General features: G+C 66.3%; 54 protein-coding genes (2 of these 54 cut by a window edge). 23 read left to right on the forward strand and 31 right to left on the reverse strand.

What is annotated here, in order from left to right:
• The 8 genes from LZC94_26790 to LZC94_26825 all read left to right on the forward strand — a co-directional run.
• On the forward strand, nt 1-186 hold the 3' portion of the coding sequence (locus LZC94_26790) for an HAD family hydrolase (protein ID WXB11460.1). 489 nt of this gene lie to the left of the window's left edge; 186 of the gene's 675 nt are visible here — the last part of the coding sequence; its start codon lies off the left edge, out of view; it ends in the stop codon at nt 184-186.
• A complete protein-coding gene (locus LZC94_26795) occupies nt 183-1,271 on the forward strand; it encodes a class II aldolase/adducin family protein (protein ID WXB11461.1) in 1,089 nt (362 codons plus the stop codon). Before LZC94_26790 ends, LZC94_26795 begins: the two co-directional genes overlap by 4 nt.
• Nucleotides 1,265-2,857 carry an NTP transferase domain-containing protein gene (locus LZC94_26800; GenBank protein ID WXB11462.1) on the forward strand — a complete coding sequence of 531 codons (1,593 nt, stop codon included), beginning with the start codon at nt 1,265-1,267 and terminating at the stop codon, nt 2,855-2,857. Before LZC94_26795 ends, LZC94_26800 begins: the two co-directional genes overlap by 7 nt.
• A gap of 10 nt (nt 2,858-2,867) precedes the next feature.
• A complete protein-coding gene (locus tag LZC94_26805) occupies nt 2,868-3,299 on the forward strand; it encodes a GtrA family protein (GenBank protein ID WXB11463.1) in 432 nt (143 codons plus the stop codon).
• Nucleotides 3,296-4,030, forward strand: coding sequence for a glycosyltransferase family 2 protein (locus LZC94_26810; protein ID WXB11464.1), 735 nt, complete (start codon nt 3,296-3,298; stop codon nt 4,028-4,030). Before LZC94_26805 ends, LZC94_26810 begins: the two co-directional genes overlap by 4 nt.
• On the forward strand, nt 4,027-5,514 hold the full coding sequence (locus LZC94_26815; GenBank protein ID WXB11465.1) for a glycosyltransferase family 39 protein: 1,488 nt from the start codon (nt 4,027-4,029) through the stop codon (nt 5,512-5,514). Before LZC94_26810 ends, LZC94_26815 begins: the two co-directional genes overlap by 4 nt.
• The gene (locus LZC94_26820) at nt 5,511-6,854 is read left to right on the forward strand and encodes a hypothetical protein (protein ID WXB11466.1); all 1,344 of its coding nucleotides are present in this window, start codon (nt 5,511-5,513) and stop codon (nt 6,852-6,854) included. The genes LZC94_26815 and LZC94_26820 overlap by 4 nt, the downstream gene beginning before the upstream one ends.
• A gap of 224 nt (nt 6,855-7,078) precedes the next feature.
• Nucleotides 7,079-8,380 carry a serpin family protein gene (locus tag LZC94_26825; GenBank protein WXB11467.1) on the forward strand — a complete coding sequence of 434 codons (1,302 nt, stop codon included), beginning with the start codon at nt 7,079-7,081 and terminating at the stop codon, nt 8,378-8,380.
• 81 nt (nt 8,381-8,461) lie between these two features.
• On the opposite strand, the gene LZC94_26830 is transcribed toward LZC94_26825, so the two are convergent.
• From LZC94_26830 to LZC94_26845, 4 genes are all read right to left on the reverse strand, one after another.
• Nucleotides 8,462-9,814 (reverse strand): hypothetical protein, encoded by a 1,353-nt coding sequence (locus tag LZC94_26830; GenBank protein WXB11468.1) that lies wholly within the window; start codon nt 9,812-9,814, stop codon nt 8,462-8,464.
• Nucleotides 9,811-10,605 (reverse strand): TonB C-terminal domain-containing protein, encoded by a 795-nt coding sequence (locus LZC94_26835; GenBank protein ID WXB11469.1) that lies wholly within the window; start codon nt 10,603-10,605, stop codon nt 9,811-9,813. The genes LZC94_26830 and LZC94_26835 overlap by 4 nt, the downstream gene beginning before the upstream one ends.
• Before the next feature lie 76 nt (nt 10,606-10,681).
• Entirely contained in the window at nt 10,682-11,116 is a 435-nt protein-coding gene (locus LZC94_26840) for an ExbD/TolR family protein (protein WXB11470.1), read from the reverse strand.
• Between the two features lie 6 nt (nt 11,117-11,122).
• Entirely contained in the window at nt 11,123-11,893 is a 771-nt protein-coding gene (locus LZC94_26845) for a MotA/TolQ/ExbB proton channel family protein (protein ID WXB11471.1), read from the reverse strand.
• Between the two features lie 243 nt (nt 11,894-12,136).
• Between LZC94_26845 and LZC94_26850 the strand changes: the two genes are divergently transcribed.
• The 6 genes from LZC94_26850 to murI all read left to right on the forward strand — a co-directional run bounded on the left by LZC94_26850 (nt 12,137) and on the right by murI (nt 17,406).
• Entirely contained in the window at nt 12,137-13,153 is a 1,017-nt protein-coding gene (locus LZC94_26850; GenBank protein ID WXB11472.1) for a hypothetical protein, read from the forward strand.
• Nucleotides 13,154-13,255: 102 nt separating this feature from the next.
• A complete protein-coding gene (locus tag LZC94_26855) occupies nt 13,256-13,822 on the forward strand; it encodes a sigma-70 family RNA polymerase sigma factor (protein WXB11473.1) in 567 nt (188 codons plus the stop codon).
• Nucleotides 13,819-14,601, forward strand: a complete 783-nt coding sequence (locus LZC94_26860; protein WXB11474.1) for a cysteine hydrolase — start codon at nt 13,819-13,821, stop codon at nt 14,599-14,601. The genes LZC94_26855 and LZC94_26860 overlap by 4 nt, the downstream gene beginning before the upstream one ends.
• Nucleotides 14,602-14,765: 164 nt before the next feature.
• Nucleotides 14,766-15,602, forward strand: coding sequence for a rhomboid family intramembrane serine protease (locus tag LZC94_26865; GenBank protein ID WXB11475.1), 837 nt, complete (start codon nt 14,766-14,768; stop codon nt 15,600-15,602).
• A gap of 77 nt (nt 15,603-15,679) precedes the next feature.
• On the forward strand, nt 15,680-16,585 hold the full coding sequence (locus LZC94_26870) for an aspartate carbamoyltransferase catalytic subunit (protein ID WXB11476.1): 906 nt from the start codon (nt 15,680-15,682) through the stop codon (nt 16,583-16,585).
• The gene (gene murI, locus LZC94_26875; protein WXB11477.1) at nt 16,582-17,406 is read left to right on the forward strand and encodes a glutamate racemase; all 825 of its coding nucleotides are present in this window, start codon (nt 16,582-16,584) and stop codon (nt 17,404-17,406) included. Before LZC94_26870 ends, murI begins: the two co-directional genes overlap by 4 nt.
• 27 nt (nt 17,407-17,433) lie before the next feature.
• Here the strand turns inward: murI and LZC94_26880 are convergent, their stop codons facing one another.
• The 6 genes from LZC94_26880 to purD all read right to left on the reverse strand — a co-directional run bounded on the left by LZC94_26880 (nt 17,434) and on the right by purD (nt 25,006).
• Entirely contained in the window at nt 17,434-17,946 is a 513-nt protein-coding gene (locus tag LZC94_26880; protein WXB11478.1) for a hypothetical protein, read from the reverse strand.
• A gap of 62 nt (nt 17,947-18,008) precedes the next feature.
• Nucleotides 18,009-19,310, reverse strand: a complete 1,302-nt coding sequence (locus LZC94_26885; GenBank protein WXB11479.1) for a homoserine dehydrogenase — start codon at nt 19,308-19,310, stop codon at nt 18,009-18,011.
• 85 nt (nt 19,311-19,395) lie between these two features.
• Nucleotides 19,396-19,623: a hypothetical protein gene (locus LZC94_26890; protein WXB11480.1), complete on the reverse strand. Its 228-nt coding sequence runs from the start codon at nt 19,621-19,623 to the stop codon at nt 19,396-19,398.
• Between the two features lie 130 nt (nt 19,624-19,753).
• Nucleotides 19,754-22,177 carry an endopeptidase La gene (lon, locus tag LZC94_26895; GenBank protein WXB11481.1) on the reverse strand — a complete coding sequence of 808 codons (2,424 nt, stop codon included), beginning with the start codon at nt 22,175-22,177 and terminating at the stop codon, nt 19,754-19,756.
• A gap of 149 nt (nt 22,178-22,326) precedes the next feature.
• The gene (locus LZC94_26900) at nt 22,327-23,658 is read right to left on the reverse strand and encodes a DUF1015 domain-containing protein (protein WXB11482.1); all 1,332 of its coding nucleotides are present in this window, start codon (nt 23,656-23,658) and stop codon (nt 22,327-22,329) included.
• Nucleotides 23,659-23,722: 64 nt separating this feature from the next.
• Entirely contained in the window at nt 23,723-25,006 is a 1,284-nt protein-coding gene (purD, locus tag LZC94_26905; protein WXB11483.1) for a phosphoribosylamine--glycine ligase, read from the reverse strand.
• 153 nt (nt 25,007-25,159) lie between these two features.
• Between purD and LZC94_26910 the strand changes: the two genes are divergently transcribed.
• From LZC94_26910 to LZC94_26920, 3 genes are all read left to right on the forward strand, one after another.
• Complete coding sequence (locus tag LZC94_26910; protein WXB11484.1) at nt 25,160-25,912, forward strand: hypothetical protein; 753 nt, start codon at nt 25,160-25,162, stop codon at nt 25,910-25,912.
• 185 nt (nt 25,913-26,097) lie between these two features.
• A complete protein-coding gene (locus tag LZC94_26915) occupies nt 26,098-27,690 on the forward strand; it encodes a serine/threonine protein kinase (protein WXB11485.1) in 1,593 nt (530 codons plus the stop codon).
• 468 nt (nt 27,691-28,158) lie between these two features.
• Nucleotides 28,159-29,175 (forward strand): triacylglycerol lipase, encoded by a 1,017-nt coding sequence (locus tag LZC94_26920; protein WXB11486.1) that lies wholly within the window; start codon nt 28,159-28,161, stop codon nt 29,173-29,175.
• A gap of 4 nt (nt 29,176-29,179) precedes the next feature.
• Here LZC94_26920 and LZC94_26925 read toward each other — a convergent pair whose 3' ends face one another.
• The gene (locus LZC94_26925; GenBank protein WXB11487.1) at nt 29,180-29,566 is read right to left on the reverse strand and encodes a type II toxin-antitoxin system VapC family toxin; all 387 of its coding nucleotides are present in this window, start codon (nt 29,564-29,566) and stop codon (nt 29,180-29,182) included.
• A complete protein-coding gene (locus tag LZC94_26930; protein WXB11488.1) occupies nt 29,563-29,844 on the reverse strand; it encodes a type II toxin-antitoxin system prevent-host-death family antitoxin in 282 nt (93 codons plus the stop codon). Before LZC94_26930 ends, LZC94_26925 begins: the two co-directional genes overlap by 4 nt.
• 169 nt (nt 29,845-30,013) lie before the next feature.
• Between LZC94_26930 and LZC94_26935 the strand changes: the two genes are divergently transcribed.
• Nucleotides 30,014-31,894, forward strand: a complete 1,881-nt coding sequence (locus tag LZC94_26935) for a nucleotide-binding protein (protein WXB11489.1) — start codon at nt 30,014-30,016, stop codon at nt 31,892-31,894.
• 18 nt (nt 31,895-31,912) lie between these two features.
• Here the strand turns inward: LZC94_26935 and LZC94_26940 are convergent, their stop codons facing one another.
• From LZC94_26940 to LZC94_27025, 18 genes are all read right to left on the reverse strand, one after another.
• Complete coding sequence (locus tag LZC94_26940) at nt 31,913-32,749, reverse strand: BtpA/SgcQ family protein (GenBank protein WXB11490.1); 837 nt, start codon at nt 32,747-32,749, stop codon at nt 31,913-31,915.
• On the reverse strand, nt 32,746-33,909 hold the full coding sequence (gene gspN / locus LZC94_26945) for a type II secretion system protein GspN (GenBank protein ID WXB11491.1): 1,164 nt from the start codon (nt 33,907-33,909) through the stop codon (nt 32,746-32,748). The genes LZC94_26940 and gspN overlap by 4 nt, the downstream gene beginning before the upstream one ends.
• Nucleotides 33,906-34,499 (reverse strand): type II secretion system protein GspM, encoded by a 594-nt coding sequence (gspM, locus tag LZC94_26950; protein WXB11492.1) that lies wholly within the window; start codon nt 34,497-34,499, stop codon nt 33,906-33,908. The genes gspN and gspM overlap by 4 nt, the downstream gene beginning before the upstream one ends.
• Nucleotides 34,499-36,268, reverse strand: coding sequence for a pilus assembly protein PilM (pilM, locus tag LZC94_26955; protein ID WXB11493.1), 1,770 nt, complete (start codon nt 36,266-36,268; stop codon nt 34,499-34,501). The genes gspM and pilM overlap by 1 nt, the downstream gene beginning before the upstream one ends.
• A 56-nt stretch (nt 36,269-36,324) precedes the next feature.
• The gene (locus tag LZC94_26960; protein ID WXB11494.1) at nt 36,325-37,695 is read right to left on the reverse strand and encodes a type II secretion system protein GspK; all 1,371 of its coding nucleotides are present in this window, start codon (nt 37,693-37,695) and stop codon (nt 36,325-36,327) included.
• Nucleotides 37,696-37,739: 44 nt separating this feature from the next.
• Nucleotides 37,740-38,435 carry a prepilin-type N-terminal cleavage/methylation domain-containing protein gene (locus LZC94_26965; protein ID WXB11495.1) on the reverse strand — a complete coding sequence of 232 codons (696 nt, stop codon included), beginning with the start codon at nt 38,433-38,435 and terminating at the stop codon, nt 37,740-37,742.
• Nucleotides 38,432-39,175 carry a hypothetical protein gene (locus tag LZC94_26970; protein WXB20253.1) on the reverse strand — a complete coding sequence of 248 codons (744 nt, stop codon included), beginning with the start codon at nt 39,173-39,175 and terminating at the stop codon, nt 38,432-38,434. Before LZC94_26970 ends, LZC94_26965 begins: the two co-directional genes overlap by 4 nt.
• Nucleotides 39,176-39,306: 131 nt before the next feature.
• Nucleotides 39,307-40,077 (reverse strand): prepilin-type N-terminal cleavage/methylation domain-containing protein, encoded by a 771-nt coding sequence (locus LZC94_26975; GenBank protein WXB11496.1) that lies wholly within the window; start codon nt 40,075-40,077, stop codon nt 39,307-39,309.
• A gap of 6 nt (nt 40,078-40,083) precedes the next feature.
• Entirely contained in the window at nt 40,084-40,443 is a 360-nt protein-coding gene (locus LZC94_26980; GenBank protein ID WXB11497.1) for a type II secretion system GspH family protein, read from the reverse strand.
• A 186-nt stretch (nt 40,444-40,629) separates the two neighbouring features.
• On the reverse strand, nt 40,630-41,049 hold the full coding sequence (locus tag LZC94_26985) for a type II secretion system protein GspG (protein ID WXB11498.1): 420 nt from the start codon (nt 41,047-41,049) through the stop codon (nt 40,630-40,632).
• Nucleotides 41,050-41,069: 20 nt separating this feature from the next.
• Nucleotides 41,070-42,506, reverse strand: a complete 1,437-nt coding sequence (locus LZC94_26990) for a type II secretion system F family protein (protein ID WXB11499.1) — start codon at nt 42,504-42,506, stop codon at nt 41,070-41,072.
• Nucleotides 42,506-44,344 (reverse strand): type II secretion system ATPase GspE, encoded by a 1,839-nt coding sequence (gspE, locus tag LZC94_26995; protein ID WXB11500.1) that lies wholly within the window; start codon nt 44,342-44,344, stop codon nt 42,506-42,508. The genes LZC94_26990 and gspE overlap by 1 nt, the downstream gene beginning before the upstream one ends.
• Nucleotides 44,344-46,932 (reverse strand): type II secretion system secretin GspD, encoded by a 2,589-nt coding sequence (gene gspD / locus LZC94_27000; protein ID WXB11501.1) that lies wholly within the window; start codon nt 46,930-46,932, stop codon nt 44,344-44,346. The genes gspE and gspD overlap by 1 nt, the downstream gene beginning before the upstream one ends.
• A 16-nt stretch (nt 46,933-46,948) precedes the next feature.
• Nucleotides 46,949-47,212, reverse strand: coding sequence for a hypothetical protein (locus tag LZC94_27005; protein WXB11502.1), 264 nt, complete (start codon nt 47,210-47,212; stop codon nt 46,949-46,951).
• Nucleotides 47,213-47,285: 73 nt separating this feature from the next.
• A complete protein-coding gene (locus LZC94_27010) occupies nt 47,286-48,254 on the reverse strand; it encodes a general secretion pathway protein GspC (protein WXB11503.1) in 969 nt (322 codons plus the stop codon).
• 322 nt (nt 48,255-48,576) lie between these two features.
• The gene (locus tag LZC94_27015) at nt 48,577-50,013 is read right to left on the reverse strand and encodes a sigma-54 dependent transcriptional regulator (protein WXB11504.1); all 1,437 of its coding nucleotides are present in this window, start codon (nt 50,011-50,013) and stop codon (nt 48,577-48,579) included.
• Between the two features lie 153 nt (nt 50,014-50,166).
• Nucleotides 50,167-50,727, reverse strand: coding sequence for an isochorismatase family protein (locus LZC94_27020; protein WXB11505.1), 561 nt, complete (start codon nt 50,725-50,727; stop codon nt 50,167-50,169).
• Between the two features lie 8 nt (nt 50,728-50,735).
• On the reverse strand, nt 50,736-51,182 hold the full coding sequence (locus LZC94_27025; GenBank protein ID WXB11506.1) for a hypothetical protein: 447 nt from the start codon (nt 51,180-51,182) through the stop codon (nt 50,736-50,738).
• An 88-nt stretch (nt 51,183-51,270) separates the two neighbouring features.
• Between LZC94_27025 and LZC94_27030 the strand changes: the two genes are divergently transcribed.
• The 3 genes from LZC94_27030 to bioA all read left to right on the forward strand — a co-directional run bounded on the left by LZC94_27030 (nt 51,271) and on the right by bioA (nt 55,302).
• Nucleotides 51,271-52,275, forward strand: coding sequence for a hypothetical protein (locus tag LZC94_27030; protein WXB11507.1), 1,005 nt, complete (start codon nt 51,271-51,273; stop codon nt 52,273-52,275).
• A gap of 201 nt (nt 52,276-52,476) precedes the next feature.
• Nucleotides 52,477-53,937: an ATP-binding protein gene (locus tag LZC94_27035; protein WXB11508.1), complete on the forward strand. Its 1,461-nt coding sequence runs from the start codon at nt 52,477-52,479 to the stop codon at nt 53,935-53,937.
• A 48-nt stretch (nt 53,938-53,985) separates the two neighbouring features.
• Nucleotides 53,986-55,302, forward strand: coding sequence for an adenosylmethionine--8-amino-7-oxononanoate transaminase (gene bioA / locus LZC94_27040; GenBank protein ID WXB11509.1), 1,317 nt, complete (start codon nt 53,986-53,988; stop codon nt 55,300-55,302).
• Nucleotides 55,303-55,324: 22 nt separating this feature from the next.
• Here the strand turns inward: bioA and LZC94_27045 are convergent, their stop codons facing one another.
• Nucleotides 55,325-55,687: a cupredoxin domain-containing protein gene (locus LZC94_27045; protein WXB11510.1), complete on the reverse strand. Its 363-nt coding sequence runs from the start codon at nt 55,685-55,687 to the stop codon at nt 55,325-55,327.
• Nucleotides 55,688-55,782: 95 nt separating this feature from the next.
• On the opposite strand from LZC94_27045, the gene LZC94_27050 reads away from it, so the two are divergent.
• Both LZC94_27050 and LZC94_27055 read left to right on the forward strand, forming a co-directional pair.
• Nucleotides 55,783-56,460 carry a dienelactone hydrolase family protein gene (locus LZC94_27050; protein WXB11511.1) on the forward strand — a complete coding sequence of 226 codons (678 nt, stop codon included), beginning with the start codon at nt 55,783-55,785 and terminating at the stop codon, nt 56,458-56,460.
• A gap of 500 nt (nt 56,461-56,960) precedes the next feature.
• On the forward strand, nt 56,961-57,671 hold the beginning of the coding sequence (locus tag LZC94_27055; GenBank protein ID WXB11512.1) for an MATE family efflux transporter. The gene runs 780 nt beyond the window's last position; 711 of the gene's 1,491 nt are visible here — the first part of the coding sequence; its start codon is at nt 56,961-56,963; its stop codon lies beyond the right edge, outside the window.

Below are 57,671 nucleotides of genomic sequence, written 5' to 3' on the forward strand. Positions count from 1 at the left end.
GAGCTGGCGATCCAGCGCCTGGGCGTGCCCAAGGAAGCCTGCGTGGTCGTGGGCGACAGCGTTCATCGCGACGGCGAAGGGGCGCGCGCGATGGGGCTCCCCTACCTGCGCGCCCAGTCCAGCGAGAGCCCAGGAGAAGGAATGTCCCTCGAAGACATCGCACGCGCATTGCAGGTCGTTCCATGAGCGCCATGAGCGAGCGCGGAGACGAACGAAACGGCCACACGGCCGCCGAGGCGCAGAACGAGCTCGCCCTCATGGGCCGCGCGCTCGGCGGATTGCGCTGGGTGCAGGGCCCTGGCGGCAATGTCTCGGTCAAGGTGGACAATGGCGAGCTTTGGGTCAAAGCCAGCGGGAAACGGCTCGGCGAGGTGGCGCACGAGGGTGGGCATGCGCGGGTCCCGCTGGACATCGCCACGCGCGCGCTCGACGGCGATGCCGAAGCCGATCGCGATCTGTTCGGGCGCACGCCGCGGCCCTCGCTGGAGACGTACTTCCACGCGCTCGGCGGCCGTGTGGTCGCGCACACCCACGCGCTCGGCGTGCTCCTCTATGCGTGCTCGACGTCCCCCTACGAGCGCGTGCTGGGGCAAGGCTCGGGCATCGCCTTGCCGGCGGAGCTGTCCTCGCGCGTGTTCAGCATTCCGTACGTCCGCCCGGGGCGCGGCATCGCGCTCGCCATGCGGGACGTCCTCGGTTCTGCACGGGGCGAGGCGCTCATCGTCCTGCGGTCCCACGGCGTCGTCGCCATGGCCGAGACGGCGGCGCGCGCCATCGCGCTGACGGAGATGCTGGACGAGGCGGTGCGCCATCGGTTCGGTTCCCTCCCCGACATCGATGCGCTCGCGCCACGCTACGCGGATTCGCCCGTCGCCACCGTCGAGGGCGGCGTCTTTCGAAGGCTCCCGCCCCGGGTCGCACGCGAAGCATCGCCGCCACGCTACCTTTTTCCCGATGCGCCGGTGTGCGCCAGCCTGGTGCAGGTCGGCGCGCTCACGGACCTCCCGGCTGTTTCTGCGCTCGCCGCGCGCGCGCTCGCCGAGTGGAAGCGCGCGTGCATCCTGGTGGACGCCGAGGGGCGGCGGGCCGCGGTCGCGCGCAGCGCCGCGCAGCTCGAGCACACGTGCGAGGTCGTGGCCGGACACGATTGGCTGGAGGACGCGCTCCGGGCGCACGGGGTGGCGCAGTATCTGGACGATGACGAGCCAGCGGGGATCCTCAGCCTGCCCGCGGAGCAATATCGGATTCGACTCGGGGAGAAGACATGCTGATTTTCATTCCGATGGCAGGCACGGGCGATCGCTACATCCGTGCAGGATACAAGCAACCCAAGCCGCTCATCCCCGTCGATGGCGCGCCCATGATCGAGCGCGTGCTGGATGCCTTTCCGAAGGAGATGCGCTTTCTCTTCGGGGTCAATCGCACCCACGCCGAGACGACGGATCTGGTGCCCACCTTGCGCCGTCTTCGGCCCGACGCGCGCATCGTCGTCATGGAGCCGCACAAAGACGGGCCGGTGCAGAGCGTGCTGTCGTGCGCGGCCGAGCTCCCGGACGATGAAGACGTTTGCCTCAATTATTGCGACTTCGGGGTGACCTGGAGCTTCGAGGACTTCGCCGCGTGGCTCGATCGCGGCCAGTGGGATGGCGCGATGACGGCCTACAAAGGCTTCCATCCGCATTCGCTCGGCCCGACCCTCTATGCATACATGCGGAGCGAGGGCGATCGCGTCACCGAGATCCGCGAAAAGCACCACTTCACGTCGAACAAGTTCGAAGAGTACGCATCGAGCGGCCTTTACTGGTTCCGCCGCGGTCGCGATCTCAAGCGCCTGGCGCAGGAGCTCGTCGCGCGGGGCGAGCGGGTGAACGGCGAATTTTACGTGAGCATGCTCATGCAGCTGCTCCTGGAACAAAAGTCCAAGGTCGGCGTCTACGAGCTCGAGCGCTTCTTTCAGTGGGGCACCCCGGAGGATCTGCGCGACTACGAGTCGTGGGGGATGGCCATGCGCAAGCTCGATGCGTTCGCGCAGGCGGCGGCCGATGCGGGCTCGGACAGCGCGCACGTCATCCCCATGGCCGGCCGCGGCCAGAGGTTCGTCGATCGAGGCTACGCCGATCCGAAGCCGCTCATCGATGTCGCGGGGCGGCCCATGATTCACCAGGCGATGGCCTGTCTCCCCGCCCCCGTTTCACGCGTGCTGGTGGCGCAGCAAGAGCACGCGCGGGACGCCCGCTTCCAGAAGACGGTCGCCACCTCCGAGCGCGGAGCCAAGGCGCCCATCCCCACGCGCGTGATCGAGTTGGACCGCATCACCGAGGGGCAAGCGTGCACGGCGCAGATCGGGGTCGAAGCCGGCGTATCGCTCGATGCGCCCGTGCTGTTTGCACCTTGCGACACCGGTTACGTCTACGATCTCGATCGATGGCTGGCGCTCGAGCGGCAGCCCGACTGCGATGTCATGCTCTTTACGGCCCGCGGCCACCTCCCGGCCATCTGGCGGCCTCACATGTATGGATGGCTGCAGGTGGAGGATGGCATCGTCCGCAAGGTGGCGGTGAAGAAGGCGGTGGAGGGGGTCCCCATCGCCGACCAAGAGGTCATCACCGGCACCTTCTGGTTCAAGAGCGCGCGCATCTTTCTGCGCGAGACGGCCGAGCTCATCGCGGCCAATGACCGGGTCAACAACGAGTTCTACATCGATACCATCGTGCGCCGCATGGTCGAACGCGGCGATCGCGTACGCGCCTTCACGGTCGACAAATACATCCCGTGGGGTACACCGGAGGAGCTCGAGACATTCGACTATTGGAACGCCGTTCACCGCAACGGGCGGCCGCTCGGAACGAGCGCGTAACGTGACCTCGATGTCCCCCGCTGGACCGTCCGACAAACTGCGCTCTCAAGCGGGCGAGCTGGCTCGCTTCGTCGTCGTGGGCGGGAGCGCGGTGTCCGTCGATTTTCTCGTGTACTTCGCCATGGTCCACTTCGTACCGTTGGTGCCGGTCGGCATCTCCAAGGCGACCAGCTTCATCGCCGGCGCGTGCCTGGCATTCGTGCTCAACCGAGGATTCGTCTTTCGCGCGGGGGAGCGCAAGGCGCGCGAGCAGCTCCTGCCCTTCGCGCTTTTGTACCTGGTCTCGCTCGGGCTCAACAATCTGGTCAACACGCTCCTTCTCGGGTACGGAGCGGTGAAGCTGGTGGCATGGTTTTTCGCCACGGGGACCTCCACCGTGTCCAACTTTTTGGGTATGAAGTTCATCGTTTTTCGTCGAAAAGCCGGAGCCTCGTCGACATGAGTGTCAGTCAATCGATCATCGTTCCCTGCTACAACGAGGGGGCCAACATCCCCAACTTGATCGGTCGCTTCGAAGCGCTCGCCAACGGGGGCCCCGTCGACTGGGAGCTCATCCTGGTCAACAACGGCAGCGTGGACGATAGCGCCGCCATCTTCGAGCGCGAGCTGGCAAAACCGGGCCGCTCGTTCGCGCGCGTGGTGACGGTGCCGAGCCCCAATGTCGGCTATGGCCATGGCATCACCACCGGGCTGCGCGCGGCGCGCGGCGAATACCTCGGCTGGACGCACGCCGACGGGCAGACCCCGCCGAGCGACGTGCTCCGCGCCTTCGAGCTCCTGCGGTCATCGGCCGATCCAAAGCGCACCTTCGTCAAAGGGCGCCGGCGCAACCGGCCGGTGAAGGACGCGCTCTTCACCCTCGGCATGCAGGCCACGGCGGGGGCCATCCTCGGCCTGAACTTGGACGACATCAACGGCCAACCCAAGGCCTTTCATCGGACCTTGCTCGAGCTGGCCTCGTCGCCGCCGGTCGATCTCTCGCTCGACCTCTACTTCTTCTGGGTCGCGAAGAAGAACGGCTTCGAGCTCCGCACGTTCGACGTTCACTTCGGCGACCGCGAGCACGGCGAGTCCAAGTGGGCCTTCAACTGGCGGTCCAAGGCCCGCAACATCGCACGCAGCGTCAAGTTCATGTCGGCATTGCGCTCCGGCACCGACTACCCGCGCGCATGAACCAGCGGAGGCTCGATCGCGCGAAGGACGCGTGGCGAAGATCGCGGTTCTTCATCCTCCTGTGGGCGACGTACGCGTATTTTTATCAAGGCTCCGATCCCAACCAGCTCACCCGGATCTTTCTGACGCAGAGCCTCGTGGAGGATCGCGCGGTCAACATCGACCGGTACCACGGCTTTACGATCGACAAGGCCGAGCTGGGCGGGACGTTCTTTTGCGACAAGGCGCCGGGGCTCTCCTTCCTCGCGACCCCTCTGTTCGCGCTCCAGAATTACGCGGATCGGATCTTCGGATTTTCGTCCGATGATCTTGCGATCAAGCGGGCGCGATTGCACCTGCTGGTGATTTTCCTGTGCGGCCTGTCGGGCCTTTTGGCGAGTTGGTCGCTGGCGCGGGCGCTGCGCACGTTCGGCGCGACCGCCCGGCAAGAGTCGCTGCTGGTCGTCGGTTACGCCCTCGGAACCCTGGCGTTCCCGTTCTCGACGGCCCTCTTCGCGCACCAGATGGTCGCGGCATTTCTCATCACCACCTTCGTCATGATCCGAGCCCTCGCGACCGGCGGCGAGCCCGACCCGAAACGGCTCGCCCCCATCGGCTTTTTATGGGGACTGACGATCATCTCCGAATATCCGAGCGCGCTGCTGGTGGCGGTGCTGGGGCTGTACCTCCTGTCGTTCTACGGGGGCTGGCGCGCCCAAGCCCGTGTGGTGCTCTATGTCGGCCTGGGCGCGCTGGCGCCTTTGGTGGTGCACGCCGTGTACGTCAAGGCGGCGTTTGGGAGCCCATTCGCGCTCCCCTACAAGCACGTGTTCGAACCGATCTTTCGATCGCACCACGAAGAGGGGCTGGTCGGCGTCAATCCGCCCACTCCGGCCGGCATCTTCGGCGTGCTCGCCAGCCGCTACCGCGGGCTCTTCTTTTTGTGCCCCTTCCTCATTCTGTCCCTCTTCGGAATGGCGCGCTGGGTCCGCGAAGAAAAGGAGCGGCGCGAGCAGATCCTCGTTCTGGGCCTGCTCGCCGTCTATTTCGTCTTCGGTACTTCGTATTACGCCTGGGACGGCGGAGGGAGCACGGGGCCCCGCCACATCGTCCCCATTCTGCCATTCCTCGTCATCGGCATCCTGCCGTTTCTTCGAGCTGGCGCTCGCTGGCGCTGGAATCTCTGCACGGCCCTCGTGGCCGTGAGCATCGGCCTGATGTTCGTCAGCACCGCGGTTCTCCTGCATATGCCCGAGGGCGAAGTGATCCTTTCGAACCCCATCTACGACGTCATTTTTCCTTCCTTTTTTCGTGGTGATCTCGGCCTCAACGTTCAAGACGTCCGCGAGCTCGGCTTTCGCGCCGACGCGAGCTACACGCTCGGCATGCTCTTCGGCTTGAAGCCCGTGACGTCGCTGCTCGTCGTTCCGGCCATGTGGTTGCTCGTGTATGCGAGCTCGATCGTGGAGCGCGTGCGCAGCGCGGGAGGCGCATCGGCTCGATGACCCGCTGGCTCTCACGTATCCTGTTTTTCTTCGGCCTCTTCATCGCCGCGTATGTCCTTTATGCGCACGTCTCCTCGTGGCGGATGGCGGTCCGAGCCCCCTCCGATTGGTCGACCCATCTCCAAACGGCGAGCATCGAGAAAGACGGCTTCACCGTCGATCGCCATGGGCTCGACGGCGCGATGGCCGACGAGGTCTTCGTGGTGAGCGGCAAGACCACGAGCAAGGGCATGTTCCGTCTCCATCGGCCAGCCAAACGGTTCGATGGCGGCATGATGTCGGCGCGCTTTCGCGTCGGCGAGCTCGCCGAGTACGACGTCCTGGTGGGCTTTCAGCTCGCAGGGGATCCGCAGCGCCGCGTGGCGCTTACGTTCTCGAACGACACGAAGAAGCCGCGACTGCGCCTGCTCGGCGCCGCTTCGCCCATCGGCCCGCTGCCCGCGAGCGACGGCGTTTTGGACGATCTCGAGTCCCTGAGCCAGGTGACCGAGGCGCTTCACCCCAACGAGTGGCACGAGCTCGCGATACGCTTCGATGCCCCGAATCAGCAGTTCGAATTTTTCGTCGATATGGTGCCGGTCGCGGCGCGGCGATTGGGGTGGATGGCCGGGGTCGACGTGGAACCGTTCGTCGGGGTCGAGGAGCGCACCCCCGGCTCCGATCCGCACGTGGGGTTCGACGTCGTCTCGTTCGTCACCGGACCGAGTGGCCCGCCCTTTCGGGGCACCCGATTCATCGACGAATTTCCGGGTAGCTTGCCCGATCCCCTTCGCTGGCAAACGACGGTCGTGAACGATTGGCGGATGAAGGGCGGCATCGTGCGCGAGAGCACGGGCAATGGGTTGCACCTGGAGGGCGGCGCCGCCGGTGTGACCGCGGTGGGAATCGAGACCCCCGTCAAGCTATGCCGCTATCCGACGGAGCTGGATCCCGTCCACATCGAGACCCGGTGGGACATTCGCAAGCTGCGATACGCGATGATCTACGTATCCATCTCCAACTCGACCGACTCGCGCGTGCTCGAAGCCGCGGTGCGCGGGCTCGATGAGGGCCAGCCTCGCCAATGGCTGTTCACGGGTCAAAGCGGCAGCTCGATCGAGCCGGGTCGCACCGAAGGTCCCGCGGTCGTTGCCGAAGGAAACGAGCTCGCGTTCGAAATGAGCTACGATCCATGGCTTCGCCGCGCCACCATTCGCTCGGGCGGAAATGTCGTGCACCAGAAACGCTACGATCTCAGCCGAAAGGAACACGTCCAGATCTGCGTCGGGGCGCATGTCTCGGCGGGCGGCGAATTCGACGCGACGCTCAAGCGCATCAATGTGCGCTTCGCGCCATACTGAGGCGTCCCTCAGGCGGCATCACGTCTGCACCGCATGGGCGCACCATGAAAGCGCCGTCGAACGTCGTGTGCCATTCGTTGTGCCACCCAGGGAGCGGGGCGCCATACCGCCGCACGTCCGTACCGCGCTCGAACGGCTCATTTTAGCGGCTCACGGTCAGCGGCCCACCCCTTGCGAACGTTGCGAGAAGAAGCATTTCCCACCAATCCCTTGGAGGACGACCTATGCGCTTTCTTGGTTCGCTCGCTCTTCTCCCATTGCTCATTCTCGCGCCCATCGGCTGCGGTAGCAGCGACAAAACGGAATCAGACCCCTCACTCATCAAATCGGAGCTCCCACGGGAGGTGTCGCCGGCTGCATCGCCCACCGACGTCAAGGAGCTGGCAGCGTCGAATGCGAACTTTGCATTCGACTTTTATCACGCGAGCGTCACGAAGGGCGGGAAGGAGAACGTCTTCTTCTCCCCCCATAGCCTCTCCACCGCCCTCGCCATGACATACGCCGGTGCCAACGGAACGACGGCCCAGGAGATGGCGCACGCGCTGCGGTTCACGGCATCGAGCGAACGATTGCACCCTGCATTCAATGCGCTGGATCTGGCGCTCGCCAACCGTGGTCAGGGCCAAAGGGGAGCGGACGGGCAGCCCTTCCGCCTGCGCGTGGTCAATTCGCTCTGGGGCCATCAGAACACCACGTTTCTGAGCCCCTTCCTCGATACGTTGGCCGTCAACTACGGCGCTGGGATGCGCGTCGTCGATTTCGTGGGCGCGACCGAGCCCGCCCGAGTCGCCATCAACCGATGGACCGAGCGCCAGACCGAAGGGCGCATCAAGGATCTCATCCAGCCCGGGGCCCTCCCCCTCGATACGCGCCTGGTGTTGGTGAACGCCATCTACTTCAACGCCGAATGGCGCTCTCCGTTCAGCAAGCAGAGCACCGCGAGCCAGCCGTTCACCCTCGGTGATGGCACGTCGACGAACGCGGACCTCATGCATCGCACCACGAGCTTCCCCTACGCGGAAGGCGACGGCTACCAAGCCGTGGAGCTGCCCTACGCCGGGAACGAAACCTCGATGGTCGTGGTGCTCCCGAAGGAGGGTACGTGGGCCACCTTCGAATCGTCGCTGAACGGCGATCTGTACCAGAAGATCACCTCGGGCCTCACCGTGCAGGCGGTGAACCTGGCGCTGCCGAAATTCCGCATCGAAGGAGCCTCCGTCAGCGTCAAAGCCCCCCTCCGCGCGCTCGGAATGTCTGCCGCATTCACGAGGGCAGCCGATTTCTCGGGCATCGTCTCGCCGAAAGAGGACCAGCTCTACATCAGCGACGTGGTCCACAAGGCCTTCGTCAATGTCGACGAAAAGGGGACGGAGGCCGCCGCCGCGACGGGCGTCATCATGGAGTCCGTCTCGGCGCCGCAGAACCCCAAGGTCTTCACGGCGAACCGGCCCTTCTTCTTCTTCATCCGCGACATCCCCACCGGCGCGCTGCTCTTCGTGGGCAGGGTGACCGATCCGAAAAATTGAGCAGCACGCCGCGCCCACTCCGGGCTTCGTAGCGCAACGATCCAGCCGGTGACCGCCTCGACGGCGGTCACGTCGGCTTCGTCAGTTACCTTCCCACCGCAAGCTCTCGCCGCTGGCCGTCGAGATCCGCTGCTGATTCATCCCCTGCGGATTGCTCAAATAGATCCCGCCACCGCCGCGTGTGGAGAAGAACGCCACCTGGCGCCCGTCGGGCGAACAGGCCGGATACGTATTCGACCCTTGATCCTGCGTCAGCCGCTTCATGCTCCCGGGGCTCCCGCTCGGATCGACGCTGAAAATGTCCCACGTGGCGCCGTCGCGACCCATGAACAGGATCCGCACGCCCTCCGGATCGTTGCACCAAACGGGCGCCATGTTGTAGGTGCCGCGCCAGCTCACCCGCTTGCCGTCCACGTAAATCTGCGGGTTGCCGCCTTGGTTCGACACGTACGCGAGCTGCCCGCCCGGTCCGATCGCCGGGTGCGTATTGAGCCCGCCCTGGGTCGACTTCGAGAGCCCGCTGCCGTCTGGCCCGCCCGTGAAAATGTCGCTCTGGCCGTTTTGCGAAACCACCAGCGCCATCTTTCCGCCGCCGAAGCCGACACCGAAAATCAGCCCCGGGTTCTTCACCACCGGTGAGCTGCTGCCGACCTTGAAGAGCTGGTACGTGCCATCCGGCATGCCCGCCGAATAGTAAACGCCACCCGGTCCGACCGCGGGCGCGAGCGCCACGTTCGATACGGTCGAGAGCCGCGACAATCCTGCGCCGTCGCTGTCGATCGTAAAGATGCCTTTTTGCCCGCGGCCGGTCGTCGCGCTGAAGACCATCCGCGTCCCGAAGCTGCCGGCGGTGCCGGTGAACCACTTCACGACCTCGTTGCAGAACTGATGCACGGCGCCGCGGACGCCGGTGGGCGGTACGTCGTAGTCCTTCTTCAACACGGCCTCCGTGCCGCGTGACACCACGAAGAGACGGAGCTCGAGGTGCACGTTGCTGCCGCGCATGGAGCTCAGGCCCTTGACCACGCCCTCGGCGCCGATGTTGCGCCAGCTGGCGGGCTCAATGCCCGTGCCCTCGGCGCTGAGGTTGGCCGTAAAGCTCTTCGGGTCCAGCACTTGGAAAATGCTGGAGAGGGTGAAATCACGGCTCGCGACCTCGACGACGGTGTTCGAGGTGTCCCGCTCACCCACCAGCGGCGCCACGGCGAGCTTGAACAAGGTGCGGTTGCCGCCGCTGACGGTGATGGTCTTCACTTCGCCGCCCGTGGGCTGCGACACACTGGGGAGCGAGCTCGAAGCGCCCGCGGGCGGTGGGGTTTGCGCCTGCGCAGGGATGGCGCCGAAGACGCCGAAGGCCAGGGTCGTTGCAGTCACGGCCAGCGCGGACAGGTGGATCTTTTTGGTCGTAAGGTTCGCAAAGAGAAGCTGATTCATCGGCATCGGGAAGCATCTCCGTTGGAAGACCCCGCGAGCTGAAGATTGAGCGCGCGGCCGCGGTACAACTCCGCAACCTCGGGGGGGGGTTCGGGCAAAGGAGTCCTGTCGTCGATCAGCTTTTGGAGCATCGAACGTGCCGAGTCGTCAAACAAATCATTTCCACTCGCCCTCACGGGTTGGCTTCGCATGTGCCAAATCGCCATCCGGCGGTCGATGCTGATGTTGTAGGTGACGCAAAGTTTGTTCGCCTCGCCCTGGGAAATAACGGACGGAATCGCCCAGCGCTCGTGGAGGAAGCTTGCCAGCAGGACGGCGTACATGTCACCTGCGTGGACTTTTGCAGGATCGGTCTCCTGCCCCTCCTTCACGCCCTGCGCGTGCCCCTCCTCCGGACGCTCTTTGCCCGCGTCCTCCGCAAAAGGATCCGTCTTCTTCACCAGGCGCGTGATGTCCGACTCCTGCGCCAGGGGCGGAGGCGGGCCCGCATCGGGTAGATCTTTCTTCTTCTCCTCGCGCGAGGCCACGATTTCTTGCTTCGGCGCCGTGCGCGCCTTGGGCACGATGCGATCGGGGAGCTTGGTCGGGTCCATCGGCTTGCCGAGCTTCAGCAGGCTCGCCGCGATCACCGGTCGCTCGACCAGCGGCTTTTCTTCCTCGCCCATCGAGGGGTACATCGCCTTCAGGATGAGCGCCGCGATGGGAAGCGCGTGCAGCGCGATGGCCAGCGCAATGCCGAGCGCCACCTCGTCCGATTCATACGCTGTTCTCCAAGCAAGACGCGATGCCATCCCTTACCCACATTACTCACAATGCGAAGTGGCCACCGGCGCGAAGAATGTTTCGCGCTACGGACCTTTCGCTCGGTTACTTAACCTCTAGCGGATCGGTGATCATTCCGAGCTTCTCCACGCCCGCCGTGCGCGCGGCCGCCATCACACGCAGGACGGCTCCGTATTTCACGCTTTCGTCCGCTTGTATGTAGGCCTCCTTTTCCTCCTTCAGACGTGGGTTGTTGCTCAAACGTTCTTCGACCGCGCCCGTGATTTCGTCTTTTCCGAGGTAGACGTGCTCGTCGGCGGTCACGATGATGAGGAGCTTCGTGTCATCGGCTTGCATGGGGGCGCTCTTGGCCTTGGGGAGATTGACCTCGACCCCGGTCGTCAAGAGCGGCGCCGTCACCATGAAGATGACCAAGAGCACCAGCATGACGTCGATCAACGGCGTGACGTTGATCTCGTTCATCCCTCCGAGGCGGCGGCTGCGTCCGGACGCGCCGCCCGCCGTGGCTCCCATCGCCATGGCGGACTAAATGCCTCCGAGCTTGGCGCGCGCTGCGACGTCGGCCGCAAAGCCCTCCAAGCTGTCGGCAAGCTCCTGCACGCGGCGCGCGAAGTAGTTGTACGCCATGACGCTGGGGATGGCCGCCACCAGGCCGATGGCCGTCGCGATCAAGGCCTCGGCGATCTTGGGCGCGACCACCGGGAGGTTCGCGTTCTGTTGGTTTCCGATGCTGAGAAACGCGTCCATGATGCCGTACACGGTGCCGAATAGGCCGATGAACGGCGCGGTGGATCCGATGGTGCCGAGGAGCGTCATCCACGACTCGAGGTGCGTGACCTCGCGGGCGGCGGCGCGGCGGGTGGCGGTCTCCACGTGCGTGCCCTCGGCTTCGCCCAGGCGCTGGCGCTGGCCCCCGGTCATGCGCATCATTTCGTCGTAGCCGGTGGCGAAGATGCGCGCGAAGGGCGAGCCGCGGAAGGCCGAGAGGCCGTGCGCCATCGAATCGAAATTGGTGGCCGCGTCGAAGGTCTTCAAGAACCGATGCGACTCGGCCCGGGCGCGGCGCAGGTGGAGGAACTTGGCGCCGATGACCACCCAGCAGCAAAGCGAGAAGACGACCAACACGACGAGGACCGCTTTGACCGGAATCGACGCGTGCAGGACCAGTTGCACCGGATCGAGCTTGGACGCCACCTCCGCCGCTTTGCCTCCGCCGCCCCCACCTGGAGCAGCCGCGGGTTGCAGTGAAGCAGCGAGGACGTGGGCCGCTTGGAGGGAGCCGGTCACCGATTGCATTGTTTTTCTCCGAGCCTCATGGCCGCCACCATGCCCCGCCCCTTCCGTAGATGTCAAAGGATTGGACGCTTTGCACTTGACCCCGCCGTGTTGGAAACGCCGCGCGGACCACGCTGCGCACCTTTGGCGCAGGACCGCGGGAGCTAAACGGCCGAGCCGGCAAGTTCAATCCCTGGGCGGCAAATTCAGTCCTTTTGTTGCTTGTAGGATAGCAGCGGACGTTGATGTGGTAAGAGCTGGCCCGTGCGGCTGCGCTCTTTCCATTTCTTTCTTCTCGCCATCTCCACCACGGCCCTCTTGGCGCTGGCGGTCGCCTGCAGCACCACCTCGGGTGGCTACCTTTATTACCCGACCCGCGGCATCCAGGTTCGCGCCGATAGCATCACGCAAGGCAAAGGCTGCGGAACGGCCCCGACGCAGGTGTACAAGTACGTCGCCGTCGTGAGCGACGCCGATGGCATGGTGCGCGCGGCCTCCCTCAACGACTGCTTCGCCGACGCCGTCTTCCAGCAGCTCGCGCCCTCGGCGGACGGTGGTTTCTACAACTTTTATGTCGACGTCTACGCCTTCAACGCCGCCGATTATGCCAAGCCGCAGCGCGCCTTGGCCGATGGCGGCGCGGGCGGAACGGTGGCCGATGTCGTCGCCGAAATTGCCACGGGCGATGGGGCCGCGGACCATCGGGGCGACCGGCACTGGGCCGGCCGGACCCTCAAGCTCACGTGGGAGACCGACTGCGCCGCAGTGCAGGAAGCGGGCGTCGAGGTCATCGCCGTCTGCAAGCCGCTGGTGAACGCGGGCTCCAACGCCACCATTCAGCTCCCGACCGCCGCGTTCCCCGGGACGGAGGGCGGCTTTTCGTGCGATTCGGATACGAAGAAAAAAGGCGCCTTCACCCTCGTTCGCGCGTCGCTCCGCGGGCTCAAACCGCCGCCGCCCTCGGGGGACGGTGGGACCGAAGACGCGGGCAATACGGACGCGGGTGACGCATCCGCCGATGCGGGCGATGCCGGCGCCGACGCGGGGAACACGCCCGACGCATCGCCGCCGCCGGTCCTCGGGGCCTTCGAGGGCACCTGCCCGAAGCCCATCGTGATGGATCGCGTGCCGGCGCCGGCCGATCACGTGCTGGACGTGGAGCTTCTGCAACGACCCGAGGACGGGGGCCCCCCGATGTCGAAGGGGCGCGCTGTCTGCCGCGCGAGCACGAAGCTCTACGAGTCGGTCACCGCGCAATGCGAGCCGGCCCCGACCCCCTAGGGGTGTCGAGCGACAGAGCCAACGGCGGGGACCGCATGGTATAGAAATGGGGTGGAGCCGGCGGACAACAACGAGTCAATCGACGTTGCACTCATCGCTCGCGTGGCCCAGGGGGACGTCGAGGCGCTCGCCTCCCTCTACGACCGGCACGCCGACGCGTTGATGGCCATCACCTTCCGCATCCTTCGCGATCGCGCGGAGGCCGAGGACATCGTCCACGATGCCTTCATGGGCCTGTGCGATCAGGCGTCCCGCTACGATGTGCGGCGGGGGCGGCTGCGCACATGGCTGGTGACCATCACGCGCAACCTGGCCATCGATCGCCTGCGAAAACAGAATCGCTTGAAACGGGTGCGCGAGATCGTGCGCGAGGAGGCGCAGCAGCTGGCGGCCGGCGGCGGGGGGAGCAGCCCGTTCGAGTCGTTGGAGTCGCCCAAGTTCCGAGAGGCCTTCCTGGCGCTGCCCGAGGAGCAGCGGCTCACATTGGAGGCGGCCTTCTTCGAGGGTCTCACCTACAGCGAGATCGCAACTGTGCATGGCGTGCCCCTCGGGACCGTCAAATCACGGGCGGCGCGCGCGCTCGCCACCTTGAGGGAGGCGCTGACGTCTTCATGGGTCCAAAACGAGCCCTCGAACGTAGTAGGCAATGAGTCCCGAGGTGCATCGTGAATGACCGGTATGCCCGCCTGCTTCAACTCGTCCTCGCGGGACGTCCCGAAGCGCTCACGGCTGCGTTCTTGGGAACGCTCCCGGAAGAGGAGGCCCGCGCCTACCTCGAGGTGGAGCAAACGCTCGCGTCATTTGCCCAAACCGCGGCTCCGGTGGCGCCCTCGGCCCCGCTTCGCGAGCGCGTCTTGTCGAGCTTTCGCGCCCGGCTGGCGCGGCCCCCCAAGTCCGCCTTTCTGGTGCTCGATATGATCGTCGATCACCTGGCCGAGGGGAGCGTGCTGGAGGTGCCGCGCGCCCGGGAGATCGTCCCCGCCCTGGCGCAAAAGCTCGCAGAGTGCCGAAAACAAGGCGTTCCCGTGGTGTACATCGTCGACGAGCACGATCCGGACGACCCGGATCTCGCCCTCTGGGGGGTCCATGCGATCGCTGGAACGGGGGGCAACGACATCTGGCCCGAGGTCGCACCCGAGCCCGGCGATCGCATCGTGAAGAAGCACACCTACAGCGCGTTCACCGGGTCCACCTTGCAGTCGGTCCTCGACGAGCTTCGCTGCGACACGCTCATTTTGGGCGGCTGCCTGACCGAGGTCGGCATCAAAGCCACCGCCACCGAGGCGCTCCAACGCGGCTATGCGGTCGACGTCCCCCGCGCGACCCAAGCCGGAATCAGCGCGCCGACCGAGCACCTGACTTTGGGCCTACTTCAGGTCATGCCGCCGTACGGCGCCGCCCGCAAAGAGCTGCTCGCCCGCCTCACCGCGCCCGCGTCGACCGCATGAGCGTCCTCGCCGGATGCGAGGAGGTCGGAAAACGAGGAAAGCCACGGAAAGCCCGCGGCCACGGCACGAACCACGTGAGCTCGCACGTGGCAAGGTGCTACGATTTTGCGTCCGCATTCATGCTGGCTTTGCGATCGCCGACGGCGACATTAGAGTGAAGATCAATGGACGAGAGGGTTACCTTGGCACTACCTCGCCCGGGACCGGGCTTGAAGGCCTTGCTCCTGGTGGTCGGAGCCCTCGGCATCCTCGAGGCCATTGCCTACAGCTATATCCCGGGCGGACGGAGCTTCTTCCTCGCCCTGGCGTGCTCCACCGATGACGTTCTGAACGGGCAAATCTGGCGGCCGTTCACCGCGGGCCTTTTGACCCGACCGGACGCGTTGGGGCATCTGCTGTTCACATTGGTGATGCTGTATTTCCTCTCGCCCGATCTCGAGCGGCGCTGGGGAACGTGGCGATTCTTGCGCTTCGTCGGCGCGGCCATGGTGTTTGGCTTCGTGCTGTCGATGGGCATCGACGCGGCCATTCCCGGCGGCACGCGCGCGCTGCACCCGCCCATCATGTATGGCGCGGGGGCGGCCATCGCGGCCATCGCCATCGCGTGGTCCAAGCTGAACGCGCAGGCGCAGGTCCGGCTGTTCTTTTTCATCCCGGTGAGCGGAAAGCAGTTCTTCTGGGTCACCATCGGGTTCTGTTTGCTCGGGATCGTCTATCCGGACGGCGTGCCCGAGGGGATGCTCTCGCCCTTTGGCGGTGTGCTCGTCGGTATTTTGCTGGGTGGAACGCCGTCGCTGCTCCGGCAAGCGTACCTGCGCATCAAGCTCGGGCTGCTGCGCCGGCGGGTGGGAGCGCCGGCCATCCCGTTGAGCCCGCCGTCGACCAAAGGGAAGAGCAACCCACCGCGCCGCGGCGCCCCATTGCTGCGCGTCGTTCAAGGCGGGGCCGATGACGAGCTGCGAAAACGGCGGCCGCCGAAGGACAAACGCTACCTTAACTGACGCGGCAACCAACGCGACGGATCGCGCGGCGAATTCGCGCGGCGCGGCGCGCTAGGCCGTGGTACAAGCCCGCGTCGATGCGGCATCTGCTCGGAATCGACGGGCTCTCGGAGCAAGACATCACTTCGCTCCTGGACGAGGCAGAACGGTACTTCGGCCCCCACGATCCGATCGCCACGCGGAACGTGCTGCGCGGAAAGACGGTGCTCAACGTCTTCTTCGAGTCCTCGACGCGCACGCGCACGTCGTTCGAGCTCGCGGGCAAACGGCTGGGCGCCGATGTCATCAACATCGCGGCCTCGTCCTCCAGCGTCACCAAGGGCGAGACGCTCCTCGACACGGTGAAGAACGTGGAGGCCATGCAGAGCGACGCCATCGTGCTGCGCCATTCGGCCTCCGGCGCGCCGCACTTCATCGCGCGCCATACGGGCGCGAGCATCGTCAACGCGGGCGATGGCTCGCACGAGCACCCCACCCAGGCGCTCCTCGATGCGTTCACCATTCGCAAGCGGCTCGGGAAGCTCGCTGGGCTCACCGTCGTTGTCTGTGGTGACATCTTGCACTCCCGCGTCGCCCGCTCCAACGCGCTCTTGCTCGGCACCTTCGGCACCGAAGTGCGCCTCTGCGGCCCGCGCACCATGATGCCGCGCGAGCCCAACGTGCTCGGCCCCACCGTGCGCGTGTTCGATCGCTTCGACGACGCCATCGAGGGCGCCGACGTGGTGATGATGCTGCGCATCCAGAACGAGCGCCTGGGCGGCACCATGATGTCCACCACCCGCGAATACTCGCGCACCTTTGGCTTGAACCCGCGCCGCCTCCGCCTGGCCAAGCCGGGCGCCCTGGTGATGCACCCGGGGCCCATCAACCGCGGGGTGGAGCTCGACAACGCGGTCGCCGACGGCACGCAAAGCGTCATCCTCGACCAAGTCGAGGCCGGCGTGGCGGTGCGCTGCGCCGTCCTCGCCCGGGTTCTATCGTGACCAAAGACGCCGAGGCCCCGCTGGGCGTGTTCGACTCCGGCCTCGGCGGGCTCACGGTGGTGCGCGCGCTCCGGCAGGTGCTGCCGAACGAAGACATCGTCTACTTGGGCGACAGCGCGCGCGTCCCCTACGGAACCAAGGGCGCGGACACGGTCATCAAGTACGCGGCCTCGTGCGCGCGGCACCTCCTGGGCCAGCGGGTGAAGGCCATCGTCATCGCGTGCAACACGGTGAGCGCGGTGGCCATCGAGTCGATGCGCATCGATTTGGATCTGCCAGTGCTGGGGGTGATCGAGCCGGGCGCGCGCGCGGCGGTGGGCGCGAGCAAAACGGGCCGCATCGGGGTGCTGGCCACGCCGGGCACCATCTTCTCGCAAGCGTACACGCGCGCGGTGACCACGCTCTCCACCCGCACCGAGGTGTTCGGCCAGGCCGCGCCGCTGCTGGTGCCCCTGGCCGAGGAGGGCTGGACCGATGGCGACGTGCCGCGCCTTGCTGCGCGCCGCTACCTCGAGCCGCTGGCGCGCGCGGGGGTCGACGTGATCGTGCTCGGGTGCACGCACTATCCGCTCTTCTTTTCGGTCATCGAGGAAGAAGCGAAGAAGATGATGGGCGATCACGTTCGCATCGTGGACAGCGCGAGCACCGTGGCCGCCGAGACGCGCGACTATTTCCAGACGCGCGATCTCCTCGCCGCCCCGCGCCCGCGCGCCGGGAAAATCCGACTCTTCGTCACCGACGTTCCCCGCTCCTTCAGCGATATGGCGCGTCGCTTCTTGGGCGACGAAGACGTGCCCGAGGCGGAACAAGTCGATTTGTAGGCGTGGTCGCCTGCGTGACGCGCCGGGCTACGGCACGTCGGCCGCAGGCGAAGGTTCCGTGAGGGCGCCGTCCGGGGAGCTCGTGCTCGCAACCCCGACGGCCGCGGCGACGGCGGCGCCAAGACATTGCCGCACGATGTCGGCTTGCAGGCTGCTGAAGAACACGCCCAACCACTCGCCACCTTCCTTGCGCCACTCGGGGGCGAGCTGCGCGACCAGAATGAGCGCAATGGCGATGTGGATGCGCGCGGACACGCGGGAGATATCGATCAAGGTGACCCCCCGCTCGAGCAAGCTGGGAAAAAGCGTCTCGAGCCAGAAGACGCGCGTTTGGGTGGTCTGGCCGTCGAGGGCATCCTCCATGGCGCGCAGCAGGCCTTGCGTTCCCTGCGATCCCGAAGCGACATCACGCACCACGCGCGCAAGACGGCTCTTGGCGAGGATCTCCACGACCTCGCCCATGATGCGATCGCGCTCGCTGCTCAAAGCCGCACGAAGGTGGGCCTCGACTCCTTCGGTTCCCGACCCCGGCGTCCCCATAAACTCAAGGGTAGTCGCTCGATTTGCAAAAATCCATTTTCACGCATTTGACTTTGATGTCTTTATGCGATCGGCGCCACGCGAAGCAGGCGGGTCGGCTTGGCAACATCGTCACCATCCGCGATGGACGTGAGCGCGCGGCGCAGATCACCCTCTCGGGCGATGTGGGTCATCATCACCACTTGTACGGGCTCCCCGCGCGAGTCGCCGCCGCCGCGCTGCACCATCTCCAGGATGGACACGTTCTCTTCCGCAAGCGCGCCCGCGATGTTCGCGAGCACGCCGGGGCGGTCGAACACCTGAAAGCGCAGGTAGTACGCGCACTGGGCATCGTCGATGGGCGCCAGGCGGGTGTCCTCGAATCGAACGCTGCGGGTCATCAAGCCCGCGGCCCCATTGAGCCGCGCGCCCGCCACGTCGACCACATCGGCCACGACGCTCACGGCGGTGGGCAGATCCCCTGCCCCGCGCCCGGAGAGCAAGCACGGTCCGAGCGCGCGGCCCTCGAGCAAGATGGCGTTGAGCACACCGCCGACATTGGCCAAGGTGGCCTGCTGCGGGAGCAGCGCCGGGTGCACGCGAAGCTCCACATGGCCGTCGTGCTTCTGGCCGATGGCCAGGTGCTTCACCGTGTACCCGAAGCGCGCCGCGAACTCGTGATCGATGGGCTCCACGTCGCGGATGCCCTCGGTGTACACCGCGTCGTGCGGGACGCGCGCGCCGAAGGCCAGCATGGCGAGCACCACCAGCTTGTGCGCGGCGTCTCCGCCGTCGACATCGAGCGCGGGATCGGCCTCGGCGTAGCCTTTGGCTTGGGCTTCGGCGAGCGCGGCCTCGAAGGAGAGCCCGTCCTGGCGCATGCGCGTGAGGATGTAGTTCGACGTGCCGTTGACGATGCCGCAAAGCCGGGTGACATGGTCGCTGGTGAGCGCCTCGCGCAAGGTGCGGATCACGGGGATGCCGCCGCCGACGGACGCCTCGAACGCGAGGTCGACGCCAGCTCGCACCGCGCGCTCCACCAGCTCCGGGCCGTGGAGGGCGAGCAGCATCTTGTTCGCGGTCACCACGCTGCGGCGCGCATCGATGGCGCGCTCCACATAGCCGCGCGCGGGCTCGACGCCGCCGAGCACCTCGATCACCACGTCGATGCTGGGATCGTCGAGCACGGCCGATGGATCGGTCGTCAGCTTGTCGCGCGACAGCTCCGGCACGCGCTCCTTGCTCGGATCGCGGACCAGCACGCGCGCAATCTCCAGCGGTGCCCCCACCCTCGACGCAAGATTCGCTGCGTTTTCGCGAATCAAGCGCACAACCCCTCCGCCCACGGTCCCACAACCGAGAAGCCCGAGCCGCACCGTTTTCATGCCCCTAGTTCACCCGACGCAACGCGAAAAGAAAAGGGGTTCACGTCACCTTCACCCGACAGGCTAACCCCTCGATTGCAGGCGCTTACCCCGCGCGGGCGCGAAGACGCTCGATCGCCTCATCGGCCGGAATCGGTTGCACGGCGCCTTGCCGAACCTGCTCGAGACGACGTGTGACCGTCTCGGTATACTCCGCAGATCCAAGGTCCATGGCCCCGGGCTGCACGGGCGCGATCGCGAGGAGCTCTGCGGCCAGCTCGAGCCGATCGGTCTCAGAGAGCGCGAGAGCTTCTTCGCGGGTGCGGTACTTCATTGGATGAAACAAAAAAAATTACGCTTGCACCTCGCGAGCGGCAAATACTTTCGAAACTAAAAACCGAAGCCCAACCTTTCGGCCGAGCTTCGGTTCTGGGTTCTCGTGATGCAGGTGCGGACGCGAAACGTCAGTTCGCCGTGGGCGCAGCGGTCTCTTTCTTTTCGTCTGCGTTCTTCGCCACGATCTTCTCCTCGAGGGCGGCGTCGAGGACTTCTTCCATCTTCTTCACGAAGACGAACTCCAGCGAGTCTTTGACCTCCGCCGGCACCTCGTCGAGGTCGGCCTTGTTTCGCTCGGGGACGATGACGCGCTTGATGCCTGCGCGGTGCGCCGCGAGCACCTTCTCCTTCAAGCCGCCGATGGGCAGGACGCGCCCGCGGAGCGTGATCTCGCCCGTCATGGCCACGTCGTGCCGGACGCGGACCCCGGTGAGCATCGAGACGAGCGCCGTGAACATGGTCACGCCTGCGCTCGGGCCATCCTTGGGCATGGCGCCCGCGGGGATGTGAATGTGGATGTCGCTCTTCTCGAGGAAGTCCTTGCTGATGCCGAACCGCTCCGAGTTCGAACGCACGTAGCTGAGCGCCGCTTGCGCGCTCTCCTTCATGACGTCGCCCAGCTGACCGGTGAGCTGCAGCTTGGCGGAGCCGAACATGCGCGTCGCCTCGATGAAGAGGATCTCGCCGCCCACGCTCGTCCATGCGAGGCCCGTGGCCACGCCGGCTTCCTCGGTCCGCTCGGCCACCTCGCTGGTGTAGCGCTGCGGGCCCAAGAACTCGCGCAGATCGTCCTCCGTCTCGATCTTGCGCGGGGTGTTGTCACCCTCGGCGATCTTGACGGCGACGCCGCGGATGACGCTCGCGATCTGCCGCTCGAGCGTACGCACGCCGGCTTCACGCGTGTAGTTGTCGATGATGATCTCGACCGCCGGATCCGTAATTTCGAGCTGCTGCGGCGTGATGCCGTGCTCCTCGATCTGCTTCGGGATCAAGTGCTGCCGCGCGATGGCCAGCTTCTCGCGCCGCGTGTAGCCGGGGATCTCCAGGATCTCCATGCGGTCGCGGAGCGGCGCCGGGATGGGGTCCGCGATGTTCGCGGTGGCTACGAACATGACGTTCGACAGATCGTACGGGATCTCCAGGTAGTGATCGGCGAACGTGTTGTTCTGCTCCGGATCGAGCACCTCGAGCAGCGCCGCCGCGGGATCGCCGCGGAAGTCGTGACCGATCTTGTCCACCTCGTCCATCATGAAGATGGGGTTGATGGTGCCCGCCTTCTTCATGCCCTGGATGATCTGCCCGGGCAGCGCGCCCACGTACGTGCGGCGGTGTCCGCGGATGGCCGCTTCGTCGTGCACGCCACCCAGCGAGATGCGGTGGAACTTGCGGCCGAGCGAGCGCGCGATGCTGCGACCCAGCGAGGTTTTTCCGACGCCGGGCGGGCCGATCAAGCAAAGGATCGGTCCCTTCTTGTCCTTCTTCAGCTTGCGGACCGCCAAGTACTCCAGGATGCGCTTCTTGACCTTCTCCAGGCCGTAGTGGTCCTCGTCGAGCACCTTGCGCACCGCGCCGATGTCCATGTTGTCGGGCGTCTGCACGTGCCATGGCAAGTCGAGGATCCAGTCGAGGTAGGTGCGCACGACGGTGTACTCCGCCGAGCCGACCTGCATGTTGCGAAGGCGCTTGATCTGCTTCTTCGCCACCTGCTCCGCCTCGCTCGGCAGGTTCGCCTTGGCGATGCGGTCCTCCAGGCCATCGAGATCGCCCTGATCGCCGTCGTCCTCGCCCAGCTCCTCTTTGATGGCTTTGAGCTGCTGACGCAGCACGTACTCGCGCTGGTTCTTCCCCATCTCCTCTTTGATCTGGGAGTTGATGCGCTCGCGCATCTTGAGGATCTCGAGCTGGCGCGTCAAAAGGCGGAGCACCTTGCGAATGCGCTCTTTGACGTCGACCGTCTCCAAGAGCTGCGCCTTCTCCTCGACCGGCGCGTCGAGGTTGGCGGCCACCAAGTCGGCCAAAGCGCCGGGGGCCTGGATGGAGTCGATGAGCGAACCGGCCTCGCGCGGCAGCTCGGGCATGAGCTGGATGACCTGCTTGGCGATGTCGCGCAGGCTCATCGAGAGGGCCTCGGCCTCGTCATCGTCCAAGCCCGTTTCATCCAAGCGGCGGACCTTGGCCTTGAGATAGGGCGAGCTCTGCGCCACATCCTCGAGCCGGATGCGGGAAAGTCCCTGCAAAATCAGCGAATAGTTCCCCGAGCTGTGCTTCAGCGCCTTCAGCACGCGGGCCGCGCATCCGACCGTATGCAGGTCGTCCTGCCCCGGATCGTCGGTGGACGGATCGCGCTGGGCGAAGATGGCGATGACGGGGCTCGGCAGGTTGTCCACGTCTTCGACGAGCGCCACCGATTTCTCGCGCCCTACGTCGAATGGGGCCACCGCACCCGGAAAAAGAACGGCATTCCGAATGGGGAGGACCGGGAGCACGTCACCAAACTGGACCACGTCCTCATCCTGCGGGGCACGCGGCGGGGGAGCTTTCTTTTCAGTCATGTCGACCTCTCGCGGTGGTGCTCATTTTCATTCTTGTCAAAGGTAACATCCGATTCGTTTGTACGAGGGACTCTGCAAACGGGGTTCCAACATTTGCGAAGCTAAACACGGCATCCGCTTCGCGCTACTTCGCGTTCGGCGTTGCGCCGCTACGCCTCGCGAATCGAGTGAACCGTGCGGTCTGGCTCCAACGTGTGAATCGCGAGCCCCGTGAAGACTTTCGGGTAAAAGAAGGTCGATTTCTGCGGCATCACCTCGCCGGCTTCGGCCACGCGACGGACGGCCTCGACCGGGGTCGCGTTCATGAGGAAGAGCGCCTGCCCTTTGCCACCGCGCAACTCGGCGAGCGCCGCCGAAGCGTCTTGGGGGTAGTAAAGATTCGTTTTGGCGGCTTGCGCCTCGCGGGTGATGCCGAGCACGTGCTCCAAGATTCCCATATGGAGGAGCGCCACATCTGTGCGCCGCAATACCTCGGGCAGCTTTCCCAATGTCGGATGATTGGCAAGGTCGGCATCGGCGCGCAGCGACAAGATGGCGGCGTCGCCGGCAGCGGAGGCGACCGCGACGGATGGCGTGCGCTGCCCCGCTTCCGCGAGGCGCGCGGTGATGACGCGGGCTTCGGTTCCGGATGGCAACGGGGCTACGTCGAAGGTGGTCCCCGCGTTCCGGAGGAGCGCCGAAAAATCGAACGATGTCAGCGAATGAACGTGCCGGTGCGTGGGGAAGACCACCAGGTTCGGATCGTCGCCGTTGGCGAGGAAGACCATGAACCATCCGTTTTCGCTCGCGCCGGAGGCGCCCGACTCTTGGGCGTAGCGCAGGGCCGTCTCGTAGCGGTGATGCCCATCCGCAATGAGCAAGGTCGATTGCGCGATCTTGCGCACGATGGTGAAAAGCGCCTCGCGATCCTCGACCTTGGTGAGCGCGTGCTCCACCCCGTCGGGCGTGTCGAAACGAAAGAGCTCCTTGCCGCCCGTGAGCGGCCCGTCCAGCTCACCGCGCGGATCGCGGTACAGCATGAAGCCGGGGCTCAAGTTGGTCCGGGTGGCGCGAAAGAGCTTGAGTCGATCTTCCTTCGGGCCGCTCAAGGTGCGCTCGTGAGGGAGCACGATGCGTTCGGAGAACGGCACCAGCTTCACCAGGCCCAAAAAGCCGCGGCGGTGCTGTTTCTTGTCCGACCCCGGGGCGACGAAGGTCTGGTCGTAACGGTAGAAGCCGGGGACCTCGTCGCGCACGAGCACCTTGTCCTCGCGCCAGCGGCGCAGGAGCGCGGCAGCATGGTCGTATTTCTCCTCCCCGTCGGTCCCGCCGGGGCCCTTCGGAAGAATGAGGTTCACGACGTTGTGCGGATCGCGGCGCGCGAGGACCTCGCGCTGCTCGGGACTGATCACGTCATAGGGCGGAGCCACGACCCCGGCGATGCCCGACGCAAGACGCGATGGGTCATAGCGCAGCGGTGTGAGGGGAGCGATATCGGCCATAATTTGGCTCTAACACAATGCCGCTCCGTGCGCGTCCCCTCTTCTTTGTACCCGTACGCGGGGATCAGTTCCCCTTCGTGAGCGCGAGACGTCCGATGTCGCGCCTGTGGTGCTCGCCCGGCCAGTGGATCGCGTCGACGCGCGCGTAGGCCAGGGCGGCCGCTTCCTGGAGGGAGGCGGCGCGGGCAACCACGTTGAGCACCCGGCCGCCCGATGTCACCACGGTGCCGTCGTCGCGGCGGGACGTTCCGGCGTGGAGCACATGGACCTGGTCGTTTCCGGGATCGTCGAGGCCTTGGATCGGATCGCCTGTCCGAACGGAGGCCGGGTAGCCTTCGGCCGCCATCACCACGGAGAGCGCGGCGCCGTCGGTCGATGCCTGCATGGAGGGCGGGAGCTCTCCACGGGCGGCGCCGGCCAAAAGGTCGTACCATCCGCCCCCTTCGATCCGGGACAGCGCCATCAACACGCTGGTCTCGGGATCCCCGAAGCGCACGTTGAACTCGAGCACGCGCGGCACGCCGGCCTCGATCATGAGCCCCACGAAGAGCACGCCACGAAACGGGGTCCCCTCGCTCTTCATGCCCGCGAGGGTCGGTTCGACCACGGTGCGCATGACCACGTCGTGGACCTCCGGTGTGACGATGGGCGCGGGCGCGTAGGCTCCCATGCCACCCGTGTTCGGGCCTTGATCGAGGTCGCGCACGCGCTTGTGATCCTGCGCGGCCGGGAGCGCAATCCCGCGCTCGCCGTCGCAAAGGACGTGGAAGCTCGCCTCCTCCCCGGCCAGGAGCTCCTCGATGATCACGGTGCTCCCGGCGTCGCCGAAGATGCGGTCGCGCATCATTTGCCGGACGGCGAGGAGCGCTTGCTCGGTGGAGGTCGCGACGACGACACCCTTGCCGGCCGCCAGGCCATCGGTCTTGACGACCAGGGGTCGGGCGGCGGCGCGCACATAGGCCTCTGCGGCGGCGACATCGTCGAAGACGGCAAAGTCGGCGGTGGGGATGCCATGGCGCTTCAAGAAGCGCTTCATGAAGGCCTTCGAGCCCTCCAACTGCGCCGCGGCCTTCGAGGGCCCAAAGGCGAGGATCCCTTTGGCGGAGAGCGCGTCCACCAAGCCGAGGGTCAGCGGAAGCTCGGGCCCCACGACCACCAGCGACACCTTTTCGCGCTCCGCGAGCGCGACGATGCCGGCGAGATCGTCGATCGGCACGTTGGCATTTCGGAACGACAGCGCCGTCCCCGCGTTGCCGGGGGCACAAACCACGTCACACTGCTTCGCGAGAACGCGAGCCAGTGCGTGCTCACGCGCACCGGACCCAACGACTAAAACACGGGTTTCCATAGCGCCGCGCAGGGTACAGGAAAGTTGCACCCGGTGGGCGCGCATCGCGCACCCGCCGGCGGGTGCCGCGCGCGCGGGCGCAGGCGACAGGTTGCCTACTCTTTTTGCCTCCTGGGTTGCCGGACGAGCCATGCTCGTCGTATTCTCGACTCCGTGGCAGCCGAGGTTCGCCAGCCGGTCGCCATCCGCGTCACGCGTCCATACTCCGACGAGGACGAGTTCCTCGAGCACGAGATCGACACGTTGACCCGGACGAGCGTCACACTGATTGGAGCGCAATCGCGCCCGCAAGGGGTGATTCTGCGCTTCGAGGTCATGCTCGCCAGCGGAATGCCGCTGATGCGCGGCGAGGGGCGGGTCATCGCCTTCAAGCCGAACGCGCTCGATCACCTGCCGGGCCTGACCCTTCGCTTCACCCGCCTCGACAAGAAGACGAAGGCGCTGGTCGACCGCGCCGCCTTGATCCGCGAAGAACGTGCGCGGGCGGCCCTCGATGCGTCGATGACGGAGAGCGTGCTTCCACCTCCGCCCGCAGCCGACCCGACCCCGGTGCCGCCGGCACCAACGCTGCTGACGCAAACGGGGCCTCTGCCGCCCGCGGCGCTGCAGGCCGAAGATGCCTCCGAGGTGGATGATTCCGGGCAAAACGGGCATGTACACACGGTGGAGATCGCCGTGGCGCCGCCGCCCCCTGCCCCGCCTTTGCGGATGGAGTCCGAGCGTCCCGCGTCCGAGCGTCCCGCGCCGGTGGCTCCTGCTCCGGCACCTTCGAGTCCGAGCGTGGCGGCCGGGGGTGGGCGCGATCGCGATTCGCTGCTTTTGCGTCTGCGTGAGCGGGCGCGCCGGCTGGCACCCGAGACCGTGGCGGCGATTCTGCAAGATTCGCCTACATCCACCCCGGAGTGAGGCGTCTCCGCCGTTGCGCCTCCAATTTGCGGTCTTCCCTTCGGGAAGTGGACCGCGCAAAGCTTGCCGGTTCGGGGCTTTCACGCGATACGTAAGGAGTGAGCCCGAGCGGGGAGCGTGCACACCTCGAGCCCGGCTATCGTCTGGATCGCTACGAGCTTCTGTGCCCCATTGCTCGCGGGGGGATGGCATCAGTCTGGCTCGCGCGCCTTCATGGCAAGCACGGCTTCGAGAAGCTGGTCGCCGTCAAGACGATCCTGCCGCAGTACGCGAGCGATGCGCGCTTTCAGCAGATGTTCCTCGACGAGGCCCGCATCGCGGCCGGCATCGAGCACGCCAACGTCGCGCAGATCCTCGATCTGGGCGAGCAGGGCGAGGTGTTCTACCTGGTGATGGAGTGGGTGGACGGCGACTCCGTGTCGAAGCTTCACCGCGCCGTGCGCAAGCGGCAGGCGACGATGCCGATGGGCGTGGTGCTGCGCATCATGGCCGACACCTGCGCGGGTTTGCACGCAGCCCACGAGATGCGCGATCCCTCGGGCACGAGCCTTGGCGTGGTGCACCGCGATGTCTCCCCGCAGAACATTTTGGTGAGCGTCAACGGCGCGGCCAAGCTGATCGACTTTGGCATCGCCAAGGCGCGCGATCGCCTCTCGGGTGATACGACCGCCGGGCTCCTCAAGGGAAAAATCCAGTACATGGCGCCGGAGCAGGCGATCGGCAAAACGGTCGACCGGCGGGCCGACGTGTGGGCCATCGGCGCGGTCATGTACTACATGCTCACGGGCGCACCGCCGTACGACGGCGCCAACCAGCTCGCGACGTTGCACATGCTGACCAGCGGCGATCCTCCACCGCCGCTCCCCTCGACCTACCCGCCGGAGCTCGACGCCTTGTGCCAGCGCGCGCTGGCGTTCGAGCCCGACGATCGCATTGGCTCGGCGGCCGAGCTGCACCGGGCGCTGGAGCGGCTCATGATCGCGATGGGGTGCCATACGACCTCGAGCGACGTCGCCACCTTCGTGCACGAGCACCTCGGCGAGCGCACCGAGGCGCGGCGCAAAGCCGTCGAGCACGCGCTGCGGGCGAGCACCGAGCGCCGGCGCGCGGCGAGCGCGGGGCTCACCGCGGAAAATCCGGCACCGCCCGACGTACATCTTCGGGAGACGCGGCCTTTGCGGGCCATCGATCGGCGCTCCTTTACACCGACGGACGCCGATGCGCCCCGCGCGCCCGATGCGTGGGTGGTGCCGCCTGCACCGAGCTTGCCGAGCTTACCGTCGGCGCGCGCGGCGACGGGCGGCGAAGACGATGCGCCCGTGTCGCTGATCACGGCGGGCACGCTGGGCTCGGCGGTGATTGGGTTCCCCAATGCCGCGGGGCCATCGTCGGGTGCGCCGAGCTTTCACGAGGTGAGCTTGCGTGCGCGGCATTTCGTTGCGGCGGCCATCGGCGTTTTGGGTGCGGTGGTGTTCGTGGTGGTGTTTGCGCTGGCTTCGTTCCTTCTTCGTCAGCGCGAGCCGGGGCGGCGTGCGGTGCTTGCGGCGCCGCCGGGTGTGCCGGTCGCTCCGGAAGTGCGGGACGCGCAGGGCGCGCGTGACGCGCATGACGCGCAGCAGGCGCACGAAACGCAGGAATCGCCTTCGCTTGCGGTTGCCCCGCTGCGGGGCGCCGAGCTTCCGGATGCCTCCGAGGAGAACAAGGGCGGGGCCACGGCGACGCGCACCAAAGCGCCGAAGGCGTCGAGCTCCGCGGCGAAACGCGATTACGGCTTTTAGCGGCGGGCGTGCAGCGCGGATTGCCATGGGCGGGGCGCGCGGGAGAGTCAACCGCCAGGGCGCGAGGGGTGCGAGGGGTGCGAGGGGCGCGAGGGGCGCGAGGGGATTTGGCTTCGTGTTCCCGAGGGGGGTCGCGCCCGTCGAGGTTATGCCGCGCGTGCGCAAGGGGCTGACGCGATACGTTATTAAGCAACACTGTGTTGCCTAACGCAAACGAGAGCGACCTTGCTGTCCCGATTGACGCAATGCAATGAGCCAATATCCCATCCCATTGGAAATGGGACATTCTCCAATCGACTCGAATCCTTGCGCCCACCACCAACCGTAGTTGTATCTCCCACAAATCGTCGAGGCTGGGTGGCGCGGCGCATTGATTCTGAATGAGTGCGCATTCAGTATCGGTGCGCTGCAGCGCGCCGATCTACGCGGTGCGCATGTCCACCGCACTCTTTCGGGAGGTGAGCCGATATGTCCGTTACCCTACTGCGCTCGTGCGCCCGTGCGCTCTCGGTCCTCGGTTTGACGACGCTGCTCGCCTGTAGTGCCGGCGACGCGCAAGCTTTCGGCGATTCGACGGAAGAAGCATTATCCGGTGCGAACAGTCATTATCCCATTGTCTTGGTGCACGGGATGGGCGGGTTCGATCGGCTCAAGAACCTGCCGCTCGACATCGTTTACTTCAATGGCGTGAAAGAGGATTTGGCCAAGCGCGGCGAGACGCAGGTCTTCACCACCATCGCGCCGCCCTACGACACGAGCGAGGTGCGCGCCCGCTATGTCGCCGATCAAATCGACAAGATCCTGGCGAAGACGGGGGCCAAGAAGGTCAACATCATCGGCCACAGCCAGGGCGGGCTGGACGCGCGTGTTCTCGCGAGCCCCAATGGCCTCGGCTACGGCGACCGCATCGCCTCGATCACCACCGTCGCCACCCCGCACCGCGGGAGCAAAGTGGCGGACCTGGTGCTCGGCCTCACCGACGCGGTCCCCGACGACGTGCTCGACGCGGTCACGGGCGCGGTGCTCAAGCTCCTGCAAATCTCGGTCTACGAGCTGAAAACCGATCCGCACATCCGGGCGCAGATCACCGAGCTCAGTGAGAAGTACATGACCACCGTCTTCAACCCGAAATACAAAGACGATCCGCGCGTCCGCTATTCGAGCTACGGCGGCCGCACCAACCTGCAAGTGGGCTTGTCGGCCTGCTCCGGCTCCACCTACCCCAACGACGTCTTCCGCGTCGACGCCGTCCCCATCTTGCTATGGCCCACCACCGTGTACCTACAAGGATTCACGGTCAAGGCCAACGACGGCCTGGTCACCGTCGACAGCTCCAAGTGGGGCGAGTTCCTCCAATGCGTCCCGGCCGATCACCTCCGCGAAGTCGGCCAGTTCCTCGCCAACGGCCCGGACAACCTCTCCAAATTCGATCACCTCGACTTCTTCCGCACCATCGTCTCCCGCCTGCGCGAATCGGGCTATTGAGCGCCTACCAAACCGTCCTCGCACCCAGCGCCGCGATCTGCCGATCGTAGGTCACGATCGGCAGATCTTCGACGATCGACTGCGCAGCCAACATCCGGTCGAATGGATCGCGATGCGGATGCGGCAATGTCGCGCTCAGGCGCGCGTGCCGGTGGGCAATCGTCAGCTCGAAGGCCCCGAGGCGAACGAGATGCCCGTCGAAACCGTTCATCAAGGACTCGGCGCCTCGAAGCTTTCCTCGGTGGAATTTGATGAACAACTCCCAGACGGACGCGCTGCTCACGTAGAGCTCCGTCTCCGGATCTTCGACGACGGCGCGGGCCTTGCGCGACAAAAGATTGGGCGCCGTCAGCGACCAAACGAGAGCATGCGAATCCAGGAGCACCTTCATCGAGGCCGCCGTTTTTTTCCTGAAGCCTTCGGAACGAGCGACCCCTCTTCCCAGTCGAGGAGCTCGTCCTCCGCGAGTGGCTCGAACACCTCCGGCGCCACGGTGGCCTGGACGAACCCCAGGGGGCGTTTGGAAGCTCGCTCCAAAGGCACGAGCTTGGCGTAGGGCTTTCCGGCCTTTGCGATGATGATCTCCGCACCCGCGTGCGCAATCTCGAGCAGCTTGGAGAAGTGCGTCTTTGCCTCGTGAACGTTGACGCTCTTCTTGTTCGCCTTCACCACACTTAGTCTAGCCCATCGGACTAAGTCAGCCCACTCCGCGCAGTTTCACTCGAAACCAGACACGATGTGCCTCAAACAGCATTCGGCAGGCCGTCCGCTTCGCGACGATTCACGCGGACGGACGCTTCGCAACGGACGCGCGTTCCCCTATTCTATCTAGGAGCCCGTGAGTACCGAGCGACGGATGTGGACCAACGTCACCGCGGCGATGGCACGCCAAGACAATTGCGTGAGCGCCATCTCGCGCATCACGAGCCTGAGCGATGCGGCGGTTCGGCGGCGTTTGGAAGAGGCCCATGGCAAGACCCTCGTTCGAAATGTGTTCGAGGACCGTTGGCGGTCCGACAACGACGACACGGCCACCCTCGGGGAGATGACGGCGGCCATGGCGCGCGCCGACGATCCCGTGAGCGCGCTCGCCCGCATGACGAACCTGAGCGAGGCCACCGTTCGGCGGCGATTGGGAGAGGTCCACGGCAAAACGCTCGTACGAAACCTGTTCCAAGACCGATGGCCAGCCGACAGCGACGCAGACGCTCTCGGCGATCTGACGGCGGCGACGGCGCGCGATGAAGAGCGCATCCGGGACATTGCCGAAGTGACGGGGCTGAGCGAGGCCACCGTTCGGAGACGGTTGGGAGAGGCTCACGGCAGAACGTTCGTGCGCAACCTGTTCGAGGACTGCTGGCCTTCGGAAGATGGCATCGACGCAAACGCTCTTGGCGACCTGACCGCGGCAACGGCGCGCGATGAAGGTCGGGTGAATAACATCGCGGAAATTACGGGGCTGAGCGAAGCAACCGTTCGGAGACGGTTGGAAGAGGCTCATGGCAGAACGTTCGTGCGCAACCTGTTCGAGGACTGCTGGCCCTCGGAAGATGGCATCGACGCAAACGCTCTCGGCGATCTGACCGCGGCGACGGCGCGCGATGACGATCGCGTGAACAGCATCGCCGAGGTGACGGGGCTGAGCGAAGCAACCGTTCGGAAACGGCTGGAAGAGGCTCATGGCAGAACGTTCGTGCGCAACCTGTTCGAGGACTGCTGGCCCTCGGAAGATGGCATCGACGCAAACGCTCTCGGCGACCTGACCGCGGCGACGGCGCGCGATGAAGGTCGCCTGAATCGCATCGCCGAAGTGACGGGGCTGAGCGAAGCTGCCGTTCGGAAACGGCTGGAAGAGGCCCATGGCAGAACGTTCGTGCGCAACCTGTTCGAGGACTGCTGGCCCTCGGAAGATGGCATCGACGCAAACGCTCTCGGCGACCTGACCGCGGCAACGGCGCGCGATGAAGAGCGCGTGCGCATCATCGCCGAGGTGGCGGGTCTGAGCGAAGCAACCGTTCGGCGACGGTTGGAAGGTGCGCATGGGAGGACGTTCGTGCGCAACCTGTTCGAGGAAGGATGGCCAGCAGAAGGAGCGAGACTGATGCACAATGGAAATGCACGTGGCGATAAGCGTGCGCACGGGAGCGCACCTGTTCGGGAGCGGGGCGAGTATCGGCCCTCACCAAATCCTGTTGCAGAGTCCGGCAACAATCGAGACGCGCGCGTGCCCGCGCCCGGTCCGACCCGACCGCGAATCGTCATTGGGTCATCCGTGGAGGGGCTGAAAGCAGCAAAGGCCGTTCAGGTGAACCTGGATCATGCTGCAGAGTGCACCGTGTGGTGCCAGGGCCTTTTTCGGCTGTCGCAAACGTCGATGGAGGCCATCGATTCGTGGCGAGGAAAGTTCGACTTCGCCATTCTCGTTCTTACGCCGGACGACGAGACCGTAAAGCGCGGTCAAAAGCGCCTTGCCCCGCGCGACAACGTGATCTTCGAGCTCGGGTTCTTCATCGGCCAGCTCGGGCGCTCGAAGACCTTCGTCGTCCATCCCCGCGGCGACGCGTCGCCCGTGTTGCCCTCGGACCTCGAGGGACTCACGGCCGCGACGTATGCCCCGCACGGGGATGGAAACTACGAATCGGCGTTGGGCGCGGCGTGCTCCAAAATCGAGCACACCATCGAGCGCATGTGGCCGCCGCGCGGCGCGAGCGAATCGTAGCGCCGCGTCACCCCTCGCTCACCCCGGCACGGAGTCACGTGGAAAGACCGCGCGGAAGGCCTTGGCGAAGGTGGTGGCCGCCGCGATGTTGACGGGGCCGCCGGCGACGCCGTTGGCCCGTAGGGCGCTGCCGACGATGACGCCGTCGCAGAGGGTCGCCAGGGCCGGGAGATCCTCGGGGCGCGCGCCGCTGGCGACATAGAGGGGGGCGTTGCCGGTGGCGGAGCGGACGAGGGAGATTTGGGCGGGATCGATGCTCTTGCCGGTGCCGGAGCCGGTGACGAGGATGGCGTCGACCATGGCGCGCGTGATGAGGTCGGAGGCTTCGTCGGCCACGGGACGGGGGGCCAGCGGGGCGGAGTGTTTGACGTCGACGTCGGCCCAGATGTTCACGGCTTCGGCCGAGAGCGCGCGCCGGGTGCGGAGGGTGCTCGCGGCGTCGCCCTCGATGATGCCTTGATCGGTCACGCGCGCGCCGGTGTGGACGTTGACCCGGATGCAGGCGGCGCCCACCACGGCGGCGATGGATAGCGCAGCCTCGGCGTCGTTGCGAAGGACGTTGATGCCCAGCGGAAGACGCGGAAAGGCCGAGCGTACGGCCTCCGCGCACGCGGTCATCGCCGCGATGGTGACCGGCGGGACCTTGTGGCGGATGAACGGGGTGTCCCCGAAGTTTTCAATCATCGCCAGGTGATAGCCCGCGCCCTCGAGGATGCGCGCGTCCTCCACCGTGCGCTCGACGATGGCCCGCATGGGCAGCGCCCAGAGAGGGCTCCCCGGCAAGGGCGGCAGGTGAATGACCCCGACCAGCCGCGAGAACGTCGCCATGGGCGGCGGTGCGCCGGAGACGCTCACGGTGTTCCTCCTTTGGACGAGGAGCTGGTGCCGCCGCTTCCGCGCGGATCCACCTCGGGACGACCGAGCTGGCCCCGCACGTGAAAGGCATAGAAACCGTCGGAGGTCTTCGACTGCTTCACCTTGGGGTCCATCTCGAAGAGCGCGCCCGCGCTCGAACCGGGAGGACCGAATAGGCTCTTGGCCATATCGTTCTTCGAACGGAAGCCGTCCGAAATTTTGAACTTCACGTTCAAGTCGCAAATGCTCTCGGTCGCCATCTCACGCATTTGAACACGACCGTCGCCACTGAGCTCGACATCTTTGCCCGAGGCTCCGAATTTGGTCACCCGCAGGATCCCCTCCTTGGCCTCCGCCACGAAGGAGAGATTGCCCACCGCCACCTTGGGCGGCGTGATGGGCAGCATCCCCGCCTTGATCTTGGCCACCCCGTCGGCCACCGTCACGTCGGCCGCCTCGAGGTTGACCGTGCCGCTGCCCTTGGAGGCCTTGCCCTCCGGCATGAGAAGGTCGATTTTGCCCGTGAGCTTGCCCTCGACGGGGAGGCCCAAGAACGCCCCAATCGGCTCGATGGCCTTGAGATCCACGGCGTCGAAGTTCACGGCCACGTGCCGATCCTTCCCGTGCTCCTCGAAGACGCCGTCCACCGCGCCACCGAATGCATCGAGGCTGAACGAGATGTTTTGGTGCCCGATGAGGAGCGGCAAAAGCGAGATGCGCGCCTTCGCCACGTCGATCTTGAGCTCGACGGGCGGCTTTCCCGGCTCGGGCGACGCGCTGAGGAGGCGAACGCCTTTGGCTTTCACGCCGGTTAGAAAGTGCGATGTGAGCTCGTCGATGTGGAGCTCTTGCTGGTTCGGCCCCGGCTTTTGCGCCGCGTTGAAGGAGCCCACGAGCTTGTCCCGGAGTTTGTCGTAGGGAAATGTGAGGGACGCAAAGACCAGCAGGCAAAAGAGATAGAAGAGGGGAATCCCCAGGCGCGGTGTCCACTTTTGGAACCGCTCCTTCCACACGTCCTGCAGGAGCACCGGGGGAATGAAGGTCGAGATGCGCGCGCGGATGGTCGGCTTGGGCGACTTGGGCGACGCCGGCTCGGGCGCCGAACCCGCCGAACCTGCCGAACCTGCCGAACCTGACAGAGCCTGCTTGGCGGCGTTCACTGTGTCTTCTCCTCGGCCTTTTTCGCGCCGCCCGCGGGCGACGGCGTGACGTGATCGTAGGCGGAGATGCCGAGCTCCATGTCGAAGGAGTCGGGATCGGAGACGCGTTTGCGGATGTTCAGGCGCGAGATCAAGATGGGGTGCCCGCTCCGCTCGATGCTCTCGAGGAACTTGGCGATCGCGTACATGCCGGCCTTCTTCACGTGGATGATGGTGCTCCGCTCGATGTAGCGCTTGCCCGCCCCGATCGGCACCTCGGGCCGGTCGACCGAGTCGGTGACCTCCAGCTTCTGGGCGCGGGCCGTCTGCTCGAGGAAACCCGCCAGCGCCGGCGCCTTGTTCTGATAGCGGCTCGCCACCGCCTCTTTCTTGGCCTGCCGATCGCGCAGCTGACCGCGCGCGCCTTGCACGGCGTCGAGCGCGGCACGGGCGTCGGACACCGCCGAGCGGCGCGAGAGGATCATGCTCTCGACGAAGATGGGGATGCCGAGGAACACCAAGAGGAGCACCACCACCGCGAGCAAGGAGACGAGCCTCTGCTCGCGCGGGTTCAAGTTGAGACGTTCGAGGAGCGCACGGGGGCTGGCCATCACTTACCTCCACTCGCCGAGCTCGCGGCCGGTGCGGTCCCGGCCTGGGGGTCCTTCTTTTTCCCCTTTTGATCCTCGGGGCACTTCAAGTCGAACTCGAGCCCGTACTTCTTGCGGTCTTCCTTCCCGACGACCTGATCGATGCGCTTGATTTGAACGTCGGAGAAGCAAGGCTCGCTCTTGAGCGAGGTGACGATCGACTGCGCGTCGGCCATCGAGCCCACGATGCCGTGGATGCTCACGTGGCCCTTCTGCACGTCGAGATCCTCGATGTCGTGGGTCATCGACACGGGGATGGCCTCCGAGAGCCGCACCATCACGTCGAACGCATCGGCGTGGGGCATCGGATCGTCGTCGGCGCCCGTTTGCTGCGAGAGCAGCTCGTTCGCGCGCTCGGGGCTGGTGGTCTCCTCGCCGAGGACCTCCTTGGTGACCGTGGCCAGAGCCTTCTCCACCGTCTCCGACTCTTTGCCCAGCGCATAGAGCTGCGTGCAGGCCGAGAAAAAGAAGCTCACCGCGATCACCGCGCCCAGGCCGGCGAGCACCGGGATGCGCTCGCGGATCCAGCCGAAGCCGCGCTCGTACGCCAGCGGCCCTTTGCGCAGATCGAGGCCGAGCGGGCGGGTGCCGAGGCCCAGCGCCAAGCCGATGGCCTTGGCGTAGCGCGCCAGCTGCCGCACTTGATCCGCCTGCGGAACTTCGTAGTCGATGGGCGGCGGAGGGAGGACCGCCACCTCGGTCTCCAGCTCGTTCGACAGGAACGACTCGGCGCCCGACACGAAGGCGCCGCCGCCGCACAAATAGACGCGGGTCGCGGAGTCGCCGCCGGTCGCGCGGTACGCCGCCAAGGTGAGTCGAATCTCGCGCGCCAGGCGCGGCGCCGTCTCGGGCAAGCCCGCGGTGCCCTGCGAAATGGTGCGGGTGAAGACCGGCTCGCCGCTCCGCAAAATGAGAATGTCGCTCGACAAGGTGCCCAGATCGACCACCACCAGCGGCCCCGGCTCGGCCAGGGCCGGCGAGAACGGGATCCAGTTCGCCAGCGGGAGCAAGCCGACGCCGACCCGCTCGGGCTCCGCGCCGATGGCGTGCTTCACCAAGTCGATGCGCTCGCGCACCTCGGTGATGCGCGAGACCGACGCCAGAACGGGGAGCATCGCGGGATCGGCGCCCGGGAGCGAACGCAGCGCCGTGAGGACGCGGTAATCGAAGACCGAGCCATCGAGCTCGAACGGGACCTGCGCCTCGAGCTCGAAGGGGAGCACCTCGGCCAGCTGCTTCTGCGCGCTGGCGGGGATGGGCAGCACCCGCGACATGACCTTGGCGCCATCGATGGCCGCCGCCACGCCATCGCCGTTTCCCGCTTTGCCGAGCGCCATGGCGACGGCCTCGCGAATCGCCTGCGCCACCTGCTCGCGGCTGGAGGCCGACGCATCGTCCGCCGCACCTTCGGGCGCGCCCGACACCCCCGGCCCGATGCTCGAGACGGCCGCCGCCGATGCGCTGGACAAGCCCGACAAGGCCGCCGCGGCCGATGTGATGGGCGCGCCCGATCCGAGCGGCGCGGCCGAGGGTAGCGAAGCCCCGAACGGCGCCGAGGGATCGAGCCCCAGGGCCTGGGTGCCCATGGGCGGCGTGAGCAACGTGCTCGGGCGATCGACGGGGATATCCACGCTGGCCAGCCCGACCAAGGCGGTCTTGCGGTAGCTCGATCGGATCGCCGCGACCTTGACGGCACTCTTTCCGATATCGATTCCGACCCAAATCGGCATGAATTCCTGGACTTTCCTAACTTTCCTGAGAGGTTTCGCGGGCTTTCAGCGATGAGCTATTCGATTCGAAAGTAAACGACTTGTCCACCGGTACTGGGCTTGGTGGCGGCCAGGATCGCGTCGGTCTGGGGGTTGCCGGTGGTGGGCGGTGGCGTCTGGCTTTGTCCCGGCGGCGGGGTCTGGCCCGGCGTGGTGCCGGTACCGGTGCCCGTCCCCGTGCCCAGCTGCGGCGCGCTGCGGAAGTCGACCACCGCGTGGATCGCGGTGCGCGTCTCGCGCTTGTAGCCTTTGATCACGCCCACCGCGTAAATCGAGAACATCTTGCTCTCGGTGGAGATGCTGTTCTTGAACTCGCCCGGCGCCTGGAACTGCACTGGCTTCATGCCCATACCTTGCAGCAGCGGCCCCAGTTGGCCTTTGCCCTGCATCGCGCCCATGAAGTCGTCGGCGCTGCCGAAGAGCGGCGCGCCCATGGTGACGGCGCGCGCCATGGTCACCCCGGTGAGGAAGGTGGAGGCTTGCATCGCGTCGTTGCAGATCTCCGCCCTGGGCGCGCCCGAGCAGATGACCGCGAGCAGGGTCTGGGCGTTGGCGGTGTTCACGTTGATGGCGCCTTGCCCCCACACGGTCATGATCCGCTTCTTCGGGTTCTCCGGCTCCGGATCGACGAAGGTGGCCCAAAAGTCCTCGCCCACCCCGCGCGCCATGCGCAGCTCGTCGAGCGAGTCGTACGGCGCGTTCTTGCGGCGGTAAGGCTTGGGCAGGAGCTGGTAGTACGCGTCCTCCACGCCGACGCTCCCCGACGCCGATGTGCTCACGTTGCAGTCGAACATGCCTTCGTCCACGTCGGCCCAGTCGATGATGGCCGAGCACGTCGACAGGCGATCGTGCGTGGTGCCCGATTTGTCCTTCTGCTCGAACAGCGGGGAGAACTGCAGCGGCGCGATGAGGCCCATGATCTCGCGCGCCAGACGGAGGTGCGCGATGTCGTTCGAGGCGCCGAGGTTCACGTTGATCTTCGAGTCCTCGTCGACGATGGCCAGCTCGAAGCGGCCGCCCGGCATGCCGAGGTTCTTGCCGAGCGAGAGATCGATGCCCACCGTGCTGGAGAAGCTGCTGGCGCCCTCCTGATCGTTGAACGCCCCCAAGATGCGATCCGAGAACTCCCAGACCGGGAGCTGCGGCGGGGTCTTCTTCATCATCATGAAGAGCGGCGCCACGGCCGTGCGCATGGTGGGCTCGGACGCCAAGAGCAGCCGCGCCAGGTTCACCGCGCTCCGGGCCATGTACTCGGCCTGCACGCCATCGCGATCGGCCAGCGCCGCGGCCAGCTCGGTGCTGGTCTCGTCCTGGAACTCGGCCAGCATCACGGTGAGCACGGCGATGGATCCGAGCACCATGATGAGCGCGATGCCGCGCTCCCGCACCCGCCTCTTCCTCGTTCTGCTCGCGCGCATTCGTGCCGAAGGTTTCATCGCGGGATCCCGAACGAGAGCGGCTGCAGCATGAGCAGCGCCACCTTCGTGGTGTAGGTTTTCTCGACCCCTGGCGGTGGGTTGGCGAGCACCAGCTTGAAATGGACCTCCAGCGGCAGACGAGCCCCCTGCCCGGTCGCGGTCTGCGTCGTGTCCCAGCTCTCGACCCACTGGCTCGTCTGGGGATCGAGGTAGCGGATGTCGAAGCTCTCCACGTCCTCCGCCAGCACGTTGACCACGCCGCCGCGGCGCGCGTCCGTATCGATGGGCGACTGCTCGCGGCGCACCAGATCCATCTTGCCGTCGTGGTCCGGATCGCGCGCGAGGAAGTAGCTGATCTCCGACTGGTCCGACTCCTTCGAGTCGGCCTCCGTGCGCCGGTGGGCGAAGGCGGTGAAGTCCACGCGGTCCTGCGAGCCGCTGCTGGTGCCGATGAACAAAGTCTCGCGCGTGCGCAGCGCGATGTTGGTCGGCATGTGCTGCGAGATGAACGCGGCGGAGATCTCGCGCGACATGCGCAAAATCGCCGTGCGCCCCTGGCGCGACCGCTCGTTGCGCAGCGCCTCTGCCTTCTTTCCGCGGCTCAGGGAGTCGACCGCGCCGTAAATGAGCAGCGCGATCATGGCGAGGATCGCCATGGAGACGACGATCTCCAGCAAGGTCATGCCGCGCGCGTGCGATCGCTTGGTCATTTGCCCCCCGTGCCGGTGCCGCCGGTGCCGCCCGTTCCGGTGCCGCCCGTTCCGGTGCCGCCGGTGCCCGTTCCACCGGCGCCGCCCACGGCGTTCGGATCGGCGCCCGGCGGCAGGACCGCGCCGCTGAGGAGGTTGCCGCGCTGCGGATTGGTGACGTATTGCACCATGGAGAGCTCCTTCTCCTGCGAGCCCTCCTTCCAATGAACCGTCACCGTGAGGCGCCGAATCGACGCCTCCATCATCGGCTTCAACGTGGGGTACACGATGCCCATCGCCATGCTGATGAGCCCATCGGCGCCGCCGGCCGCGTTGAGCGCGTTGCCCAAGCCTTGCAACCCCGCGTCCATGCTCAAATTGAGCTGCGCGCCGCCCGCGGGGTTCAAGACGAACGGCGTCTGCCCGCCCCCCAAGCTCGCCGAGCCCGAGGGGCTCGGTCCCGCCGCGCCGCCGTCGCCCAGGCTGTTGCTCGGCGGGTTGGGGAGCAGCACCTTCTCCACCCGCGTATCGCAGGTGTACATCGTGTCCGTATCGTCGTTGCAGCACGGGATCTGCGACTGCAGATCGTCGAGCTCCGGGTATCCGAGCTTCAGGAGCTTCTCTTCGACCTCGGTCATCTTGCAGCGGCCGTACTCGACCGCGTTGGCCATGTTGGCCGCCCGCCGCGTGCTGGTCGTCAATCCGCCTTGCGCCGAGAGGATGACGGTGAGCGAAAGGCCCAAAATCGCGATGGCGACCATCACCTCGAGGAGCGAAAAACCGGCGCCCGACGAACGTGCGAGACCCGCGAGACGTGCGAGACGTGCACGGCGCGCGGAGCTCGCGGGACGAGCAAAACGCAAAGAACGCCGCGCGCGAGTGGATGCGTGATTCACGGGCTCGTCTCCTCGCGCTCCGACGCTTCTTTGTCGTCGGGGATCTTGAGCGCAACCGGCCCGCTCTTGACGGTGACCTTGCCCGTGAGCGGCGCGACCAAGAGGGTCAACGTCTGCGAATCGTCCTCGTCCTTGCCGATGCGCACTTGGATCGACGCGCGCTCGGTCTGCCCGCCGGACCAGAAGTACAAGTACGCGCGGCCCTCGGTGCGCGGCTGGTCGTCGTGCGCGATCTGGATCTCCCGAAAGGTGATGCCGCGCGGGAGCGGGCGCTTGCCCCCCGGCTCGCGCGCCGCCAAATCGGCCTTATCGACGGGTAAAAACTGCGGGCGCGGGGCGGCGGGTCCTTTGATGATGCGCTCCCCTTCCGCCACCGCGGCTTGCTCGGCCGCGGTCGCCGGATCGGCTCCGCCGGTGCCGGTGAGATCCTTGGATTGGACCACCATCGGACGGTTCGCCTCCTCGAGCCACATGGTGTTCGACTCGAAGTCGAACACCAGCCGCACGCTCTTGGAGACCGCGTTGGAGCGCGTGTAGCCCGCTTTGATGGCGCTCGTGATCAAGCTGCTCGACGCCCGAAGCCGCGCGCTCGGCACCTGCCCCGATCCGAAGATGATGCCCGCCATCATCATGGCGATGACCACCAACACGACGAGGATCTCCACCAAGGTCATGCCCCGCCGAGCGAGGCGCCGCTTCGTGCCCTGCCCCGCGGGGGGAGGGTTTGGGCGGAGGGGTTCTCCCTGGATGGTGGAGCCGCGTCGCATGGTGCATTACTTCGTCGACGCGCCTTCGGGTACGCGGATGTCGTCGGGCGTGCCCTCTTTCTTGTCGGGGCCCGAGCTCACCACGGTGGTCTCGTCGTCGTCGCAGATGATCTTGAACGGCTGATCCCACGCGTCGCTCAGCTTGGACGAGGCCTCGAGCTGCTTCTCGGCCTTCAGCTTGTCCACCGTGGGGCACTCGGCCGCGTTCATGGTGCGCCAGAGGGCCGCGGCTTGGCGGAGGGACTGCGCGCTGGTCTTCGTCGTTTGCTTCTGCGCGTCGGCGAACTTTGGAATCGCGGTCATGGCGATGCCACCCGCGATGAGCCCGATGATCGCGAGCACGATCAGGATCTCGATGAGGGTCACACCGCGCTGGGCTGCGCGGCAAACGCGCCTATCGCGACGGACGCGGCGACTAACTTCGGACCATGACAATTTCATCGACGAACTCCTTGAAGAGAAAAACATGTGAGCCCGGGAAAGTACTCCTCACTTCGTGACCGTCCGCGAGCAAATGCGGGGGCGGTCCCGCTGCCATTCTTCGACCCGCCATTATTCGACTCGATCGAGCCCTCCCGGAAGCCCGTCGGGCCCATCACTCGATACCTCGAAGTTTGCTGCATCGCGCCGCCCCGGGCAGGTCAACCGCAGCGGACGGCCCCAGGCGTCGATGGGGATGTCGCGCGTGTAACCACCCGCCACCAGATCCGACAGCGACCTTGGGCACTTGCCCGCGTGGTCGGCGCGGTAGGCCGTGACGGCACGGATGGTCGTGGTCAAGCTGGCCCGCGTGGCGCGGAGCGACGCCGCGTGCTCTTCCCGCCCCCACACCAGCGCGACGAATGCAGCCACGGCCACCACCGAGAGCAAGAGGCGGCCGCGCGCCCGGCCGATCACCCCGAGCACGCCTCGCTTCTTTTCCCAGGGGAAGAAGACCGTTGATTCCCGTCGCCGCGCCATTGCAAATCCCACGTAAAATCCTTCGCTCGGCCTTATTGCACGAAATCGTTCATCTGAATGAGGGGCATCAAGATCGAGAACGCGATGAAGCCGACCCCGCCTCCCATGAAGACGATGATGAGCGGCTCGAGCAGGCTGGTCATCGCTTGCACGCGGGTCTCCACCTGCGTGTCGTACGCGCGCGCGACGTTCTCCAGCATTTGCTCCAGCTGCCCGCTCTTCTCGCCCACCGCGATCATGTGGGTCACGATGGGCGGAAACTCGCGGCTGCGCCGGAGCGGCGCGGCGATGGATTCACCCTCGCGGATCGATCCCGTGGCCTCCTCGACGACCTTCTCCAGGCGCGCGTTGCCGAGCACGTTGCGCACGATGCCCATGGCCTTGAGCAGCGGTACGCCGCTCTGGAGCAAGGTGGCCAGGGTGCGCGAGAAGCGCGCCACCGCCAGCATGCGAAAGAGCGGGCCGAAGATGGGCAGCTTGAGGATGAACGAGTCCTTCCAGACGCGGCCCGCGGGGGTGGCGACGTACGCGATGAGCTTTCCGACGATGAGCCCCACGATGAAGCCGATGAACAAGCCGATGGCGTAGGAGAGCGGCGACTCGAGATAGAAGAAGAGCACCAGCACGAACACGCCCAGCGCCATGGCCACGATGGCGGCGCCGCCGAGCGGGCGCTTGGCGCGCGGCCCGTGCGGCTTCTCCTTTTCATCGCCGTTCTGCGGCGCGCTCATGGCTTTGCGCGCGGCGATCATGGTGCCCATCATCACGATGAAGCCGATCATCTCGTTCGACTTCAGGGTGTTCGACACGAAGATGAGCAGCGAGGTGTACCAAGGCAGCGCGCGATCGAGGCTGGCGAAGATGCTGGTGATCTTCGGCACGACGGCGATCATCATGACGGTGATGAGCACCGAGCCGATGATGAGCATCAGCACCGGGTACGCGAGCGCGGAGCTCACCTTGGATCGCAGCCGGGCCTGCCCCTCCATGAAGTCGGACAAGCGCTCGAGCACCGCCTCCAGGGTGCCCGACGCCTCGCCCGCGGCCACCATGTTCACATAGAGCGGCGGGAAGATCTTGGGGTGCGGCTCCAGCGCCTTGGCCAGCGAGATACCCTCGTTGAGCCGATCGCGCACCTGGGTGAGCACCCGTTTGAGCTCGAGCTTCTCCACTTGATCGGTGAGCGCGGCCACGGCCTCCACCAGCGGGATGCCCGCCATGACCAAGGTCGCGAGCTGCCGGGTCATCATCGCCACGTCGGTGATGCTGACCCGCCGGAAGAAGGCGCCCAGATCGAGCTTGTTCTTTCGCCCTTCGGCCTCGGCCGAGCTCTCCTCGTGCGCGTTGGTGAGGAGGATGCCTTCGCGCTTCAGGGCGGCGCGGAGGACCTTGGCGTTGTCTGCGTCGCGCACACCGTGCACCTGCTTGCCGGTGGCGACGACCAGACCGCGGTACTCGAAGACGGCCATCAGCTTGCCGTGCGCACGGCGGCGGGCATGGGCACGGCGGAGACCGTGGCGATTTCGTTGACCCCGACGTCCTCTTGCGTGGCCGCGAGCACCTCCTCCACCGTGGTGAGGCCGAGGATGACCTTGCGGGCGCCGTCGTCGCGCAAGCTGTCCATGCCTTGCTCGAGGGCCGCGCGCTTCAACGCTTGCGCGTCGGCGTTCTTGAGGATGAGCGGGCCCACGGCGTCATCCATCAAGAGCAGCTCGTAGATGCCGCGCCGGCCGGAGAACCCCGTGTTCGCGCAGCGGGCGCACCCTTTTTGGCGGTAGAACGTGGGGCGAGAGCCGGGCGCGAGGGTCAGAAGGTCCGGCTCCGTCACCGTGCGCGGGAAGTACCGGGTCCCTGCGATGTTGGTGCGCGAGTTGCGCATGCGGATGCGCTCCTGGGTGAGGCCGAGCTCCTCCAGCTCGAAGTCCTCGGCCGCGTAGGGCTCCTTGCAGTGCGGGCAGAGGACGCGCACCAGGCGCTGCGCCAAGATGCCGATGACGCTGGAGCGGATGAGGAACGGCTCGACCCCCATGTCCACCATACGGGTCACGGCGCCGGCGGCGTCGTTGGTGTGGATGGTGGAGAGCACCAAGTGACCGGTGAGCGACGCGTTGATCGCGATCTCCACCGTCTCCTTGTCGCGGATCTCACCGACCATGACCACGTCCGGATCCTGGCGGAGGAAGGCGCGTAGCGCGCTCGCGAAGGTGAGCCCGATCTTGGGCTGCACGTGCACCTGGTGGATGCCGCCGATCTCGTACTCGACCGGATCCTCGGCGGTGAGGATGTTCAAGTCGGGGCGGTTGATGCGGTTGATGCACGCGTAGAGCGTGGTGGTCTTTCCGGAGCCGGTGGGCCCCGTCACCAAGATGATGCCGTCCGGGCGGCGAATGAGCCCGTCCATCAAGGTGTAGTCGCGGTGGCTGAAGCCCAGATCGGGCAGGTCGAGCAAGACGCTCGACTTGTTGAGCAGACGCATGACGATGCGCTCGTAGCCGCGGCTGGTCGGGATGGTGCTGACGCGGATGTCGAAGCTCTTGCCGGCGATCTTCTTGGTGATGCGGCCGTCTTGCGGGAGGCGCTTCTCGGCGATGTTCAGCGCGCTCTCGATCTTGATGCGCGAGACGATGCTGTTCATGAACGTGCGCGGCGCGCGCCGTTTGATGTAGAGGTCTCCATCGATGCGGTAGCGGACCAGGACCTCTTTTTCTTCCGGCTCGATATGAATGTCGCTCGCGCGCTCCTTCATCGCCTGCAGGAAGAGCGAGTTGACCCAGCGGATGACGGGGGCCTCGTCGTCGCTGTCGAGGATGTCGCTCGCGGCGTCCTCCTCGGTCACGTCGGCTTCGTCGGTCTCGAGCTCTCCGCCGCCGGCCACGCGCTCGTAGACGCGGTTGATGGCGTCGACCACCTGCTCGCCGGGGGCCACGTTGGCCTCCACCGGCTTGCCGAAGAGCAGCCGCAGATCGTCGAGGGCGGCGGTGTCGAAGGGGTCGGCGACGATGGCGTGCATCGCGTAGTCGTCCTCGTGCACCACCACGATTTTGTGCTGCTTGGCGAAGGCGATGGGCACGCGCGTGGCGAGCGCGGTGGGGATCTTGTCCGACTCGATGCGCTCGACGAACGGGAGCTCCGCCTCCTCCGCGAGCACGCGGCCCACCGTGATCTCGTCCGTGATCTGGCTGTCGATCAAGAGGTCGACCAGGGAGCCACCCTTCTCCTTCTGAATGGCGAACAAGCCCTCGAGGCGCTCCACCGGGACCACGCCTCGACGCGCGAGCAGCTCTCCCATGAAACGCTCTTCCGCCATTACCGCTCCACCTCTCTCGTGATCTGCCGCGTGGGCGGGGTGACCACGGGGCCTCCTCCGCGCGTGGGCGGCGCCGGCGTGGCCGGCGCGCTGGGGTTCACGCCCGGCGCGCGCGGGGTGGCCGGCATCTCCAGAGGCTCGCCCGGCTCGTGCGTCTTCAGCTCCTTCGGCTTGAGCAGCTCGTCGCGCTTCTTCTTCTCCTCGACGTCGCGGTAGCTCTGACGCATGAACTCGATGAGGCCGATGGTGCGCGAGTAGTCCTTGGGCGGCTGGTAATCCGAGTCGTCGTTGAATACGAAATAGCGATCCAGGAACTGCTGCCGCTCTTCCATCTTGCGCTCGTAGATCGTACGCAAGTCGCCCTGATCGCGAACGATATAAGGCGTCAAAATCAGGATGAGGTTGGTCTTTTCCATGCGGTCCTCCGTCTTGCGGAAGAGCGCACCCAGGACGGGAATATCCCCGAGCACCGGGATCTTGTTAACCGTGCGGGCGACGCGATTTCGCATCAAACCGCCGATGATCACGGTCTGCTGGTCCTGCACGACCAGCATGGTCTCCGCGTTGCGCTTGACGATGGGAACGACCGCGGCGTTACCCACGGCTGCCTTCGCCTCGCTGATCTCCTCGTTCACCTCGAGGCGGACCTCGTTGGAATCGTTCAAATGCGGCGTAATCGTGAGCTTGGTACCGACGTCTTGACGCTGCGAGGTGGCGCCGCCCAACCCGCTCAAGCCGCCCAACCCCGCGAGGCCCGCCGCGCTGGTGGCGCCCGAGACGCCGGGGATGTTGGGGATGCTCGGGAAGCCGATGTTCTGCTGCAGCGGAATGTTCTCGCCGATGTTGATGATGGCCTTCTGGTTGTCCGTCGCCAGAATGTGCGGGGTCGAGAGCACGTCCGTGTCGGTGTCGGTGGCGATGGCTTGGAGGAGCATGCCGAACGACGGGATCGAGATGCTCTGGCCGAGCAAGGTCTGCGAGCCCGGGATCTCCGGTCCGCGCACGCCGAGGGCGAGGCCCTGCAGCTGCGTGGGATCGGGCGGCAGGATCGTCTTCATGGGGTTCAAGCCGCCGTAGATGAGCCCCGTGCCGCTCGAGGATCCTCCGGTGAAGGTGTCGCCGCCGTGGAAGTCGAAGCCGAGGATGTTCGAGCGCGTGATGGACAGGTCGAGGATGGCGGCCTCGATGAACACCGAGCGGCGCGGCAGATCGAGCCGGTCGACCACCGCGTGCAAGGAGGCGAAGTCGCGCATCGAGGAGGTGACCACGATGGAGTTGGTCGCCTTGTCGGCGCTCACCTTCACGGCGCCCTCGAAGATGCCGGACGGCTGCTGCGAGCTTTGCTGCTGCTGCCCTCGTCCCGGCGGGCCGCCCCCGGAGCTGCCGCTGCCGGAGACGATCTCGTTCAGGGTCTTGGTGAGCTCCACCGCGTCGGCGTGCTGCAGCGGGAGGACGTGGATCTCGCCCTCCGTGGTCTGCGGCACGTCCATCTTCTTGATGAGCTCCAGGACGCGCAGGTACGCCTTCTCGGTGGCGACGATGATCACCTTGTTGGTGCGCTCGTCGGCCATGATCTTCGAGATGTGAAGGTCGCCGCCGCCGGCCCCCGCGCCCCCGCCCGCCGCCGACTGCGCCGGCGCGCCTTTTCCGCCCTGCGAGGGCCCGCTGGATCCGGACTTGATGTCGAACAGCTCGTTGACCCGCGACGCGATGTCCGACGCCGTCGCGTAATAGATCGGCTCGAGCCAGATCTGATCGCCGGCGCCGCCCACGTCGATCTCCTCGACGATGGACATCATGCGGCGGATGTTGGTGCCGGTGTCGGTGAGGATCAGCATGTTGCCGGCGCTGTACGAGGAGACGTCGGCGTCCTTGCTCTTGAATTTACCGAGCAGGTTCGCCACCTCGTCGGCGCTCACGTTGCGCAGGCGGTGCATGCGGGTCACGTAGCGATCTTCGGTGGGCGCGCCTTGCTGCGGGCCGATGGTGGGCGTGGTCTGCGACGCGATGCCCGCCGTCTCCACGATCTTGAGGAAGCGGCCGTGCGGGATCACGGTGAGGCCGTTGGTCTCCAGGATCGATAGAAACGCCTGGTAGGCCTCGGCCACGGTGACCTTCTGCGGCGAGTAGACGCTCGCCTTGATGTTGCGGATCTTGCCGCCGAAGATGAAGCGCTTTCCCGTGAGCTGCCCGATGACCCGCACCAGCTCCGACAGGTCGGCGTCCTCGAGGGAGAACGAGACGCGGTAGTTGGGGCTCCGCGGCTCGAAGTCCATCGACTGCTCGAACTGCGAGAGCTTGTCGGTGTCGGCTTGCGCTTTGCCGCTGGTGGATCCCGCAGCTCCTGCGGCCCCCGCGCTGGCGTCGGCCGGCCTTCCCTTGGCGCCCCCGGACGGCGGCGGCGCTGCCGCGCGCGCAGGCGGCGTGGCCGGGGGAGGCGTGGGGGGGGTGGTCACCGGGCCCGCGCTCGGCCGAACGTCGAATTTGGGCGGCGGGGGCGGGGGCGTTTGCGCATGGACGTCGCGCACCGCGCCCGAGGCGAGCGCACCGAAGGATGCTACGGCAAGGAGGGAAAGTCGTTTTCTCATCGGGGATGGGAAGCGTTTAGATCTCGTTGCCCGCGGTCGGGGCCTTCTGAACCTTGGAGCGAGCCGCCGGCGCGCCGGATGGACCCGACGTGCCGCTCTTCCCCTCGGCCGGTGTGATCTGCGCCGTCGGGGACGAGGACGAACCCACCGCTTTGCTGGTGACGAAAAGAGCGATGAGGCTCGCCGTTCCGAGGATCACGACGGCGCCACCCAACATGGTGGCCACGGTCATGAGCGTTCGTCGCAACAATCCATCGTTCTCGACTTCGGTAACATTCATCGGTGGGACTCCGGTCGTATACCTGGCTGGCGGGGCGTACTGCAAAATACGGGCAGTTTCCGGGTTTTTCGGGCTACTTGATGTTGTAATCGAGGTTCACATTCTGCCCGCGCCGGTTGATCTGCACGGTCAAGTGGTCCGCCATGCGAAGGCGGGCATACGCTTCCAGAGCCTTCTCGGGGCTCGCCATGTCGAAGCCATTGATCTGCTGCAGGCGATCGCCGTTCTCCATCCCGAGCTGTCCGAGCAAGGTGTCGGGGCGGACGCCGAACAGGTTGATGCCGACGACCTTTCCATTTTCTTGCACGGGCACGATGCGGGCTTGCCGCATCAGCTCCGCTTGATTCTCGAGGATCTTATCGACCACGCCGCGGTCGATGTTGAACTCCGTCGCGCTGACTTTTTGGATGCCCTTGGCGATCGACGGATCGACGGTGGGCGCGCCGCCGCGCACGGGGGCGGTCGGAGGAGGAGGCGGCGGGGCCGGCGGGGCCTTGGCTTCTTCGCCCTTGAACAGCTGCGCCTGACAGAGCGAGCCGCCGCTGGTGAACCACACGCGATCCCAGCGGACGTATTCGACGGTCTTGCCATTGAACTCGCCGCCCCTGCGGCGCAACTGCGAGGGGCTGTTGTCCCCGCCGGAGCTGAGGGCCGCGAAGGACCAGTTCTCGTCGGGCGACGCGGCGATGATGAGGACCTTCACGCCGTCGCACGCGGGGGCCGAGTACGGATCCCTGAGATCGGGGGCCGCCTCGGGGGCGCTCTCGTCGGCCGCGGCCACTTTGTTCAGCGGGCCGGTCACCGAGTCGAACGGGTTGCGCGAGAGGATCGGGTCGGCGCTGGTGGAATGGCCGCCCGTTCCGCTGGACGCGGCCGCGGGTGATTTGGCGGCGAGCGGGGGGGCCGTGAGCTGCTTCTCGTCGGCCGCGAGTCCGATCCCGATGATCTGGGTCACGCCGCTCGCGCCGAAAAAGGCTGCAACACCGGTGAGGACCAGTATCACCACCCAAAAGTTTCGCTTGAGGACTTGATCGACCGCCATTCTCGAGACTCCGCCTCCTAGGTGCCTAGCTAGTGCCATGCCATCGTCGGACTACGCGAATTTCCGTCGTTTTCCGCCTACGGCCATCGCGAGGGTTCGACACCTTGGCGCCCGCGGGGATTCCCGGGCCGCCCCCGCGACAAAGTGTCAAAAGGAGCGGTGCGCTCCCGGCTTGCTCGCATTGGATACGAGATGCGGGGGGTTGGGCGCCCCCGGAGACTCCTCGGTCTTGCTCGGATCGCATACGAGATGCGGAGGCGGGATCGAAACGGGGGTGGACCCTCTGGCTCGGATCGGAAACCCGATCGGGGGTGGTCACACCCTACCCGTGCGACTCCGGTCCCTCGGGGACGCCATCGAATTTGCGGTAGATGGTGCGCGTGGAAATGCCGAGGAGCTGGGCGGCGACCGACTTGTCACCCTTGGTGTGCCGCAGGGTCTCCTTGATGACGCGTAGCTCGATTTCCTCGAGGGGCGTGCCGATGGGGAACGTTAGGGCGGTGGGCGTGGGGGGCGCCGCGTGGGCGATGGCGTCGGGGAGATCTTGCTCGGTCAGGGTGTCGCTGCGGGAGAGGACGACCGCGCGTTCGACGACGTTTTCGAGCTCGCGCACGTTTCCCGGCCAGTGGTAGTCGAGCAGTTTGTCGAGCGCGCCGCGGGACACCAACAGGCGGGCCTTGCCGTTTTTGGCCGCGTAGAGGCCGAGAAAATGATCCACCAGCAGGGCGATGTCCTCGCGCCGCGCGCGCAGCGGGGGGGCGGTGATGGCGATGACATTGAGCCGGTAGTAAAGGTCCTCGCGAAAACGGCCAGCGGAGACCTCGGCGAGCAGATCGCGGTTGGTGGCGGCCACGATGCGGACGTCGGCCTTCTCGGTGTCGCCGCCCAGGGGCTCGAACTCCCCTTCTTGCAGCACCCGCAGCAGCTTGACTTGCACCTGCGGTGAGAGCTCGCCGATCTCATCGAGGAAGAGGGTGCCGCCCGCGGCCTTGGCGAAGCGACCCTCTTTCTTACCGGTCGCGCCCGTGAAGGCGCCGCGCTCGTGGCCGAAAAGCTCGCTCTCGAGGATGGTCTCCGGGATGGCCGCGCAGTTGACGGCGACGAAGGGGCGCTTGGCGCGCGCGCTCCGGTCGTGGATGTAGCGCGCGAGCAGCTCTTTGCCGGTGCCGCTCTCACCCAGAACGAGCACGGTGGCCATGCTGGGCGCGGCTTGCGTGGCAACATCGATTACGCGGCGCAGGGTGGGCGAGCTGCCCACGATCTCGCGGGTGGTCAGGCGCTTGATCTCGTTCTTGAGCGAGCGGTTCTCCAAGACGAGCTTTTGCTTCTCGGCCGCCTTGCGCACGCTCTTGACGATGGTGAGCCGCTTGAGCGGCTTCTCCACGAAGTCGTACGCGCCCTCGCGCATGGCGCTCACGGCAGCCTCCACCGAGCCGTACGCGGTCATGAGCACCACCTCGATCTCGGGCGACACCTGCTTCACGGCGCGCAAAAGCTCGAGCCCCGTCGTGCCCGGCATCATCAAGTCGGTGAGCATCACCGTCACCCGGTGCGAGCGAACCTGCTCGAGCGCCTGCTTCGCATCGTACGCGACGAGGACGCGCATCCCCTCGCGGACGAAGATCTTCTGCAGCGACTCCACGTTCGAGCGCTCGTCATCGACCACCAGCACCGTGATGCCATCGCCCGCCGCGTCCACCGGCGAAGGCGCACGCGACGCCCCATCGTTTCCCCACGCCTGTGCCTCGTTGCCTTCCATTCTGCCAGGATGACACGGGCCAACGACAGTTTGTTCCTGCGTTCGGCAAATTGGCGTGCAACGCCGAAGCGTCAAACCACCGGTCGAACGCGGGCTTTCGACGCGCGCGCGAGCTGCTGCGCCCCTTTCCTCGAGGCTCGCGCCGTTTCTCGACTACTTGATGAGGCGCGAGACGGCCTTGAAGTCGTCCGTGCCGGCGCGGCGCAGCCAGTCGAAGACGATGGCCTCGGTCACGGTGGGGACGGCGCCGGCGCGGGCGACGAGGGACATGCCGGCCAGCCGGTTCTCCTCGGTGCGCGACGCCACGGCGTCCTCCGCCACATAGGTCACATAGCCGCGGCGGGCGAGCTCGCGCGCGGTTTGGAACACGCAGATGTGTGCTTCCATCCCGATGACGACGGCCTGGCGAGCTTGGGCCAAGTTGGCCAGGGCGCGCGCAAAGGCGGGGGCTTCGCACGCATCGAAGTCGAGCTTTTCGAAGGGCACCACCCCGAGCTTCTCGAGGCGCTCGCGCAGCGGGCTCACGGTGGGGCCGAGTCCCTTGGTGTACTGCTGGCTCGCCAGGACCGGCACGTTCAAGCGCGCCGCCGTCTCGAGCAGGACCTCCGCGTTTCGGATCAGACGGGCCCGCGCGTCCTCGGGGACCACCGCCGCCAGGCGCTCTTGAACGTCGACCACCACGAGCACGCTTTTGTCGGCACTGAGTCGGTCCATGGGAGCTTCTATAGCGCGAACCGAAGACGGAACGAACGCAAGAGTTTTCCCGTGTCGCCGCGGAGATCGAAGCGCACCACCCCACGGCCCACCTCGCGATCCGCGTCGTCGTAGATGGAGAGCGGCAAGGTGGAGATGGAGTCGGCGAGGTAGATGAGGGAGAAATCTTTCTGACCGCGCACGCGGTAGACCTTGCCTTGGTCGTCCTTGAAGGAGAAGCCATAGGGCAGACGCTTCTCCTGCAGCTTGAACGAGAGCGTCCCCGACAGCGGCTTCTTTTCGGCGATGCCCTCCAGGGTCACCTCACCTTCGATTTCGGCCACCTGCTCGCGCAGAAAACGACGAAAACCCTTGGTGCGAGCCACGAGGGAGAACTCCATGGCGCGCTCGTCGAGCGGCGCATCGAGGAGGTGGTAGGTGCCGCGCATGGTCTCGCGAAATCGGAAGCCGAGCATTTGCTTCGTACTCTGCCACCCAAATTCCAATTGCGAAAGGACGCGCTCGAAGCGATCGTGACCCCCAACGACGTCAAGGAGCCGCCCCATGAAACGTTTCCTGTCTCGAACTCTCCCCTTATCTTCCTTCTCCTTTTTCCCAGGTCTATGCCTCGTTCTGCTGGCATGTGGCGGTGAAAGCGACAATCTTCCGCCGCCGCCCCCTCCCCCGCCTCCGCCGCCGCCGGCTGCGGTCGCCACCACACCACCGCCTGCGCCCACGCAAGACGCGCCCCCCGAGAAGCCGCCGGCGCCGCCGGTCACCCTCACCGCAGGCGCGGCGAGCCCCGATCCCGCTGCACCTCTGCCGACGGCCCGCATCACCGCGCCCACCAAGGGTCAGGTCATCGCGGCCGACAAGGCCAACGACTTCGTCGTGAAGCTCGACGTGAAGAACTGGCAGACCGCCACGGGCAGCTCGCACGTGCACCTGATCCTCGACCACAAGCCGTACAAGGCCATCTACGATCCCAAGGCGCCGGTCAAGCTGTCGGAGCTCACCGGCGGCGAGACCTTGGGCGAGGGGCACCATGTGCTGGTCACCTTCCCGAGCCGCGCGAACCACGAGTCGGTGAAGACCAAGGACGCCATGCACATCACCGAGTTTTACATCGGCAAAAAGGGCGCGCCCACGGCCGATCTGAAGAAGCCGCTCCTCGTCTACAGCCGGCCGAAGGGCGAGTACAAAGGCGACATGGCCAACCATGTGCTGGTCGACTTCCAGCTGGCCAACGACGTCCTCGCCGACGACAAGGACCATGTGAACATCTCCGTGAACGGCCCGGGCATCGAGGGCAACCTCACGGCCAAGGTCACCAAGTTCGGCACGCCGTTCTATCTCGATAACCTGCAGAACGGCGCCTACACGGTGAAGCTCGATCTGGTCGACAAGAACGACAAGCCCGTCCCCGGCTCGTGGAACAGCGTGACGCGCGACATCAAGATCGACCACGAAGCCCAAGCGGACGCCATGCCCGGTCACGACATGTCGAAGCCCGCCCCCGGCGCCGCCCCCCTACCGGCAGGCGCACCGGCGCAAGCCCCGAAGAAGTAGCGCTCCTCCCGAAAGCTTGGCGTCGTCGTCCGCACCCCCTGCACCGCACCCGCGCGTGCGCATGCAGGGGGCAAGCGGAAAAGTCCGAGGCGGCGCGTGAGCACGAGCACGGAGCCCGAGCACGGCGCGCGCATGTGGAAGCGCGCAGCGGTGCGGTAAGAAGAACCGGCCCGAGCGAAACGGGTGTATCGTATTGGCAACTTGGATTGGTCCTTCGGTGCCCTTTGCGGCAGCCTGGCGATCTACGGCTTCGTCGGGTTGTACGCGGTGTTCGTCTGGTCGCGGGAGACGTGGGCGAGCGACTTGGGCTTCTTCGCCATCTTCGGACTTTCGCAATTTGGGTATTCGCTTTCGCGCCTGCTCGCGTTAGCGCATACCGGCCCACATGGCGGCGATGAGCGATTGCCGTTTGCGTGCGTGGTCTTCTCGCTGGTCGCCATTCTCCACTACGCGGAGCGTCGCGCGACCCTGGCCCGAACGCGCCGGTGGCTCTGGCCCGTCTACGCGGTGGCGGCGGCGGCCTGCTTGCTCGATGCGTTCGATGTGCTGCAGGGCAGCGCCGAGGACGCGCAAGACACGGCCTGGACGTCCTTGTTTCACGCGCCGCTGACGGTGCTCGGCAGCGCCGTGCTGGTGGCCTTTGCGGCGGGGCTGGCGGTGGCGACCTACCGCATGGCGCGCCTCTACCTCGATGGCTTGAGGGACGCGCTCCCGGTGACGGCCGGCATGTTCCTCTTGTTTCTGACCATCATGCACGAGGGCGCCGTCTCCTCCGGCGCGCTCGGGGGCTCGGCCATCGGGCAGCTCGGCTTTCTGGCGTTCCTCTTTGGCTCGGCCGGCTCGTACGCCATTCGCTACACGGCGGTGGCCAAGGAGCTCGAGACGCGCACCGAGGAGCTCGAGCACACCACGCGCGAGCTTCGAAAGTCGTACCGCGAGCTGCACACGGCCCAGGAGGAGCTCGGAAAGAAGGAGCAGCTGGCGGTGGTGGGCGAGCTGGCGGCCGTGGTGGCGCACGAGGTTCGCAACCCGCTGGCGGTCATCACCAACGCGGTGGCCGGCCTTCGAAGGCCCACCTTGCCGCGCGACGACCAGACGACGCTGCTGGGCATCCTCGAGGAGGAGACCACCCGGCTCAATCGCCTTGTGTCGGATCTCTTGCGCTATGCGCGGCCCGTCAATGTGCAAAAATCCAAGATCCGCATCCAGGAGCTGATCAACCGCGCCCTGCAGCTCGCCAAGATCAAGGCCAAGGAAATCGAGGTCACCACCCGCTTCGACGTGGAGAACCCGCAGGTGTGGGGCGACTCGAGCCTCCTGCGGCAGGTGTTCGACAACCTGGTCGAGAACGCCGTGCAGGCCATGTCGCACGGCGGGGTGCTGCAGCTCCACGTCGAGCGGCGGCGAGACGATGGGTTCGATGGCTTCGCGGTGCACATCCGCGACACGGGCGAGGGCATGGACACCATCGTTCGCTTGCGCGCCCGCGATCCATTCTTCACCACGCGCCCGAGCGGCACCGGGCTCGGCCTGGCCATCGTCGATCGCATCGTGGAAGCGCACGGAGGTTTTCTGCTCATCGAGAGCCGCGCCGGCGAAGGGACCACGGTCACCGTGTGCCTGCCCGCGGGCGCCGACTACTCCGAGCTCTCCGCGTCATGACGATCGAGCGTTTCTTTCTTCGTGGGTAGAGACTATCCAAGTGGGGACATGACCCGCGACGAGATCGTCCAAACCGACAAAGCCTACGTCTGGCACCCCTACACGGCCATGGACGAGTACATCGACAACGTCGATCCGTTCGTCATCGCCCGCGCCCAGGGAGCGTGGCTCGAAGACGTCGACGGCCGGCGCTACCTCGATGGCAACAGCTCCTGGTACGTGGCCGTCTTGGGCCATGCGCACCCGCGTCTGGTCGACGTCCTCAAGCGCCAGGCCGATTCGTCGTTCCTGCACTGCTCGCTCGCCGGCACCACCCACGCGCCCGCCGCGCTGCTCGCCGAGGAGCTGGTCGCCATCGCGCCCCGCGGCCTAACCCGTGTATTTTACACAGACAACGGATCCGGCTCGGTGGAGGTGGCGCTGCGGATGGCGCTGCAGATGCACGCGCAGACCGGCGCGCCCAAGAAGCGCAAGGTGCTGGTGCTGGAGGGCGCCTACCACGGCGACACCTTGGGCGCGGCGAGCCTGGGGGGCATCGAGGTCTTTCGCCGGGTGGTGGGCGAGATCGGGCTCACGTGCCTGCGGGTCCCCTTCCCCGAGCCCGACGCGTACGCGCGCGCCTTCGAGGCGCTCGGCCGCCTCTTGCGCGAGGGTGCCGATGAAACGGCGGCCATCGTCATCGAGCCGATGCTGCAAGCCTCCGCCGGCATGCGCAACTACGACGCGAAGTTTTTGGTGGAGCTGCGCGCGCTCGCGGATCGGCACGATGTGCTGCTCGTGGCCGACGAGGTGTTCACCGGCTATGGCCGCACCGGCACCATGTGGGCCATGGAGCACGCGGGGGTGGCGCCCGACATCATGTGCCTCGGCAAAGCCTTCGCGTCGCTCTTGCCCATGGGCGCGACCTTGGCCACCGAGCGCGTCTTCGATGGCTTCCGCGGCAGCAAAGACCGCGCGCTCTTCTACGGGCACACCTTCTGCGGCCATCCGCTGGGCGCGGCGCTCGCGCGCGAGGTGCTGGCCATCTTCCGCGACGAGCAGCTCATCGCCCGCGGCCACGAAAAGGCGCTCCTCATCGAGCGCGCCTTTGCGCGCATCGCGGAGCTGCCGGGGGTGGCCCGCGTGCGAAACCTGGGGATGGTCGGCGCGGCCGATCTCGCGGTGGGCGGCAGCGCCGGCGGGGGCTATCTGGGCAAGCTCGGATGGCGCGTGTACGAGGAGGCGCGCCGGCGCGGTGCGTACCTGCGGCCGCTGGGGGACACGGTCTATGTCACCCCGCCGCTCACGATCCCCAACGACGAGCTCGCGCAGCTCTTGGACATCGTTCACGGGAGCATCGAGGCGGTGATGCGCGCGGCCACGTGAGAGCGCGCGCGGGGGGAGCGCGTCACTTCACGACGACTTTGCCGTTGAACATGCCCATGCCGCAGGCGAAGCGAAGCGTTTTGTCCTGATCGGCGGGGATATCGACGGAGACGGGCTTGCCGACCGGCAGCTCCTTTTGGATGCCCAGATCGGGGAAGACCACCTCGGTGGCACAGGTGTCGGCGGTCGTGCGGGTGAAGACCAGGTGCGTGGTGGAGCCCTTCTTCACCGCGATGGTGCTCGGGGTGAAGCCCTTCTCGTTCGCCTCCACCTTTTGCTCGCCGCTCACGGGTTGAAGGTTCTGCGGATCGTCGGATTTGTTGCACCCCGCAACACCGAGCGACGCAGCCAACGCCAAAGGAACCAGAGCGGCGACGATCCTCATGACTTCCGTCTTAGCATCGCCGATGATCGGCGCCGAACCAATATCGAGCCGGGCTCGCCGCGCGCGGGGGCCGACTTTCCACCCAGAGGACTGCCATGACGACACGCATCGATTTTTCGGCGAAGAACGGAGAAACGGTCAAGGGAGATTTGGCTCTGCCGGAGACCCCGGCGAAGGCCCCCGCGGTGGTGGTGCTGCAAGAGTGGTGGGGGGTGAACAATCACATTCGCTCCATCGCCACCCGCCTGGCAGACGCGGGCTTCGTCGCCCTCGCGCCCGATCTGTACGACGGCGAAGAGGTCCCGCTGACGAACGAGCCGCGCGCCTCCGAGAAGATGGACAAGCTCGACTGGGCGCGCGCCATCGTTCAAATCGAGGCGGCCATCCATCACCTGAAGTCGCACCCGCGCGCCAACGGCAAGGTCGGCATCATCGGCTTCTGCATGGGCGGCGCGCTCTCCTTTGCGGCGGCCACCCAGCTGCAAGGCCTGTCGGCCGTCGTGCCTTTTTACGGGATCCCCGGCAAGGCCGATTACTCCAAGGTCACCGCGCCGATCCTGACCCACGTGGCCAAGAAGGACCAGTGGGTGACCCCCGCCCTCGCCGAGGGCGTCAAACGCGAGCTGGAGTCGCACGGCAAATCCATCGAGGTGCACCTCTACGACGCCGATCACGCGTTCTTCAACGACACGCGCGCAAACAAGTATTCGCCCGACAGCGCCCAATTGGCGTGGGAGCGCACCATCGCGTTCTTGCACGAGCACCTCGGGTAATCGCGCCGCGTCGTCCAGGGTGCTCGGGCCGAAGATCGAGGGCGTCCGCATCGGGCGCATGGGCGTCGGGTTCGTGCCGGCCGGGGCTCGAATCGGGCGTGCTCGAAGGCCCGGGCAGCGGTGCGCCGCGCTCGTTGCTTCCTTCGTCCACCGCGCGCCGCGCGACGGGCGCTGGCGCAGGATGCGTCGCGGGCGCGCAAATGTTTCGACGCCCTTGACGAGGCCAAATTCAACCATCATAACCGGCAGACGATGTTCGCGATGATCTCTCGCACCGCTGTGAACCGTCCGATCCGTTGGGGTCGGGTCGAGTTCGACGTGTGCGAGCTCTGCGCTTACCGCGACGGGGTCTCATCCACGCCCGCATTCGCATTCACGGTACTGCGTAAGGATTGATCGTCGCCAACGCGTTTCTTCGGAGCCCGCGCGAGGCGAATTCGCCGGGTGGGCTCCAAGGAAGTGCGTTCATGTTTTCTTCTTTTTCTTCGGAAGTACGTCGGTTGAAACGATGGGTCGCCCACGCGCGTGCATGGTTGGTGCGCGAAGGGCGACCGGATCTCGGGCAAGCGGGATCCGCGCAGGCGCGCGGGTCGATCGCCGCGCGCGCAAAGACGCGCGCCCAGCTCGTTCATCTCGCGTGGCCCATCGTGGTGGCCATGGGGGGTGAGACGATGATGGGCCTGGTCGACACCAAGCTCGTCGGGGGCCTCGGGCCCGCGGCGCTCGGCGGCGTTGGCCTGGCGACGATGATCATGTACCTCGGCTACTCGCTCGTCTTCGGTGCGATGCGCGCGGTCAAGGTGCAGACCGCGCACGCCGTGGGAGAGGGTCGTCCGCACGATGGGGTTCGCTACGCGCAGGCGGGCATGCTCATGGCCGTCGGCATCGGCGTGGGGATGTTCATCCTGGGTCGCGACATCTCGTGGCTGCTGCGCGCCATCGGCGTGGAGGGCGACATCATCGCCCCCGCGCGCGACTTTTTCTCCGCCGCCACCTATGGCTCGGTGGGGCTCACCGTGGTGGTGGCGCTCCAGCAGCACCGGCAAGCCACGGGCGATGCCCGCACACCGATGTTCGTCGGCTTGGCCGCCAACGTCTTCAACGGCGTGGTGGCGTACGCCCTGATCTATGGGCACGCGGGCTTGCCTGCCCTGGGCGTGCGGGGCGCCGGCTTTGCCACCGCCGGCGCGGAGTACTTGGAGTGCATCATC

It is taken from the genome of Sorangiineae bacterium MSr11954 (assembly GCA_037157815.1).
GTDB lineage: Bacteria > Myxococcota_A > Polyangia > Polyangiales > Polyangiaceae > Pendulispora > Pendulispora albinea.

Coding starts and splice junctions, on each gene's coding strand:
- LZC94_26795 (WXB11461.1), top strand. CDS start 183: ATGAGCGCCATGAGCGAGCGCGGAGACGAACGAAACGGCCACACGGCC.
- LZC94_26800 (WXB11462.1), top strand. CDS start 1,265: ATGCTGATTTTCATTCCGATGGCAGGCACGGGCGATCGCTACATCCGT.
- LZC94_26805 (WXB11463.1), top strand. CDS start 2,868: ATGTCCCCCGCTGGACCGTCCGACAAACTGCGCTCTCAAGCGGGCGAG.
- LZC94_26810 (WXB11464.1), top strand. CDS start 3,296: ATGAGTGTCAGTCAATCGATCATCGTTCCCTGCTACAACGAGGGGGCC.
- LZC94_26815 (WXB11465.1), top strand. CDS start 4,027: ATGAACCAGCGGAGGCTCGATCGCGCGAAGGACGCGTGGCGAAGATCG.
- LZC94_26820 (WXB11466.1), top strand. CDS start 5,511: ATGACCCGCTGGCTCTCACGTATCCTGTTTTTCTTCGGCCTCTTCATC.
- LZC94_26825 (WXB11467.1), top strand. CDS start 7,079: ATGCGCTTTCTTGGTTCGCTCGCTCTTCTCCCATTGCTCATTCTCGCG.
- LZC94_26830 (WXB11468.1), bottom strand. CDS start 9,814: ATGAATCAGCTTCTCTTTGCGAACCTTACGACCAAAAAGATCCACCTG.
- LZC94_26835 (WXB11469.1), bottom strand. CDS start 10,605: ATGGCATCGCGTCTTGCTTGGAGAACAGCGTATGAATCGGACGAGGTG.
- LZC94_26840 (WXB11470.1), bottom strand. CDS start 11,116: ATGGCGATGGGAGCCACGGCGGGCGGCGCGTCCGGACGCAGCCGCCGC.
- LZC94_26845 (WXB11471.1), bottom strand. CDS start 11,893: ATGCAATCGGTGACCGGCTCCCTCCAAGCGGCCCACGTCCTCGCTGCT.
- LZC94_26865 (WXB11475.1), top strand. CDS start 14,766: ATGGACGAGAGGGTTACCTTGGCACTACCTCGCCCGGGACCGGGCTTG.
- LZC94_26870 (WXB11476.1), top strand. CDS start 15,680: ATGCGGCATCTGCTCGGAATCGACGGGCTCTCGGAGCAAGACATCACT.
- LZC94_26880 (WXB11478.1), bottom strand. CDS start 17,946: ATGGGGACGCCGGGGTCGGGAACCGAAGGAGTCGAGGCCCACCTTCGT.
- LZC94_26885 (WXB11479.1), bottom strand. CDS start 19,310: ATGAAAACGGTGCGGCTCGGGCTTCTCGGTTGTGGGACCGTGGGCGGA.
- LZC94_26890 (WXB11480.1), bottom strand. CDS start 19,623: ATGAAGTACCGCACCCGCGAAGAAGCTCTCGCGCTCTCTGAGACCGAT.
- lon (WXB11481.1), bottom strand. CDS start 22,177: ATGACTGAAAAGAAAGCTCCCCCGCCGCGTGCCCCGCAGGATGAGGAC.
- LZC94_26900 (WXB11482.1), bottom strand. CDS start 23,658: ATGGCCGATATCGCTCCCCTCACACCGCTGCGCTATGACCCATCGCGT.
- purD (WXB11483.1), bottom strand. CDS start 25,006: ATGGAAACCCGTGTTTTAGTCGTTGGGTCCGGTGCGCGTGAGCACGCA.
- LZC94_26915 (WXB11485.1), top strand. CDS start 26,098: ATGGCATCAGTCTGGCTCGCGCGCCTTCATGGCAAGCACGGCTTCGAG.
- LZC94_26920 (WXB11486.1), top strand. CDS start 28,159: ATGTCCGTTACCCTACTGCGCTCGTGCGCCCGTGCGCTCTCGGTCCTC.
- LZC94_26925 (WXB11487.1), bottom strand. CDS start 29,566: ATGAAGGTGCTCCTGGATTCGCATGCTCTCGTTTGGTCGCTGACGGCG.
- gspM (WXB11492.1), bottom strand. CDS start 34,499: ATGGCCAGCCCCCGTGCGCTCCTCGAACGTCTCAACTTGAACCCGCGC.
- pilM (WXB11493.1), bottom strand. CDS start 36,268: ATGCCGATTTGGGTCGGAATCGATATCGGAAAGAGTGCCGTCAAGGTC.
- LZC94_26965 (WXB11495.1), bottom strand. CDS start 38,435: ATGACCAAGCGATCGCACGCGCGCGGCATGACCTTGCTGGAGATCGTC.
- LZC94_26970 (WXB20253.1), bottom strand. CDS start 39,175: ATGGTCGCCATCGCGATTTTGGGCCTTTCGCTCACCGTCATCCTCTCG.
- LZC94_26975 (WXB11496.1), bottom strand. CDS start 40,077: ATGCGACGCGGCTCCACCATCCAGGGAGAACCCCTCCGCCCAAACCCT.
- LZC94_26990 (WXB11499.1), bottom strand. CDS start 42,506: ATGGCCGTCTTCGAGTACCGCGGTCTGGTCGTCGCCACCGGCAAGCAG.
- gspE (WXB11500.1), bottom strand. CDS start 44,344: ATGGCGGAAGAGCGTTTCATGGGAGAGCTGCTCGCGCGTCGAGGCGTG.
- gspD (WXB11501.1), bottom strand. CDS start 46,932: ATGAGAAAACGACTTTCCCTCCTTGCCGTAGCATCCTTCGGTGCGCTC.
- LZC94_27005 (WXB11502.1), bottom strand. CDS start 47,212: ATGAATGTTACCGAAGTCGAGAACGATGGATTGTTGCGACGAACGCTC.
- LZC94_27010 (WXB11503.1), bottom strand. CDS start 48,254: ATGGCGGTCGATCAAGTCCTCAAGCGAAACTTTTGGGTGGTGATACTG.
- LZC94_27015 (WXB11504.1), bottom strand. CDS start 50,013: ATGGAAGGCAACGAGGCACAGGCGTGGGGAAACGATGGGGCGTCGCGT.
- LZC94_27020 (WXB11505.1), bottom strand. CDS start 50,727: ATGGACCGACTCAGTGCCGACAAAAGCGTGCTCGTGGTGGTCGACGTT.
- LZC94_27025 (WXB11506.1), bottom strand. CDS start 51,182: ATGCTCGGCTTCCGATTTCGCGAGACCATGCGCGGCACCTACCACCTC.
- LZC94_27030 (WXB11507.1), top strand. CDS start 51,271: ATGAAACGTTTCCTGTCTCGAACTCTCCCCTTATCTTCCTTCTCCTTT.
- bioA (WXB11509.1), top strand. CDS start 53,986: ATGACCCGCGACGAGATCGTCCAAACCGACAAAGCCTACGTCTGGCAC.
- LZC94_27045 (WXB11510.1), bottom strand. CDS start 55,687: ATGAGGATCGTCGCCGCTCTGGTTCCTTTGGCGTTGGCTGCGTCGCTC.
- LZC94_27050 (WXB11511.1), top strand. CDS start 55,783: ATGACGACACGCATCGATTTTTCGGCGAAGAACGGAGAAACGGTCAAG.